This is a genomic window from Pseudomonas sp., assembly GCF_050739935.1.
Taxonomy (GTDB): Bacteria; Pseudomonadota; Gammaproteobacteria; order Pseudomonadales; family Pseudomonadaceae; genus Aquipseudomonas.
Genome location: NZ_JBOICF010000071.1, coordinates 1 through 57261, shown reverse-complemented (window position 1 = coordinate 57261; position 57261 = coordinate 1). Strand labels below are relative to the sequence as shown.

Here is a 57261-nt window from a genome sequence, read left to right as displayed (position 1 = left end):
CCGTACGACCGCCGATGTCGATCCAGCAGCTGTCGCAGTGTACGGGGGAAGTATTCGCGGCGTGTCGCTTGGGCAGCCCAAAGACCATCTTGTCCGCGTAGGCAATGGTATTGGACAGGCTGAACATCGGCTCCAGGCAACGCCGGTGCACCCGTAATGGGCTGCCGATCCAACGCAGCGTATCGTCTTCCCCTTCAGCATGAGAGCCATAAACGTTCGCGCGGTCGGCGAGGCTCTGTACCGAAACCCGATGTGGCGCGTACTGCTCATCGGTCGTGTGACTGGTGAGCTGACTCAAAGCGGTGATCAGCCGAGCCGGGAGGGTGAACACCGGTTCGATCTGCAATGGATCGCCCACAATCACGGCTCGTTTCGCACGCCACAGACCGCCGACAGCGGCCTGCGGTACTGCCTGACCGGCTTCATCTATATAGAGCCAACCCAGGGAACCCGGGCCCATCCCCCGGAACTGGTTGGCGAAGGAAGCGAAGGTTGTCGAGACCACAGGGACGATCATGAACAGGCTTTGCCAGATTGGCAGCACATGATCTTCGTTCTCAGGCTTCTGGTTCAGCAGCAGCTGGGTGATCGCAAAGATATTTCCGCCAAAACCGCCACCCTTTTTGCCAGTTTCAGCAAGCCAGGCTTGTTGCAAGTTCAGCGCGGCCGCGAGTAAGCCGGACCTCAAGGTGATCATGGCCGCATCGTGCCAGAGCCCCTGTATCTGAAAATGAGCCTCTTCCAACTGGATCAATTGTTCTGGCAGAACCGGCGCGCCTATTTCTGTGATGAGGCCGTCCCATTCTGTCCTCAAGTCCAGCCATTGGGTCTGTCTGCTCTCCAGCAGTCGTTGCGCGGTGGCCAAATCAGCGGTGCGATTCACAAGGTCGGTCTTCAGGCCCGACACGCGGGATTTCAGTGCTGAGATCTGCTCGCGCACGCTTTGCTGCTGGTTGGCATTGGCAATTTTTTCGGCGTTATAGGCCTTCGCCGAGGCCGCATTAAATAGCCGTGCAATCCATCCTGGGCGCTTGCGATCGATCAGACGTTCATCTTCTCGGAGCTCATCGAGATCGGTGTGATAAGTGACCAGGGTCGTCTGCGTGTCGGTAATGGCTTGGTCAGCAGCGGTCAGCACGCGTTGCGCCTCATCCCGCGCATTCTGTTGCTCGAGCTGGAAATGCTGCTGATCTGATTGTGAGAAAAGGATTGCGAGCTCAACCAGCCGACTGCGAGCATTGATTGCCTGGCTGACTTCGGCATCTGCTTTACGAAATTCAGCCGCGGCGTGCTCGAAGCTTGGACCGGATGGGTTTTTCAGCCATTGCCAGAGATTCGCAGGCTGTTCAGGGTTTGGCGTTTCAAATGACTCGAAGATGGTGCGCTCGCAGAATCTTTTCCGATTGCGCGAGTTGCCCAACGCACAACTGATCAGGCCCCAAGGCATGTCGTCATCTGAAGGCGACCGGATCTTTTCCTTTTCCACCGTAAGGGCAAGGTTATGAGCGACTGGCTGGAGATACGAAAAGCTTTTCCAGTCCTGACCCAGTTCTTTGCGCTTGGGCAGGTCGACAGAAATATTTTCGACGGCGGCGTTGTTGGAAGAGGCCACCACCATCTCAAAACCGGTCAATTCATCGATCAACGGGCGTATGTGAGTTTTTTCCGAACTTGCAAGAAAGCTGACCGGAACCACGCCTTTCTTGAAGGCATCTTTTGCTGTACGTAGCTTGGAGAGCACGCGCGCTCGTCGCACGATGTTTTCAGCGAACAAATCGCGAAGCAGCGTCGTTTTTCCCGTGCCGGGCGGCCCATTGACGGAGAAGATGCCGCAGTCATCCAACTGATGGAGCATTGCATTGATTGCAAATTGCTGCCGTTGGCTCATGGCATGCTCAGGATCTGCCAACCAATGGCCAGTGTTCATGTATTCGGGCCGCAATAGCTTGAAGATGGCTTCTCGGCCTTGCTCACTGAACAGATCGATTCTTTCGGATGCGTCCCGAGGCGTCAGGTACTGGCGTAGCGTTTCCGGTAGATGCCCATTGCGCACGCTGTTGATCGTTCGTTCGATGTCCTGGATGTAGAAGCTGTTCAGGATATCGATTTCAGGTTCGATCTCTTCTTCTGGATCAGTCTCCTGGTCCGGCAGCGGAACCGGTTCATCAATCGAAGTTCCTTGCATCAAGTCGGCGGATGCAACGGAGCCACTCGGTGCTTTCGCTTTGCCCGGTGCGGGTTCGTGGGCAATGACTTCGAGCACTGCCACAGGTTGTTTATCATCTGGCCTGAACCCTGCCCAGTCGCAGAGGATTTCACGCAGACGCAGCAATTCCGTCGCACTCAGTGACAAATCGGTATTGTGCTTGCGATCGGTAAGGAAGTTCTTGAGGCGCAGCTGAAGGTCTTTCTTCGCTGCTTCAAACCTGTCAAACGCCAGGGCGCTCAGTCCTTTTTGCGCCAAAGTGCCCAGCGCCCAAGGCACCGTCGACACAGAGACATTCTCTAGCTGAGGAATGCCTTGGTCACTGAGGCTGATCTTGGCAAAGCAGGTTTCGCCTTCTAGATCGGTGCGCTCATCTTCTTCGAAGATATTGAACGAGGTGTTCTCGTGAGCAGCGGACAGATGTCGTTCACAGACCGACGAAATAGTGGATCTGTCGAACACCCCGACGTAGAGGTTATAGCCGGTGATCCTCATCTGACGAGGCGGGTTGAAGGTTCTCCAGCCATCATCGAATGACTGAGAAAGCAGCTCCATTGATAACGTGCGGGTCTGCCAGTTTTCTTTGTCGCCGATGCGCTGATCCAGGCCGAAGGGTATGAAAAACTCGATTTTGTGCCAGTAATCGAGAATGCCGAGAACACGCTGCCGCTCCTGATCCACCAAAACCTGTTTCCTTGCGCTGAGCTGAAGTGGATCCGATTGTACTGGAGCGGGCTTTTAGTATCCTACGGTTACGTTTATTTCGGCCCCATCATCTTCGCCAGCACCTCGGGCCGCGGCGCGCCCTGCTGTTGCTGCAGGTGGCCATTCTCATCCTTGTAGAAAATCGAGGGTGTCGCCGACAGGCCCATGTCTTCCATCAGCTTCATGTTGGCATCGAGCTTGGCCTGGATGTCCTTGGGAATGCTGGACATGGCCTTGAGCGTGCTGCTCTTGCCCGCTTGCTCATGCTTTTGCAGGGCGACTTCGGGATTGGCGTCGGCCAGCAGCGTGGCGGCCTTGGCAGCGCTGTCCTCGCGAATCACGCCGACCATGATGTGACGCAGCTGCACCTTGCCCGATTTGACCCAAGGCCGGGCCTGTTCCCAGAACATGTTGCAGTACGGACAGTTGGCGTCGCTGAACAGATAGATGACTTTGGGCGCAGTCTGGGCGCCGTCAGCGATCCAGGTGCTGCTCTCCATCTGACTCCACATTTCCTTGGTCATGGGCTCGAACACCAGCTTCTGCAACGGCGCTTCGCTCAGGTCTTCGCCCTTTTCATCAAACAGATTGCCGGCCAGCACGTGCTTGCCATCGGACGTCAGGTACAACGCCATTGCCTGTTTCTGAAATTCGGCCGCGTAGCCCTTCAGCCCGCCGGGCGCATCGAACGTTCCCTTGATAGTTGCTCCTTTGGCCTCCAGTGCCTTGATCGGAGCTGGCAACTCATCGGCCTGCAGCAGTGCGCTCTGCAAGGTGAGCAGGCCGATGGCGCCCAGGATGGAAGGTCGCATGAATCTCATTGAGTGCTCCTTGAAGTAGAGTGCCTTGAGCCGGAGGGCGTCGCCGGTTCGCTGAAGTCATCCTGGCTGATTTTGTCCAGATAGTGCTCGAGGCTGGCACTGGACAATTCGCCCATGTGACTCCCCGACATGCGTCCGTCGGGGTTATAGAAAAGGGTGGTCGGCAGCGCGGCTGATCCGACCTGCCGCGCCAGTTCACCGCCGCTGTCAAACAAGACGTTGTCCAGATGCAGACCTTGGCTGGCGAGGAAAGTCGCTACCTCAGCGGGACTTTCTGCCTGATTGACGAACAGGAACAGCACATCGGGGTTGGCCTGTTGAGCCGACTGCATGACCGGCATTTCGCGCCGGCAGGGCGGGCACCAGGTTGCCCAGAGATTGACCACCAGCTTTTTGTGTTGATAGCCGCGCAGTGGAACGGGCTCGCCGGCGGCATTGAAAAGTGTCAGGTCCGGCAGGCGCGATTTTTCATGGTGGGCGTTCAGCACCATGCCAGCCAGCCACCAGAACAGCAGACCGCTCGCAACGCCCATGCCCAGCGATGCGCGCAACGCCGGACGTTTCCAGCCGCGCAGAACGGTGCCGATCAAAATCGCGATGACCCCGGGCCAAACCAGAAAACCGCCGTCGCGGATGTCGATGACGCTCAGCGGATTGGCTTGATATTGCTCCCAGTAGGCAATCGCGAAGGCCAGCCTGGCGATCATCAGCCCGAGCACGAACAGGCCAAATAACGAGCGCTCGGGGTTGATTTTTTGCCGACGCCCAATGATCCAGCCCACCAGCGTGGCCAGCGCAAGGGCGGCGAGCAGCAGTACATGATTGATCGCCAGCACGAACGGGCCGACGGAGAAGCTCAGCATCAGCCATGCTCCCGTGTGGCCTGCCACTGCTCGACGAACGCCTTGTCATCGACTTCGCCAGTGATGCGCCGCTCACGGCGTTCGCTGCCATCGGGGCCGAGCCACAGCAGGGTCGGTGGTCCGGGTACTTCGTAACGCTTGAGCAGTTCGCGACTGGCCTCATTGTCGGCGGTCACGTCCAGGCGCAGCAGACGCACGCCATTCAACGCTTGAATCACATCGCTCTTACCGAAAACGGTCTTTTCCATGATCTTGCAGGAGACGCACCAGTCAGCGTAGTAATCCAGCAAAACCCACTGGCTATCGGCTTTCGCTGCAGCCAGCTCCCGCTCCAGGGCGGCAGGATCCTTGAGCGTGATGAACGCGTCGCGGCGCTCGCTGCCGACCTCTGAGCTCGACCCACTGTATATTTTCAATGGCTGCCAGGGGTCGTCCGCGCCGCCAGCTGCGCCGACCAGCATCATCACGCCCCACAAACCGAGAACCAGGCCAGCCGGCACGCAAATTGGCGAAGCACGTTGCAATGCTCGGGTCTGTACTACGGTGCTGAAGGCGACGACCAGCAGCAGGGCGCCGAACAGTGCAAGCCACAGGCTTTCAGGCAGCAGCGGCCGAACCATGATCAGCGCCGTGCCCAGCAGCACAAAGCCGAAAATGCCTTTGACGAGATCCATCCACGTGCCTGGTTTCGGCAGGAAACGGTTGCCGACCGTCACCACCAGCAATAGCGGCAGGCCGATGCCCAGCCCCATGACGAACAGTACCAGTGCGCCGTGTACAGCGTTGCCGCTCTGCGCGATGTATAGCAGCGCGCCGGCCAACGGTGCCGTCATGCAGGGACCGACCATCAGTCCCGATAACGCGCCGAGTACCCCGGCGCCCAGCAGACTGCCGCCTTGACGCTGACGCCCGGCGTTTTCCAGACGGTCACGCACGAAGCCCGGCAATTGCAGTTCAAAGAAACCGAACATCGGCAGCGAGAGGATGACAAACAGGCCCGCGAAGCTGCCCAACAGCCAGGGTTGCTGCAGCGTCGATTGCAGGTTGGCACCCAGCAGCGCAGCGACGACACCCAGCCCTGCATAGATCACCGCCATGCTCAGCACGTAAACGCTGGCCAGCGCGAAGCCGCGCCGTGGTCGGGCGCCGGTGCCGACCACCACCCCCGCGAGGATCGGCAGCATCGGCAACGAGCAGGGAGTGAATGCCAGCAGCAGACCCAAGCCGAAGAAAATAAGCAGGCTCCAGCCTAGAGAGCGCTGTTGTAGGGTGCTGGCCAGCGCCTGATCAGGTGCCTGGCCGTCGATGACCGTTGCGTTGCCCCCGCCCAGATCGACTGTCTGGCTTTGCGGTGGATAACACAGACCGGCGTCGGCGCAGCCTTGCCAGCCCACCTTGACCTGTCCGCTGGCGGAGGCGGGAATCACCAGTTCCAGACCCTGGCGATACACCTGTTGCTGACCGAAGTACTCGTCGTTGTGCTCAACCCCGGCGGGAAGGGTGGGTTGCTGATCGGCGCTCAGGCCATCGAACTTCAGGCGCTTCTGATACAGATAGTAGCCATCGGCGATTTGCCAGTACAAACGCGTTTCACCCGAACCCAGACGCTCCGAACTGAACATGAACGCCTGTCCCACGGGCAAAAAATCAGGCTTCTTGAACAGATCCCCACCCGGCAGCGCCTGCGCCCACAGCGGAAACAAAAGAAGCAACAGAACCCACAGCCTACGCATGCCCAACCCCAGCCGATCATCAATGCGGCGAGGGTGACGGGCAGTGATTAAGAGCTGATTAACGTGAAGATTGACTTAAGCGCGCGGGTCGCTGGGCAAGCCCCCAGCCCCTGCACCCGCCCGCCAGAATCCAAGGTCTTGAAATGCACGAAGCGTGGATCGTGCATAATCCGCCCTTAACACCCACCTGTTTCACTCGCCTTTTTTTCGAGGCCGCCCATGCACGTATTGCTCTGTGAAGATGACGATTTGATTGCCAGCGGCATCATCGCCGGACTGGACGCTCAAGGCCTGACCGTGGACCGTGTGGCCACTGCATCGGCTGCGCGGGCGATGCTCCTGGCGGCGCATTTCGATGTGATGATCCTGGATTTGGGGCTGCCCGACGAAGACGGTCTCAAGCTATTGCGCCAGCTGCGTCAGCAGGGCATAGACATTCCCGTGCTGATCCTGACCGCTCGCGACACGGTCACTGATCGCGTCGATGGTTTGCAGGCTGGCGCCGATGATTACCTGCTCAAACCCTTCGACCTGCGTGAGTTGAGCGCGCGGCTGCACACACTGGTTCGACGCATGGCCGGGCGCAGTGTCAACGTCATCGAACACGGCCTGCTGACGTATGACCCCAGCAGCCGGGAAACCCGTCTGGCAGGGCAGCCGGTGGACTTGTCACGCCGCGAGCAGGCGTTGCTGCAGGCCCTGCTCAACAACAGCGGCCGAGTGCTGTCCAGCGAGCAACTCAAGGACTGCGTCTACGGTTTCACCGACGAGGTCGAGAGCAATGCCCTTAATGTTCACATTCACCACCTGCGGCGCAAACTTGGGGGCGGCATCATCGAAACCGTGCGCGGCCTTGGCTACCGGTTGGGGCCTGCGGGCGATCTGGAGCAACACGGATGATGAGCCTCAGAACGCGCCTGAGCCTGATATTAGGCTCGGCGTTCATCGTGATCTGGGTGCTCGCGGCTGCCTGGATGTTGCGCGACCTGCGCATGCAGATGATGGAATCCCTCGACCAGCGTCTGGAAGCGTCGGCGCGCATGGTGGCCGGGTTGCTGGAACAGATGCAGATGCCCACCGACGGCGACGGTAAGACCCTCCACGCCGGTGAGCTGAGCATTCCAAATGGCATGGCCTGTCAACTCAGTTCCCTGCGCGGGCAAGTGCTGGCGCGTACCGAAAGCTCGCCAGCAGAGCCGTTGAAGGCGGATTCCAGCGGCTTCGTCGACCAGATGATCAATGGCGAACACTGGCGGGTGTACACGATGATGCACGGCAATGTACGCGTGAGCACCGCAGACCGGCAGATCGAACGAGATGTGTTGGGCCACTCGGTATTGCTCGCCGCGTCGCTGCCGGTATTGGTGGCATTGTTCGGCAGCCTGATTCTGGTCTGGTTCGGGATTGGTCGAGGGCTGGCGCCGCTCAATCGGATGCGCGATGCATTGAACCGGCACAGTGCCGATTCGGTTGAGCCGCTCGACGTCCCCAATCTGCCCAGCGAATTGCAGCCGTTACTCAAAAGCCAGAATCAACTGTTCCAGCGCATCGCTCAAACCCTCGAACGCGAACGCAGGCTCACGGGTGACGCCGCCCATGAGTTGCGCAGCCCGCTGACGGCCATCAAGACTCATCTGCAAGTGGCGCGCATGACCGAAGGCGATAAGCGCGACAAGGCGCTGGCCCACGCGGAGGAGGGCGCCGATCGCATGCACCGTACGCTGGAGCAATTGCTGCTGCTGGCGCGAGTCGAGGGCAGCCTGTCGTTCGATGATGGTGTGCAGTGCGATGCCGAGAAGGTCGCGAGACTGGCGATTCACGACGCCAATCATGGTGACGACGAGCGTATAGAGCTGATTCTGCCGTCGCAGTTATCCACGGCGGCGGTGGAAATGCCGGCGGCGCTGGCAGTGGCGGCATTGCGCAACTTGCTGGACAACGCCCTACGCCACACTCAGGCCGGCGCGCGAGTGGAGTTGAGTTTGGAGACCTTCGACGGTCAGGCGCATTTTAGAGTGCGCGATTATGGCCCCGGGATTCCCGAACCGGATCTGGATAAATTGACCCAGCGCTTCTGGCGCAACGGCAAAAGCCCCGGCGCAGGATTGGGCCTGGCAATCGTGCAGGCCATCGTCCAGCGCTGCGCTTGCACATTGAAGTTCGACAGTCGCAGCGACGGGTTAAGAGTGGAGTTGAGCATGCCGTTGCGGCGGGTCGAGGCCTGAAGTCCCCTTGGCAGCGCAGCTTGCCGGCGGTAGCGATGTCATGGACGTCACCGCTGGCGAGCCGTGCGGCTACGGCTCCTGTGAACGCAACCCTGTAAAAGCAAACGCCTGCGACTGCGTAATCTTGTCGCGCTCATTCGTCAGAAAACTCTGAAACAACGACCATCCCTCCGACAACCCTTTGATTCTGCTGCCTAATCCAGGACAATCGCGCCCCTTTCCTTGTAGAGAACTGGTCAGGGGCGCTGACTGCCGAGCTTTTCGACGCGCTTTTGACCTTGTAGCTATCACCGGCAACGGAGAAATCGACCGGATGAATGATCAGGCCAACAGCGTCGAGCAACGCATCGACGCCGCGTCCGCGTCCGCGAGCGCGAGCGCGACGACGAGCATGACTAAATGGCACCGCCACGACACCACCTGGATGCTCGGGTTGTTTGGCACCGCCATCGGCGCAGGCACTCTGTTCCTGCCGATAAATGCAGGCATCGGTGGTTTCTGGCCCTTGCTGATTCTGGCACTGCTGGCGTTTCCCATGACCTTCTACGCACACCGCGGTCTGACCCGCTTTGTGCTGTCCGGTCGTGAAGGCGCCGACATCACCGAGGTGGTCGAACAGCATTTCGGCAAGAAAGCCGGTGCACTGATCACCCTGCTATATTTCTTTGCTGTGTTCCCGATCCTGCTGATCTACAGCGTGGCGCTGACCAACACCGTCGGCAGTTTCCTCGAACATCAGCTGCATGTTCAGCCGCCACCACGGGCGGTACTCGCGTTCGTGCTGATTCTCGGCCTGCTGGCCGTGGTGCGCTGTGGCGAGCGGATCATCGTCAAGGCCATGAGCCTGATGGTGTATCCGTTCATCGTCGCCCTGTTGTTTCTGGCGGTATTCCTGATCCCGCACTGGACCGGCGGCATTCTGACCACGGCGACCAGCGTGCCCGCGCCTTCGGCTCTGCTGCATACCCTGTGGCTGGCGATTCCGGTGATGGTGTTCTCGTTCAACCACTCGCCGATCATTTCCGCCTTCGCGGTCGACCAGAAACGTCAGTACGGTGAACACGCCGAACAGCGCAGCTCGCAGATTCTGGCTCGCGCTCACGGCCTGATGGTGGTCATGGTGCTGTTCTTCGTCTTCAGTTGCGTGCTGACCCTGTCCCCCGACCAACTGGCGGAGGCGAAGGCGCAGAACCTGTCGATCCTGTCCTACCTCGCCAACCATTTCAGCAATCCGACCATCGCGTTCGCAGCGCCGCTGATTGCGTTCGTGGCCATTACCAAGTCGTTCCTGGGTCACTATATCGGCGCAAGCGAGGGCCTCAAGGGGCTGGTAATCAAGAGCGGCCGTCGTCCGTCGCCACGCGCGCTGGATCGGCTGACCGCAGGCTTCATGTTAGTGGTCTGCTGGCTGGTGGCGACGCTCAACCCGAGCATCCTCGGCATGATCGAAACCCTGGGTGGACCGGTCATCGCGGCATTGCTGTTTCTGATGCCGATGTACGCCGTGCGCAAGGTGCCGGCCATGCGTCAGTACGCGGGCAAATTGTCGAACGTGTTTGTGGTGGTGATCGGTCTGATCTCGATTTCAGCGCTGGTGTACTCGCTGCTACCGTAACGGCTCCGGCGGCGATCTAACTCGCAAGGGCTGATCGCCGCCCATTCTGTATCAGGCGATGGTATCGACAACGCCACCATCGACCCGCAACGCCGCGCCACTGGTGGCCGATGCCTGTTTCGACGACACATACACCACCATGTTCGCCACTTCATCAATGGTTGCCGCACGCTGAATGATGGAACTCGGGCGATGCTCCATGACGAAATCTGCAGCGCACTCTTCCAGCGATTTGCCGGTTTTCTCCACTTCCTCTTTCAACATCTCGGCCACGCCTTCGGACAGGGTAGGGCCAGGCAGTACGGCGTTGACGGTGACGCCTGTGCCTGCCAGACGTTTGGCCAGACCGCGGGAGATCGACAGGTTGGAGGTCTTGGTGAACCCGTAATGGATCATGTCGGCCGGGATATTCAACGCCGACTCGGACGAGATAAACACGATGCGACCCCAGCCGCGCTTGACCATGTCATCAGCATAAGCACGAGACAGACGCACGCCGGACATTACGTTAACGTCGAAGAAGCGCTGCCAGACCTCGTCCGGAGTGTCGAAGAAATCCTGCGGGCCATAGATGCCGACGTTGTTGATCAGGATGTCGAGCTGCGGCACAGCCTTGATCAGGGTTTCGCAACCCTCGGCGGTGCCCACATCCGTGGCAACCCCCCGCAACCGCGCACCTGGCACTTCACTTTCCAGCCGAGTGACGGCCGCATCGACCGCTTGCTGTTTGCGCCCATTGACGATCACCTCGGCTCCCGCCTCAGCCAGCCCCTTGGCGATGGCGTAACCGATACCCAACGTCGAACCCGTTACCAGAGCAGTCTTGCCGGTCAAATCGATTTTCATGTCGGATATCTCCGTAAAGGTCGAAAGAAAAATGGAGTGCTGAAATCAGCATGGGTTCAGAAGAATATTGGCCCATTTCGGAGGTGATTCAAGTCGTCGACGCCTGTTCGCTGAGACTGGCTGGCACGGTTTGACATCACTGCGCATCACCCCCATGATCGTGCTCGTTTATGATCGATCAAGCTTGATTTGAGGTCTTTATGTCTGCCAGTCCCGAAGCGTTTCCCGGCGAGCGTCAGCGTCTGATTATCGAGCGTCTGGCCGCGCATGGCCGGGTAATCGCGGCGGATCTGGCAGCGGAGTTCAACGTTTCTGAGCATTCGATTCGTCGGGACCTTGGGAGCCTGGCGTCGGCGGGATTGTGCAAGCGGGTGTACGGCGGGGCGATTTCGTTGGCGTCAGATGGGCCGATCACTGCGCGCATCGAGCACGAACCGAGCCGCAAGCGCTCGCTAGGCATTGCCGCAGCGGGTCTGATCAGTGCCGGTCAGCATGTGTTTATCGATGGTGGTTCAACCAATCTGGCCATCGCACGCGCTATCGATTCGCAGATGGCGCTGACGGTCACTACCAATGCGCCATTGCTCGCGGTAGAACTCATGAAGTTGCCGCAGGTGGAAGTGATTCTGCTTGGCGGGCGGCTCAGTCCAGTGGCGGGCAGCACTTACGGTTTCACAACGATTCAGCAACTGACCCATTTCAATTTCGACCTGTGCTTTCTCGGGGCTTGCGCGCTGGATGCAATAAAGGGCGTGACCGCGTTCGACATGGACGTGGCCGAGTTCAAGCGGGCGGTTGTCGCGCGCAGCGGGCAGGTGGCGGTGGCGGTGATCAACGAGAAGCTGTCGAGCATCGCGCATTATCAGGTCGCATCGTGCGAGGAAGTCGGCGCACTGGTGGTCGAGCATGATGCTCCAACGGACCGGCTGGAGCTGTTTCGCGGCAAGGTGGCGCAGATCGTGGTGGCTCAGGCGGATTGAGTGCCTTGGGTTGATTGGCTGACGCAAGACACCTTTTGAGCGAGCTTGCCCATGAACGGGCCTTACTGCCGCCAGATTTTCAGCGGCCTGAACTGCACTTTCATGAGTAAGCTCATTCCCGCAGGGGAAAAGCGTTTGCAATCTCCCAGGCCGCGGCCAGTTCAGCTTTTCATCCCATCACCGTCCGATTGCGCCCCTGATGCTTGGCCGTGTATAGCGCGGCGTCGGCGCGTTCGACGAATGCTTCCATGGTCGGGCATTCATGGGCCGCACAGCCGTATACGCCCAGACTGATGCTGACGATACCGTCGGGATTGCTCTTGTGTTCGATGGCGCGGGCGAGCACGGCCAGGCGAATTTTTTCCGCCAATACATAGGCACCCTGCGCCTCGCTGTAGGGTAAGAACACGGCCATCTCTTCGCCGCCATAACGTACCGCCAGATCGCCTGTGCGATTGAGGTTACCGCGGATGCACTCGGCCACAGCGGCGATGCATTTGTCGCCAGCTACGTGCCCATAGTTGTCGTTGTAGCTCTTGAAGAAGTCGATATCGATCATGATCAGGCTCAGCGGGTGCAGATTGGCCTGGCCGCCGGCGAATTCAAGCCCGAGGATTTCCTGGAAATGGCGGCGATTGGCAAGCCCGGTCAGGCTGTCCTGCAACGCGAGTTTTTCCAGTGAATGGCTGGCGATGCGCAATTGCGATTCGGCGTTCAACCCGAAGCGGATTTGCTGGAACAGCAGGACTCCGAACAACAGATTGGCGGCCACCACGCAAATGATGATTGCCAAAGAGCGCCAGGCATATTGCCGCCACTCATCGAGCACCTCCTGTTCAGACAAACCCGCCAGCACCACCAGCGGGTAACGATCCAGATGCTTGTAGCCGTACAGGCGGACTTCCTGATCGAGGAAGGATCGGACTGTCGCTGTGCCTTCGTATCGCTCTTTGAGGTAATTGCGGAACAAATCGCCATCGGCGATTGAAGCACCCCGGACGTTTTCCAGCGTCGGGCGGCGGGCCAGAACGGTACCGTCGGCCATCGCCAGGGTAAGCACTCCGCGTTTACCAATGTCGAAGCGATCGAAGAAGCGGTCGAAATACCCAAGCTCGATGGTGGTCAGAACGACGCCTGCGAAATTCCCGGCGGAGTCGTTGACACGCCGCGAGAGCGGGATGATCCAGTCGCCGGTCGTGCGACTGCGTATGGCCTGGCCGATGTGCGGCAGCGTGCTGTCGATGGCTTTGTGGAACTGGAAATATTCGCGGTCTGAATTATTGGCGTTGGCAGGCATATGGTTCAGCGAGGTCGCCGCCCAGTTGCCGTCCTTGTCATAGATGAACAGTCCCTGAATTTGCTCGACGCTGGCAGCCGTGGCGCGCAGATACTCATGCATGCGTGAGCTGCTGGCTGCACCGAAGCCGTCGTAGGAAAGCCGTTCGACGATGCCCGCCACCGGAATAGCGGCCTGATCGAATGCGTCGTCCGCCTGCTGCGCCATCGAGCGCGAAAGATTGGCCACCGTAGTGTCGGCAATGTCCAGCTCATGGTTGCGTGTCTGGCGCAACTGCCACAAGGTGATGCTGGTGATGGAAAAACACACCAGTACCGTAAAGAATCCCGCCAGCCACAGTACAGGCATGCGCTTCATACGCCGATTCCTGGCGTTGAAGTCCGTCCCTTCTAGTTGTCTCAAACCCTACCCTCATTGACGTCTACGATTTAAGACCAACCGATGTGACGAACGCTCCATGCTTCGTCGCACACCGGTATCGCAACAGCGACCGTCTGACAGAGAGCGTAGGACAAGTATGGGATTTTGAAGGGAAAAATCGTTGGTTGAGTGAGGTATCAGCGGTCATGCACAGGTTGGCGGGTAGTGGCGGGGAACGTTCCCTCCTTAAAGTCGCGCGGTTGTCTCTAGCAGCACGGCTTGCCGGCGCAGGCAATCTTGAGATTGCTACGGCCGGCAAGCCATGCTGCTACAGGGTGGATGTCTGCGTCAGCTGCACTTGGTTACGCGTTAAACGCGCCGCCCCTGCACCTCATCCTCCTGTGGCTGCCAGTTCTTGTCCGCTGCCTCGGTGTGCACCGGAATCGGCGCCTTGAGCAGCACGAAGTACGCCACGGCCGAGAGCAGAGCGACGATGGCGCTGACGGCGAAGGCAGTGGCGAAGGTGCCGGAATACTGCACGCTGAAGCCGGTCACGATCGGGGCAACGGAGCCTGCAATGTACCCGCCGAAGTTCTGGATCGACCCCAGGGACGCCACGCGTTTGGTATCAACCACGGTATTGACCACCATCCAGGCCGTGGCGCTGGACAGGTTGATGCCGAACAATGCCAGGCAGAGCAGGGCGATGCAGCCGCCAAGGCTGGTCACGAACGTCAGCGGCAGGGTGAACACAGCGGCGAATACCAGCCCGCCGATCACCGTGTATTTGCGACTGTTCAGCACACCCACACCACGCTTGACCAGACGGTCGCAGATACGTCCCGCGGCGATGGTGCCGATGGCGCCGAACACGTAAGCGAAGGACACCACCCACGCGGTCGAGTACGGGTCAAGGCCATGCTCACGCTGGAAGTAGCCCGGCAACCAGGTCAGGTGCAGCCAGAGCATGTAGATCACGCCCATGAAGCCCAGAAAGGTTCCCCAGGTGCTGCGATGCTTGAACAGGTCGAGCCATCCGGCAAAGAAAGAGCTCTCACGTTGTGGAACTGCTGCTCCCACCGCGACCACGGGCTGCCTGACCGGCTGCTCACCCTTGGCCGCAAGTTCCTTGAGGTACTGCGCGCGGCTTTTGTAGAACATCAGCCAACACAGCGCCAGGACGATGCCCAAAACGCCGGTGATGATGAACATGCCGCGCCAGCTGAAGTTGACCATGAACAGCGTCAGGATCGGCGGGGCCAGGCACGGCCCGATACAGGTCGCCGACCAGACGATCCCGGTGGGCGTGCCGCGCTCATGCTCTTCGAACCACTCGTTCAGGGTTTTCGCTGCGGAAGGAAACATCGGCGCCTCGCCAATCCCCAGCAACACCCGCAGCGCGAAAAAACTGCTGAAACTGTTGATGAACCCTGAAGCCGTCTGCGCCGCCGACCATATCAACAGCGACCCGCCCAGAGCGATCTTGCTGCCGAGCTTGTCGATGATCATACCCATCGGCAACTGCGCAAAGGCGTACGCCAGGGAGAACGCCGACAGCAGAATGCCCATCTCGGAAGGGCTGATCAGCATGTCTTTCTGTATCGAGGTGTTGGCGATGGACAGCGCACTGCGGTCCAGATAGTTGACGATACCGAACAGCATCAGAAAGACGACCGTGATCGTCTGGTAGGTCTTTAGGGTTTTCATAGGCACCTTTTATTGTTGTTAAGGTTGCTGACTGCCGATCCGGATCACGGCTCGGCAGGATTGCTCTGATACTGCACTACTCCTGAAACAACGCTCCTGAAAATACCGCTTCTGAAATACCGCTTCCTGAAACCAATTGCTCGATCGATCAGGTGATCGCGCCGATCTGCCAGGGCACGAACTCGTTCTGCCCGTAGCCGTGTTGCTCGCTCTTGCTGCGCGCCCCGGAGGCGATGTCCAGCATCATCTGGAAGATGAATGCGCCGCGTTCTTCGATGGTAGTGGTGCCATCGGCGATGCCGCCGCAGTTGACGTCCATGTCTTCCTGCTGGAATTCGAACACGCGATTATTGGTCGCCAGCTTGATCGACGGCGTGGGCGCGCAGCCATACGCCGAGCCGCGGCCAGTGGTGAAAGCGATCAGGTTGGCACCGCCTGCGACCTGGCCGGTGGCGGAGACCGGGTCGTAGCCGGGGGTGTCCATGAACACCAGACCTTGCGCACGGACGGCTTCCGCGTATTCGTACACGCCCATCAGATTGGTCGACCCTGCCTTGGCGACTGCACCGAGGGACTTTTCCAGAATCGTTGTCAGACCGCCGGCCTTGTTGCCCGCCGACGGATTGTTGTTCAGTTCGGCGTTCATGCGTCGGCAGTAGTCTTCCCACCAGTGGATGCGCTGCACCAGTTTTTCGCCCACGGCACGATTCACTGCGCGCCGCGTCAGCAGGTGTTCGGCGCCATAGATCTCCGGAGTTTCCGACAGAATCGCCGTGCCGCCCGCAGCCACCAGCCGATCCACCGCATTGCCCAGCGCCGGGTTTGCGGTAATGCCTGAATAACCATCGGAGCCGCCGCATTGCAGACCGACGATCAGGTGCCGGGCGCTGACGGATTCGCGTTTGATCTGATTGGCCTGAGGCAGCAGCGACTTGACTTGTTCGATGCCGCTGGCAATGGTTTTCGAGGTGCCGCCGGTGCCTTGAATAGTGAACGCGCGCAATTGATCGGAGGCCTTCAGGCCCTGGCTGTCGAGCAGGTCCTGTATCTGGTTGGTCTCGCAGCCCAGGCCCACCACCAGTACCGCCGCGAAGTTCGGATGCACCGCGTAACCAGCCAACGTGCGGCGCAACAGGTCGATGGCCTCGCCCTTGGAGTCAATGGCGCAGCCTGAGCTGTGGGTCAAGGCGACGACGCCGTCGACGTTGGGGTAATCGGCCAGCGCTTCAGCGTGGATATCGCGCCGGAAGTGATCGGAAATCGCCCGCGCGACAGTGGCCGAGCAGTTCACCGAGGTGAGAATGCCAATGTAGTTGCGCGTGGCAACCCGACCATCGGCGCGCACGATGCCCTGGAAGAACGCTTCGGTGGCTGGCGTTTCGTGAGCGTCGACACCAAAGGCGTAGTCGCGGGAGAAATCCGACATTTCAACGTTCTGCACATGCACATGCTGACCGGCTTCGATCGGTTGCGAAGCAAAGCCGATGATCTGCCCGTAACGGCGCAGCGGCTGGCCTTGCTCGACGCGCACTGTCGCGACCTTGTGCCCGGACGGAATGTCCTGCAGTACGGTGATGCCTTCCTCCTCCAGACGCGTACCTTCGCTCAATGGCTGGCGCGCAACCAGAACGTTGTCGAGGGGGTTAAGACGGATAACCAGCGCGCTACTGTCGAACGCCGGGGTCTTGGCAATGAGTTCCATGCTGCCTCTCAGGACGGTTGCCACCTGTGTCGGCATTCGTGACACAACGGCTCCCGAGGGGGAACGTTACCGTTACAGGCGGCCAGATTCTTATTTGTGCGGGGGCGATGCGTAACGCCCGTTTGTCGATCACTCTATGAAGCGTTCCGATAATTTCCCAATGAAAGGTTTCAATTGATTGATAACTGGCGGTTATCGAATTATGCCCCGATCTGCTGCTTGAGAAACGCCAGCAACCCGTTCACTGCTGCCGATACGGGCCTGGCCTTTGACGTCAACAATCCCAGATTGGCCATGGCCAGGGGCAGCTCAATCGGTAGCACCGCGACCATCCCATAGCGGGCGTAATGCTCGGCGACGTCGTTCGGCACCACGGCGATCATATCGGAAGACTCCAGCATCGCCGTGGTCGCCAATATCGAGCTGGTTTCGATGATGTCCAGCGGCTGGATCAATTGCGCGGCCTTCAGGGCATTTTCCACCTGACGGCGCATCGGGCTGCCCAGCGGGTGCAGAATCCAGGTCAGCGGCGCCAGGTCCGACAGCGCAGGGGTTGCCTTCTGCGTTAGCGGATGGCGGGGGCGAGCGATGATGCGCATGCGTTCGCCCTGTTCGAACAGTTGAATGTCCAGATCCTGGCCATCCAGCTGATCTGGCAGGCGGCCCAGCACCACGTCGAAATCTCCTCTGATCAGCGCCGGAAGCAAAGTGTCGCTGGTGCCGACCTCAATGGCGACCCGCACCTTCGGATTCTGTGCCTTGAACGCCAGCACCCCGCGGGTGAGCAGGGTCGGCACCGGGCCCATTACGGTGCCGATGCGCACCATTCCTGTGGCCCCGCGCGCCAGCTCCGCGATCTGCGCTTCGGCGTATTCGAACTCGTGCAGCGCGCCTTGCGCGTAGCGAATCATCACCTCGCCAAATAGCGTCGCCTGCATGCCGCGAGGTAGACGCTCGAATAGCTGCACGCCGAGACGATCTTCCAGTTGCTGCAACAACAGGCTCGCCGCCGGCTGACTGGTGTGAATCGCCGCCGCAGCCCTGCGCAGACTGCCCAGCTCGCCCAAAGCGTTGAGCAACGCGATCTGGCGGCTGGAGATTTTCAGTGTGGCGAATTTGTCGGGAAGGTCTGACATATCGGATTTGATATCGATCGTTAGGATCTGGCGATTATGCCTATATCGGCGGTTGGCCTACAGTTGCATCCATTCTGTACCACCGCATCGCGAATGAATTCGCTCCCACAGGGGTACGCGGTCAATCTGTGGGAGCGAATTCATTCGCGATGGCGATGGTACGACCAGCCGATTCATCAGAACAAAAAGAGAATATTCATGACCCTGAACATCACCTCCGTCTCCATCCGCGACATCCGCTTCCCCACCTCGTTGTCCCTCGACGGCTCCGATGCGATGAACAGCGCGCCGGATTACTCGGCAGCCTATGTCGTGCTGCACACCGATTCTCCTGACGGTCTCGAAGGTCATGGCCTGACGTTCACCATCGGACGTGGTAACGAGATCTGCGTGGCCGCCATCCATTCGCTGGCGCCTCGCGTGGTGGGTTTGAGCCTGGAAGCGATCACCGCTGACATGGGTGCCTTCTGGCATGACATCACCGCTGGCGACAGTCAGTTGCGCTGGCTCGGGCCGGAAAAGGGCGTAATTCATCTGGCCACGGCTGCGTTGGTCAACGCTGTCTGGGACCTGTGGGCCAAGGTCGAGGGTAAGCCTATCTGGAAGCTGCTGGCCGACATGACCCCTGAGCAACTGGTGAAATGCCTTGATTTCAGTTATGTCACCGACGCCATCACCCCGGAAGAAGCCATCGCTCTGCTGCGTCGCCAGGTGCCGGGCAAGGCCGAGCGCGAAGCGCACATGCTCGCCGAAGGGTATCCCGGTTACACCACGGCGCCAGGCTGGCTGGGTTACTCGGAAGAAAAAATGCGCCGTCTGGCCCGTGAAGCCATCGCCGACGGCTGGACCCATATCAAGCAGAAGATCGGTTCGGACATCGAAGAAGACCTGCGCCGCGCTGCGATCCTGCGCGATGAACTGGGTTGGGAGCGCACGCTGATGATGGACGCCAATCAGGTGTGGAGCGTCGAAGAATCGATCAGCAACATGCGTAGGCTCGCTGCGTTCGAGCCCTGGTGGATCGAAGAGCCGACCAACCCGGATGACATTCTCGGCCATGCCACCATACGCCAGCGCGTCGCGCCGATCGGTGTGGCGACGGGCGAGCATTGCCACAACCGGGTGATGTTCAAGCAGATGTTCCAGGCCGGTTCCCTGGATTTTTGCCAGGTAGACGCGGCGCGGCTGGGCGGTCTGAACGAGGTGCTGATCGTGCTGCTGATGGCGGCCAAGTTCAATGTGCCGGTCTGCCCGCATGGCGGGGGCGTGGGGCTGTGCGAATACGTGCAGAATATCTCGCTGTTCGACTACATCGCGGTGTCCGGCTCGCTGGAAAACCGCGTGCTGGAATACGTCGATCATCTGCACGAGCACTTCCTCGACCCGGTGGTGATTCGCCGCGGACGCTACATGCCGCCTAAACGGCCGGGCTACAGCATTGAAATGACCGCCGAAACGCTGGAGCGGTATCAGTATCCGAATGGGGCGGTTTGGCTGGATCTCGCCAATAGCCGCTGAACGCCTGAAGTCCGGTTTGCCGGGTGGGGGCGCTTCCAAGCGCCGCCTGACGCTGTAGGAGCCGGCTTGAACTGACGAACGCGGTATATCAGTCAAATCAAAGTGCCTGACACAGCCGGTTCGCCCCTACAAGCCGGCTTCTACAGGTACGCAGGGGTAGCGAGACAACATATAAACAGCACGGCTTGCCGGCATTGGCGTCTTGAAGATGGAAACCGCCGGCGAGCCGTGCTGCTACAGATGAGAGCAGACTACGTCCAAAGACACACCAATGTCGCTGCCGACACGGGCCTTTGCGAGGCATGACCGGTATGATCACGCTCATCTACCCGACCACGGTGCGACATGAATTCCCCGGATCCCGGCAAAGTCATCCCCCCAGTCACTGCTCCTTCCGATCGCGATCGGCTGTCCACGTCCTTGCTGGGCGGCGGATGCGAACCTGACCCGCGATTCACCCTGGCGAACGAGCGTACCTTCCTGGCATGGATTCGCACGGCGCTGGCATTTCTCGCCGGCGGCATCGCAGTCGAAGCCTTCACCGGCGATGTGTTCAGCCCAGGCCTGCGGCGCGCGGTGGCGTTATCGCTGCTGATATTGGCGATGCTGGTCAGCGCCAGTGCCTGCATCCGCTGGCTGAAGGTCGAGCGCGCGATGCGTCTGCGCAAGCCGCTGCCCCTGCCTGTGCTGGTGCCGATACTGTCGCTGGGCGGGGCGCTGGTGGCGGCGGGGCTGGTGGTCTTCCTTATATATGGCGCAGCATGAGCCATCGCGTGCCGCGCGCCTTGGGGCATGACGATCCGGGGCTGCAACCCGAGCGCACGCTGCTGGCCTGGCGTCGCACCTTGATGACCCTACTGGTGGTGTGCACCATCTTCCTGCGCTGGATTCCGCATTTCGGTCTGATCGCGCTGTTGCCGATCATTTTTTCGCTGATGGCCGGGATCCTGATCCAGATCGGCCTCAACGCGCGTTATCGCAAGAGTGCAAAAGGCTTGAAGCAAGAACGCATTCCGGCGCCCCTGCGTGAAGTGGTGGTGCTGGGAGGCACGGTAATCGTGTTGAGTGCATTGGGGATTTGTGCGGTGGGATTCGGGTGAGGACGGCCTGACTGCGCGCTCTTTCATTCGGGGGCATCCCAACGAATGCCCGGTGCGGTCGATACGTCTTCATTACCTGACATATCTATTCGCGAATAAATTCGCTCCCACAGGTTTGCCGTCCTCCGTTAAATCACAGATACCGCAAAACCTGTGGGACGGCCACGCGTTAGCGATCCCACAGGTTATGCCGTGACGAAACGGTTAATACGCCGCCACTAACCCATCCTTGCGCGGATCGGTTCCACCGACATAACCATGAGCGGTGCGCTGGATAATCTGCGCGCCCCCGAACGCGAACACGCCGCTCGGGTCTTCGATTTCCACCTCATGTCCCTTGGCGCGCAGTTCTTCGATCACCAGGCGGTCGAACGAGCGCTCCACGGCGACTTTCAGACCCGCTTCCAAACGCCAGCGCGGAGCGTCGGCGGCGGCCTGAGGGTTCTGTTTGTAGCGCAGGATGCGCATCATCATTTGCAGGTGACCCTGGGCCTGCATTGGGCCGCCCATCAGGCCGAAGGACATCAGGGGCGTGCCGTCGGCGTTCATCACGAAGCCCGGGATGATCGTGTGGAAAGGGCGCTTGCCCGGCGCGACGGTGTTGACGTGTTCGGGATCGAGGCTGAACCCTGCGCCGCGGTTTTGCAGGCTGATGCCAGTGCCAGGCACCACCACGCCGGAACCGAAGCCCATGTAGTTGGATTGAATGAACGAGACCATCATGCCGTTCTCGTCGGCTGCTGACAGGTATACCGTGCCACCTGCCTTGGGCGCGCCGTGCAGCGGATCGGCGGCCTGTTCGGTAACCAGCGCGGCACGCTCTTTCAGGTACGCCGGGTCCAACATATGCTCGGAGGCCACGCGCATGTGGTCGTTGTCGGCGACGTGTTGATTCAGGTCGGCCAGTGCCAGTTTCATCGCTTCCAATACCGGATGTACGGTCTCGACGCTGTCCACCGGATGTTCGCCCACGCCCAGCGCTTCGAGCATGGTCAGCCCGGCCAGTGTGGCGATGCCCTGGCCATTGGGTGGCAGTTCGTGGACCACCGCACCGGCGTAAGGCACGGATAATGTGTCGATCCAGTCGACACTATGACTCGCCAGGTCATCCAGGCTCATGACGCTGCCATTGGCGTTGGCATGGGCGATGATCTGCTTCGCCAGTTCGCCGCGATAGAAGGATTCGCCCTTGGTTTCGGCGATCAGCTCCAGGGTTTTGGCGTGGTCGGTGAGCTTGATTCTCTGGCCGGCTTGCGGTGCCTTGCCGCCTTGCAGGAAGCACTCGGCAAAACCCGGCTGATCCTTGAGCAGGGCTGCGCCGCGACGCCACAGCTCGGCAATGATCGGCGTCACCTGATAACCGTCACGGGCGTAGCCAATGGCAGGGCCGGCGAGGGTGGCGAAGGGCAGTTTGCCGTAACGCTCCGACAATGCGACCCAGGCCGACACGGCGCCGGGAACGGTCACTGCACCCCAGCCGCGCTGAGGCATTTCTTGCTGTCCGGCGAAGTACTCCGGTGTCCAGCCTTGCGGCGAGCGCCCGGATGCATTCAGCCCCTGCAGTTGCTTGCCGTCCCAGACGATGGCGAAGGCATCGCTGCCGATGCCACAGCCTGTAGGCTCGACCACGGTCAGCACCATGGCAGCAGCAATCGCGGCATCCACCGCGTTGCCGCCGCGGCGCAGCATGTCGAGCCCCGCCTGTGCAGCCAGCGGTTGCGAGCAGGCGACCATGTTATTACCCATCACCGGCGAGCGGGCGGACGTGTAAGGTTGGCTGTAATCCAGATCATCGAACATGACGTTATCTCTTCGGCAGTTGATCAGCTTTTAAAACAGAAGAAAAAATCGGCTTCTTCAGTCAGTTTTCGGGGTCAGCTTTTTGGATCGAGGGCATCGCGCAAGCCATCGCCCAGCAGGTTGAAGCACAAAACGGTGATGTAGATCGCAACGCCTGGCGCGACGGACATCCAGGGCGCCTGCTCCATGAAGTTTTTCGCGGTATTGAGCATCGAGCCCCAGGACGGCGAGGGCGGCTGCTGACCCAGGCCGAGAAACGACAGACTGGCTTCGGCCAGAATCGCCGAGGCAATGGTCAGCGTCGCTTGCACCACCAGCGGCGACAACACGTTGGGCAGCACGTAACGCAGAATGATCCAGCGGTCCGGGAGGCCGATGGCGCGGGCGCCTTCCAGATAATCTTCGTGACGAATGGCAAGGACCTGGCCACGAGTCAGGCGCGAGAAAATCGGCATCGCCGATAAGCCGATGGCGATCATCGCGTTAGTCAGACTCGGCCCGAGAAACGCCCCGAGCGCGATGGCCAGTACCAGAAACGGGCACGACAGCAGCGCCTCCATGATCCGCGAGATCACCGCATCCAGCTTGCCACCGAAATAACCGGCCAACAGGCCCAGCGGCACGCCGATAATCATGGCGATAGCGACCGAAACGCCACCGGCCAGCAGCGAACTGCGAGCGCCCCATAGCAGGCGCGAAAACAAGTCGCGACCCAGTTCGTCGGTGCCCAGCCAGTACATCAGCGACGGCGCCTTGCGCACCGCCAGGAAGTTGGCTTTCAGCGGGTCATAGGGGGCGATCCACGGTGCCAGCAGCGCCGCGAGAATGAACACGATCAGCACTACCGCGCCGACCACCGCGCCCTTGTTGGCGAGGAATTTCTTCACGAATGGCGAGCGCGTGCGCGGCGTTAACGGCTCTTTAAGAGGCAATGCAGGATTCACGGCAATCGAGGTCATCAGGCAGTCCTCAGGCGTGGGTTGATCAGGCGATAAAGCACGTCGGCCAGCAGGTTCAACAACAGGAAACCGATGGCCACGCACAGCACCACCCCTTGCACCACGGCGTAATCACGGTTGAACACGGCGTCGACGATCATCTTGCCGAAGCCGGGAATGCTGAACACCTGCTCGGTAAGAACGGCGCCGCCGAGCAACTCGCCGAACAGCAGAGTGGTCAGGGTGACGATCGGCATCAGCGCGTTACGCAACGCGTGTTTGAGAATCACGGTACGCGGATACAGCCCCTTGGCCCGCGCAGTGCGCACGTAATCGGCACGCAGCACTTCGAGCATGGCGCTGCGGGTGTGACGCATCAACACGCCGGACAGTCCCGCGCCGAGCACGAAGGCCGGGAGAATCAGGGTCTTGAGGTTCTGCCCGACATCTTCGCCCAGCGGCACGAAACCGGAAGCGGGCAGCCACTGCAGCTTCACGGCGAAGATCATGATCAGCAGAATTCCCAGCCAGAAGTGCGGAATCGAGATGCCCGACAGCGCGAACACGTTGGCCGCGTAATCGGTCGCCGTGCCCTTGCGCACCGCCGAAATCACTCCGGTGGGGATGCCGATCAGCAAGGCGATGATCAACGCCAGCACCGCCAGCTCAATGGTCACCGGCAACTTGGAGGCCAGCAGCGTGGTCACTGGCTGCTCGGTGCGCAGCGAGGTGCCGAAATCGCCTTGCAGCACATTGCCGACCCAATGGACGTACTGCGACGGCACCGGATCGTTAAGCCGGTACTTCTCGCGCAGGTATTCCATCACCGCAGGGTCGCGTTCCTCGCCGGCCATGGCTTGCACCGGATCACCCGGCAGCAGTTTCTGCAGGGTGAAGACGAACAGCGAGACCAGAATCAGCGTCGGGATCGCACTGAGCAAGCGACGCAGAATGAAAGTCAGCATGGCGATTCCTCACGGCCGAAATGGTAATCCACAGGGCCGGTAATCATTTGAAGGCAACGTTGTTCAGACGAATCAGGCCATCGGGATTGGGCACGAAACCGGTGAGGTTGCTGCGCATCGCGATGATCCGGGGATCGAAATACAGATAGCTGGTCGGCACGTCCTCGGCCAGCAGGCGCAGGGCCTCGAAGTACAAGGCCTGACGCTGTGCCTGATCATTCACGGTGCGGGCCTTGTTCAGCAGTTCGTCGAGTTTCGGGTCGCAGAAGTGGCCGTCGTTCTGGCCGCCCTTGCAGGTCACGAACTGATGAATGTCGCCATCCGGATCCGGTCGCCCGGACCAGGCGCTCATGCCGATCTGGAAGTTGCCGGCCTGTTGCTCGCTGAGCAGCGTGGCGTATTCGGTCGCGACAAGATTGACCTTGAAGCCCGCTTCCTCGGTCATGGCCTGAATGATCTGACCGACCTGTTGCGCGATCGGGTTGTTGGCGACCTTCAGTTCAACATTGATCGGGGTTTTCACACCGGCTTCGGCCAGCAATTTCTTGCTCGCTTCAACGTCGCGGGCCGGGATTGGCAGGTCCTTGTCGTAATACGGGCTGTTTTTCGGGAAGGGCTGGGCGCTCGGTGCATACAGCCCCTCGAACACCACCTGATTGATCGCATCGCGGTCGATGGCCAGTTCGAAGGCCTTGCGCACGCGTTTGTCCTTGCCTACCGGGTTGTTGGCCTTCTCGCCATTGCTGGTGTTGTACATCAGTTGCATGTAGCCCAAGCCCGGCGTGCTGAATACCTGCACATGACTGTCAGCCTTGGCGGTCTTAACGTCGGTCGGTGCCACGCGTTCGATGATGTCCAGATCACCCGAGCGCAAGTTGGCCAGGCGCACCGAGGTGTCGGGAATCGGCAGGAAAATTACCTTGTCGAAGTGATACGCCTGCTTGTTCCAGTAATTGTCGAAACGCTCCAGCACGATGCGATCCTGCTGCACGCGCTGAACGAATTTATATGGACCGGAGCACACCGGTTTGGCGCCGACGTCGGCGGCCGAGGCCTTGGGCGCGAGCATCATCCCGGCGCGATCCGACAGCTGCGAAATCAGCGTGGCGTCCGGCTGCTTGACCTTGATCACCACGGTTTTCGCGTCGATCACCTCAACACTTTCCACCGACGTCAGCTCACTTTTGCGCAGCGAGTCCGGCAGCGTACGGGCGCGGTCCAGATTGAACTTCACGGCTGCGGCGTCGAAAGCTTCGCCATCATGGAAGGTCACGCCCTCGCGCAGGGTCATGGTCAGGGTTTTGCCGTCCTCGCTCCAGTTCCAGGCGGTAGCCAGTTGCGGCACATAGGCCAGGTCTGGGCTGACGTCCACCAGCTTGTCGCACAGCGCGGTGTACACCAGACGGCCCGAGTAGGTGCGCGAGCGGTGCGGGTCGAGCACGTCAGGGTCGTCCTGGATGCCGATGCGCAGCGTGGTTTCGGCAAAAGCCGAGTTCGCGGCGAGCAGCAACAACGCGGTTGTCATCAGAGGGGCGAACTTCATGGCTGACTCTCCAGAGAAAGGGCTTGATGGCTTTTGAACAGATTCAGACGCTGGCTGTAGGCCGCGCTGGGCGTCGGCACGATCAGCGAACCGGCGCCGGCATTGGCGATTTCGCGCCAGTAATGGCAAGCGACCTGACGCCCTGGCTCGACCGTCTCAAACGTCGGTTTCAGCTCGCGGCACAGTGCTTTGGCGTGGGGGCAACGGGTATGAAAACGGCAGCCCGACGGCGGTTTGCTCGGACTCGGCATATCGCCGCCGAGCAGCGGGCGCGGGCGGCGCAGGTCTGGGTGGCTGACCGGAACCGCAGCCATCAGCGCCTGGGTATAGGGGTGAGACGGGGTTTCGAACAGCGCGTTGACCGGCGCCAGTTCGACGATTTCTCCGAGGTACATCACTGCTACCCGATCGCTCATGTGACGGATCACCGCCAGGCCATGGGCAACGATCAGCAAGGTCAGACCGAACTGATGCTTGAGGTCTTCCAGCAGATTGACCACCTGCGCCTGCACTGACACGTCCAACGCCGATACCGGCTCGTCGCCGAGAATCAGCCGTGGCTCGGAGGCCAGGGCGCGGGCGATGCCGATGCGTTGGCGCTGACCGCCGGAAAATTCGTGAGGGAAACGACTGCCGTGCTCAGGGGCCAGCCCCACTGTGCGCAGAAGCTCGGCGACTTTCTCCTGCCGCGCGCTGCGGGAGTCGTCGCGGTGCAGCCAGATCGGCTCGCCGATAATCGATTCCACGCTCATGCGCGGGTTCAGAGAAGCGAAGGGGTCCTGGAAGATGATCTGTAGATCGCGCCGCACCTGACGCAACTTTTCAGCGGGCAGATTACCCAGGTTGCGACCTTCGTAAATCACATCCCCCGCGGTAGGTTTGAGCAGGTTCAACAGCACCCGGCCAAGGGTCGATTTGCCAGACCCTGACTCACCCACCAACGCCAGCGTCTCGCCGCGACGCACGGCCAGCGAGACTTCGTTGACGGCCTGCACCGGTGGCTTCTTGCGCTGAAACAGTCCGGTCTCGCTGTGGAAGTGTTTGCTGACGGCGATACTTTCCAGGATCGGTCTTTCGATGGCATCGAGAGGGGCGATCATGTGGTCGGGCGTGTTCATGCGCTGACTCCCAGATGCTGTTCCAGTGGTGCGCGAATACAGGCCGCGAAGTGACCGTCGGAGATTTCCAGCAGTGGCGGACGATCCTGACGACAGGCATCGATCACGAACGGGCAGCGACTGGCGAAGCGGCAGCCGGTGGGCATTTCCGCGGGAGTCGGAACCCGACCATTGATCGTCGCCAAGCGGCCTTCCCGAGGGCCTACCGATGGCATCGAACCCATCAGGCCGATGGTGTAGGGATGTTGCGGATCGTCGAACAACGTCTTCACCGAACCGCTTTCGACCACCCGTCCGGCGTACATCACCATCACCTCGTCGGCGACTTCCGCGACCACGCCCAGATCATGAGTGATAAGAATCATCGAGGTGCCGGTCTCGGCCTGAAGGCTGGCCACCAGCGACAGAATCTGCGCCTGAATGGTCACGTCCAGCGCCGTGGTGGGTTCATCGGCAATGATCAGCGCCGGATCGTTGGCCAACGCCATGGCGATCATCGCGCGCTGGCGCATCCCGCCGGAGAGCTCATGGGGATAGGCGTCCAGGCGCTGCAGGGCATCAGGCACGCGGACTTTTTCCAGCATCTCCAGCGCACGCTTTTTCGCCGCGCTGGCAGACAGCCCCTGATGTCGAATCACGCTTTCGGCGATCTGCTCGCCGATGGTGAACACCGGGTTGAGCGAGGTCATCGGTTCCTGAAAGATCATCGCCATGCGGTTGCCACGAACATCGAGCAGACGCTCATCGGACATTCCCAGCAGCGGCTCTTCCAGCAGACTTGAAGCGCTGGCGTCGACTTTGGCTGTTTCCGGCAACAGGCCCATCAGGGCCATGGAGGTCACGCTTTTGCCGCAGCCGGATTCACCGACGATGGCCAGGGTTTTACCGGGCTGGATCGAAAAGGAAACAGCGTCGACGACGTTGGCCGGGGCATCCTTGAAGCGCACGGTCAGGTCGCTCACGCTCAATACTGCGTGGTGCTGATTGCGAGGGGTATCGCTCATAAGCTGGCCTCAAGGTCTTGTTGAATGACGTGGTCCAGGGCCTGCTGCAAGGCGCGCAAATGGCCGCGCATGGCAGTGGCGGCCTTGACCGGGTCACGGGTTTCGATGGCGCTGACGATGTCGTCGTGATCGTGGCTATAGGTGTCCAGACGATCGGCGTTGCGGGCGCGCTGACGCAGATCGCGCCAGGCGGGGTCGAGGCGAATGGCATCGAGCATCTCGAAGATGTCCAGCATTAGCCGGTTGCCCGCAGCTTCCGCGATGCCACGGTGCAGCGCGCTGTCCCATAGCTCAATGCCCTCGGCGTCCATTTCGCTCGCGTGCTGCTGGCGTGTCGTGCGTTCGGTCAGGCGACGCAGGATCGCCATCTGCTCGCCGTTGGCGCGTACCGCGGCCAAGGACGCGAGCGCTGGCTCCAGATACAGTCGCGCTTCCATGACTTCGTTGAAATTGGTTCGGCTCGACAGCTTGGCAAAACTCATCGATGCGCTGGGCGGGGTAGGGCCGACGAAGGTGCCTTTGCCTTGGCGGCGCCAGATCTGCCCTTCCGCTTCGAGGACCGAAAGCGCACGGCGTACTGCCCGGCGACTCACACCGAAATCCACCGCCAGTTCACGTTCGGTAGGCAATGCCCGCTGGGGAAATGCGGCATGTTGCGCGACCATCTGGCGCAAGGCATCCAGGGCCATTTTTGACGAGTTGTCGTGGGGCGCATCGGTCTCGAACCTTTCCATCGTGGTCTCTCATGACAGGATGAAAAACAGCAGGCGGCTCGCAGCGCTGGGCTACGAGGGCGATGCAAGGTGAGTGCAATAGCGATGCCAATCAAAATTGGTTCAGTGCTGAGAGCTGTGATTTTCGAGAGGAGAGGCGGTCGGTCGGGATGGCTCGGGCCAATCGCCAATGGTTCGCAAGGTTGGTTCGCGGGAGCAGAGCGGATTGGTTCAGGCAATACGCGAACCAATTTTGGGGGGATGTTACTGCTGTGCCTGTTTATGGTTCGGGTGCATCGTTACGGGGCGTTGTTTTAAGCCCAGGTGCGGTCTGCGTGGTTCTTTGAAACAACGAACCGCGTAGCCGCGTGGCTTGCCGGCGATGGCGTTCTTCAGATCGCTGCCGCCGGCAAGCCGGACTGCTACAGGAACGGGGTTACGTTCTTGCGTTTATCAATCCCACTGCGGCGCGAGGCTCGCCGGGCTGGTCAGGCGATGACCGCGATCGAGCGCGGCGATCTGCGCCATGTCATCGTCACTGAGCTTGAGGTCGACAGCCTTGAGGTTGCTTTCCAGATTCGCGCGCTTGGTCGAAGACGGAATCACCGAGTAGCCCAGTTGCATCGCCCAGGCCAAGGTTACCTGGGCCGGGGTCGCATTGTGACGCTTGGCTATCTGCTCGATCACCGGGTCCTTCAACACTTCGCCCACGGCCAGGGTCATGTACGAGGTGATCTTGATCCCGTGCTGTTTGGCGAAATCAGCGACGATGCGATTCTGCAGATAGGGATGCAATTCGATCTGGTTGGTGGCGATGTTTTCTGCGCCCACTGCCGCGATGGCTTCCTTCATCAACGCGATGGTGAAGTTCGACACGCCGATCTCGCGGGTCAGCCCTTGTTTCTTGGCTTCCAGCAGCGCCCCCATGAATTCCGCGACCGGCACCTTGCCGCCCGGCGATGGCCAGTGAATCAACGTCAGGTCGACGTGGTCGGTTTTCAGCTTCGCCAGGCTTTCCTTCAAGCTCGGGATCAGCTTGTCGGCGGCGAAGTTGTCGGTCCAGATCTTGGTGGTGATGAACAGCTCATCGCGCGGTACGCCGCTTTGCACAATGGCCTGGCCGACTTCGGCTTCGTTGCCGTAGATCTGCGCGGTGTCGATCACGCGGTAGCCCAGCTCCAGGCCGTTGCTCACCGAGTCGATGACGACCTGATCTTTCAAACGGAAGGTGCCCAACCCAAATGCAGGAACAGTCATTGAAGTACTCCAATAGCAAGATGAAAAATTCGAGGCCCAGTATCCCGGTTCGATCCCGCTGGAAAAACCGAGGGATGAGCAAGGGACCTTTGACCGGAAATCATGAATGAGGGTAGAGCGCCTGCAAAGCGGGTTCGTTCAGTTGGATCGAGGGCGAATGTAGCGACTTCTTCGCGAATGAATTCGTTCCCACAGATCAGCGTCAGGCGCCGGATCCATTGGCGCCGCTGAAACCTTGTGGGAGCGAATTCATTCGCGAGATGGCTTGGCATTCAGCATATTTTCCTCGTCTGTTACCGGTTCATATCCAGAATCATGCAGGTCGTGGTCCCGGTCGCGAACAGGCGTCCGTCGGCATCGTAGATCTTGCCCTCGGCCAGCGCCGTCGACCGCCCCAGATGCACCACCGTGCCTTCGGCGCGAATCGGGCCGGTCTTGTTGGTCAGCGCGCGGATGTAGCTGATGCGCAGATCGAGGGTGGTATAGCCCTGGCCCTTCTTCAACTGGGTGTGGATCGAACAACCCATGCACGAATCCAGAAGCGTCGCCGCATAACCCCCGTGCACAGTGCCCAAAGGGTTGTAGTGTTGCGGGCCGGGCGTGCCCTGAAAGATGAAACTGCCGGGCGCCCACTGAATCGGCACGAAATCCATCAGTTCACCAATCGGCGGATGCGGGTACACGCCATTACCGATGCCATCGAAAAATTCCTCAGGCGTGAGCTGGGCGACGTCGGGCAGGCTCATGCTGCCAGCCTTGCCCAGACGAGCGCGCACTTGTGCTTCCTGGGCTTGCCACAGGGCCAGAATTTCTTCGCGAGAGGTGCTTTGCATGGACGTACGCTCCGGGAGGGGCATCCGGCGGGTTGTCGGATGAGAGAAAATTACGGGCATAATCCGGTGCTTTTATGATGATCGCAATATCATAAATGTCCACTTAGTGGCTAAAGCGGTCATCTGCAAGGGATGCAGCAGTACGTCTGTGCGGGGTCAGGCATGCCCGTCCTTCTTCACGAAATGCTTGTGCATGTCTGCAGTCAGGGCTTCGACGCGTTCGGTCAGCACCTTGGTCATTTCGGTCAGGCGGGTGTTCTGTTCCAGCAGTTCGAGCATTTGTGCGGTGTTCTGCGCGGCGCGTGCCATGCGTTCTTCATTGGCTACCGCCAGCGCTTCGCGATGCTGCGCGTCGGCGTCCGAACTGGCCTTGTCCCGTGCGGCCTGGCGGGTCTGCGCCAGCAGGATCAGCGGCGCGGCGTAGGCCGATTGCAGACTGAACGCCAGGTTGAGCAGGATGAAAGGGTAGACGTCGAACTTGACCAGGCCGCTGAGGTTGGCGCCCACCCACAGCAGCACGATCAGGGTTTGCGCACCGAGGAAGGTCGGCGTGCCGAAGAAACGGGCGAACGCTTCGGCCTTCAGGGCAAAGGCATCGTTACCAAACGTCGGTCCCAGATGCGCGTGACCTTTATGGAAACGCAGGTGATCGGCCTTGGCGGGCGCGGCTGAGGCGGGAGCAGCGGTTTCAGGCGTGACGACAGGCATGGGGCGTTCTCGCAGACAAAAAACAGTGCCCCACTATAAGCGCGTGCTTGCGAGCTTTGTACTGAACCTGCGCTGAACGCGCGCGAGCAATGAAGACTGTTTGGGGCTTAGCCTGGAATACCGTTCAATTGTAGGAGCCGGCTTGCTGGCGAACGGCGGTGGGTCAATCAACATCTGCATCACTGATCCACCGCATTCGCCAGCACGCCGGCACCGGTTCGCGATTACCATGCGAATTGGCGGGAAATCCGGCGCTGGCAAGCCGTGGCTATGGAGTGAGTGTCCTCGGAATGTCAGCCCGATTCTTGAGGCGTCAATCCTCTTGATCGGGGTACAGCGGTTTGGACCGGTGCATGATATTGGCGTAGTCGTACACATATTGACGGCCCGCGTGGCTGGTCATACGCAGGCAGTCGATCAGTTGTCGCTCTTTCTTGTTCAGGTATCTCAACCCTTTGTGGTCACTGGACTTGAGGCGATCACGTTCATGGGCGTCAGGGAAGGTAATGACGTTCGTCATGAAATATCTCCTTGGTTAAATCCGTGTGCCCGGCTCCATATTCCGGGCGTACCGTTTGTCGTGCGACTGTGCACCATACCCACAAAAAGTCGGAGCCTTCAACCCTGCAAATGATCAACGGATCACAGTACGCGCGAGACCTCGAAAGATTGTCGGCCGCCGTTCACGCTGATCTCCAGCTCATCGCCCTCGAACTTGCCGAGCAGGTTCTGCCCCAGCGGCGCGCGGGGAGTAATGACGGTGATCAGGGTATGATCGACGTGAATCTTCAGGCCCGCCGCGTCCGGGCCGAGAAACAGGTGCTGCTCCACGCCGCTGGCCGATTCGAGCACGATCAGATCGCCTGATTGAATGCCGCGCGCATCATCGAACGGCTTGAGGACAAGCTGCCGATACAGCGCCAGTGATTGGCGAATTTCTTCTACCCGACGCGCCTGCCCGGCTGCCAGATAGGAGGCTTCCAGGCCCAGGGTGTCGTACTTGTTCTCGGCGATGTTTTCTTCGTGGGTCGCGGTTTCGTACGCGGTTTGCGCGGCGCGAATGGCGACGTCCAGATCGATGTCGAGTTTTTCGATGATTCGTTGCAGGACCTGTTGTTTGTTCACGATTGCGTTTTCATGTAGGCGGTGGGTCTCGTCCAACTATTCAGCCGCAGAACTGATAGATCGCGGCGCGGCTTTTCTCGCTGGGCGCGGTCTGGTTCTGCTGCATCCAGAACTGGCATTTGGGGCCGTTGAAGCTGCGCTGCCGGTCGGCCTGCTCGGCTTCTTCGGCCTGACGTGCCTCGCTGTCGCGCAGGATTTGCCGATACTGATCGAACATCGGGTTGTCACTTTCCGGCTTTGACCTGGCTGCTGGCGGCGTCGTCAGTTGCGCGGCTGCGTTGTTCACAGCCTGAGCCTGCTCGGCAGGCAGCGCTTTATAGATCAGCCAGACGGTGAACACCACGGCCAGAAAACCAAGCCAGATGCCAGCGGCGATGGACATTGCCATTGTTAATGGACGCAGGTTGACGGACATCTCACGATGATTGACGGGCATGGCAGACTCCTGACTTGCACAGTGTCGATGGCGCGGATTGTCGCACGACCGGGGCTGGTGATTGTGCGGCGTTATGAAGGACAATCCGCTTTTTTGAACATCCTCAGGGAGCCCGGATGAAAGCCTCTTGGGATATTTTCTGTACCGTCGTGGATAACTTCGGCGATGTGGGCGTGACCTTTCGTCTGGCCCGACAGCTGGTCGCCGAGCATGACATGAACGTGCGCCTGTGGATCGATGATCTGGCCGCATTCGTGCGCCTGTGCCCCGGCGCCGACGCGCAGGCCGGTCAGCAGTGGCATGACGGCGTTCAAGTGTGTTTCTGGCCTAAGGACTGGCAGCCCGCTGAACCCGCCGATGTGGTGATCGAGGCGTTCGCCTGCCACCTGCCGGCGGCGTATATAGAGGCCATAAAAGCGCGCAACCCGCGCCCGTTGTGGCTGAATTTGGAGTACCTCAGCGCCGAGGAATGGGTCACGGGTTGCCACGGCCTGCCTTCGCTGCAATCGAGCGGCATTCAAAAGTTCTTCTTCTTTCCGGGGTTCAGAACCTCGACCGGCGGTCTGCTGCGCGAAGCGGGGCTCATCGAGCGCCGCCACGCCTTTGAGCACAACCCCGAGACGCGACAAGCCTTTCTTGCGGGGCTGGGGATTTATCCGAAGCCTGACGCGCGCCTGATTTCATTGTTCGCCTACGAACACGCCGGATTGGGTTCGTGGCTGGATTACCTGGCTCAGGAGGCACGCCCCACTCATCTGTTGGTGCCGGAAGGACGCATCATCGGCGATGTGGAGCGCTGGCTAGGTGTTGAGGGCCTGCAAGCGGGGGCGGTGCATACACGCGGCAGGCTGACGATCCAGGTGCTGCCTTTCGTGCGCCAGGAAGACTACGACCTGCTGCTGTGGTGCTGCACCTTCAACGTGGTACGTGGCGAAGACTCGTTCGTGCGCGCGCAATGGGCCGGCCGACCGCTGATCTGGCACATCTATGAGCAGGACGACGATGCTCATTGGGCCAAGCTCGATGCCTTTCTGGAGTTGTATCTGGCGGGGTTGTCCGAGGATGCGGGGCGTGCGCTGACCGAGGTCTGGCACAACTGGAATGCCGGACAGGACATGTCTCAAAGCTGGAGCGCGCTGGAAAAACACCGCGACGAGCTGGCCAGTCATGCCGAGTGCTGGTGTCTGGAACGGGCCTTGCAGGACGATCTGACGACTGCGCTGGTACAGTTTCACCGGAATTGGATATGATACGCGGCCTTGTATTAAGCCCTGTACGAAAAGTGGCTTTTCGTACAGGGCTTAGATAGAACTTCAATCCAAATTCGGATACTCGTAATGAAAACTGGTAAAGAGCTTAAACCCGGCACCGTGATCCGTATCGACAACGATCCTTGGCTGGTTCAGAAAGCTGAATTCACCAAGTCGGGCCGTAACAGCGCGATCATGAAGACCAAGCTGAAAAACCTGCTGACCGGCTACAAGACTGAAACCGTCTACAGCGCCGACGACAAGCTGGACGACGTGATCCTGGACCGTAAAGAAGCCACCCTGTCTTTCATCAGCGGTGACTCCTACACGTTCATGGACACCACCGACTACACCATGTACGAACTGAACGCCGAAGACATCGAAGCCGTTCTGCCTTTCGTTGAAGAAGGCATGACCGACGTCTGCGAAGCTATCTTCTTCGAAGAGCGTCTGGTTTCCGTTGAACTGCCGACCACCATCGTACGTGTAGTCGACTACACCGAAGGTTCTGCTCGTGGCGACACTTCGGGCAAAGTCATGAAGCCTGCCAAACTGAGCAACGGTACTGAGTTGCAAGTGGCTGACTTTATCGAAATCGGTGACAAGATCGAGATCGATACCCGTGAAGGCGGTTCCTACAAAGGTCGTGCTAAATAAGCACTGCTTGTGTAACGCCGGATACGAAAAAGCCCGACCATTGAGTCGGGCTTTTTTGTGGGCGGTGGATTGGCGCCGCGTTTGTAGGAGCCGGCTCGCTGGCGAACGCGTCGGCTCAGCTGTGAAAATATCGACTGGCCTACCGCGTTTGCCTGCAAGCGGGCTCCTACACATCCTGGTCGATGATGATCGAACCGGTTTCGATTTACGCTTACTTCAAATGAACCTTCAGCTCTTGCGAAGCCTGCAACATCGCCGACCGCACTTCCGGCACCTGGCTGACCACATTCAGCAGCCCGTAGTCGTGAATCATGCCGTTGTAGCGAACCGCGGTCACTGGCACACCTGCCTGATCCAGCTTGCGAGCGTAGGCTTCACCTTCGTCGCGCAGCACGTCGGCACCGGCGGTCTGCACCAACGCAGGTGGCAGGCCCTTCAGCTGATCGGTCGTCGCACGCAGCGGCGAGGCGTAGATCTCCGCGCGTTGCTTCGGATCGGTGGTGTAGTTGTCCCAGAACCACTTCATCATGTTGCGAGTGAGGAAGTGACCCTCGGCGAACTGGTCATAGGAGCCGGTATCGAAGTTGGCATCGGTCACCGGCCACAGCAGCACCTGGTAGCGAATCGCCGGGGTGCCTTTGTCTTTGGCCATCAGGCTGACCACCGCCGCCATGTTGCCGCCGACGCTATTGCCCGCCACCGCCAGGCGCTTGCCATCGACGTTGATTTCCTTGCCGTGCTCGGCCACCCATTTGGTCGCCGCATAGGCCTGATTGATCGCCGTCGGATAGTGCGCTTCAGGTGAAGAGGTGTAGTTGACGAACACCGCCACTGCACCGGACCCCTCTACCAGATCGCGCACCAGACGCTCGTGGGTCGGGTAATCGCCCAGCACCCAGCCGCCACCATGGAAGTACATGAACACGGGCAAGGTGCCTTTCACGTCAGCCGGACGCACGATGGTCAGGCTGATGCTCTGGCCGTCGACCGAAATGGTCTTCTGGCTGACATCGGCTTTTGGCAGGGTCAACTTGACCCCCGCCTGAGCCCCGGTCAGCACAGCCCGAGCATCTTTGGGCGAGAGCTGCTCGATGGGTTTGCCAGTGCCCGAGTTCAGGGCATCCAGAAATGCTTGAGTGTTGTGCTCAACGCCCGTGTCTGTCGCGGCGAAAGCGTTGCTGATGGACAAAGCGAGGAGCGAGCCCGCCAGAATTTTGCCGAAAGTGTTCATGTTCTTCTCCTTGGCCTCAGCGGCATTGAGTTTAGACGGTTACGTGCAAACGTACGTCAACGTTGCCGCGGGTGGCGTTGGAGTAAGGGCAGACCTGATGAGCCGCGTCGACCAGCGCTTGGGCGTCGGCTTGATCCAGGCCCGGCAAGTTGATGTTCAGGTCGATGTCCAGACCGAAACCGCCAGGGATCTGGCCGATGCCGACATGGGCAGTGATCGACGCGTTGGCAGGGATGCTGCGCTTGCTCTGACCGGCGACGAATTTCAGCGCGCCGATGAAGCAGGCCGAGTAGCCGGCTGCGAACAGTTGCTCAGGGTTGGTCGCTTCACCACCGGCGCCGCCCAGTTCTTTCGGGGTGGCCAGTTTCACGTCGAGAATCTTGTCGCTAGAAACAGCACGACCATCACGGCCACCGGTTGCGGTTGCGACTGCTGTGTAGAGAGCTTGCATGATATTTCCTCACTTGATGGGTTGGTTGAAAGGCTGTTTTTCTTAGCGCTAAATGTTTGCGCGCTAAGTAAGTGAAATGAAATGTACTGCGCTAATGTTTAGCGCGCAATATAAATTTCAGCAATTTTCTTGAACCTCCACCATTCAAGCGACCCGTTTGCTTCAACCTATTGATTTGAATCGATAAAAAACTTGCGCAGTCCAGGCCTTTTTTCTGACAGACGATCCGCTGTGGCAGTTCGCTCGTCGGCAGAAGCGATCTCACGGGCTCTACTGGCAGGCCATGCCGCTACGGGGCAGCGTTGCAGCCCAAGGGGGATAGAACGATTTCCCGAAAACAAAAAGGCCAGCAACAAGGCTGGCCTGGGTAGAGCAAAGAAGCGTGTCAAAGGCTGTCGTGCAGATTCCCGCGCAACCCCAGCAGATCCTTTTGCAGCGCTTTTAGCTGCTCGACGGTGATCCCGCTCGCCCCAAGGATGCACTGCGGGATGCTCTGAGCCTTGTCGTACAGGGCTTTGCCTTGTTCGGTCAGATGCAGCAGCACCACGCGCTCGTCTTCCTTGCTGCGGGTGCGGCTAATCAGGCCTTCGACTTCCAGACGCTTGAGCAGCGGGGTCAAGGAACCAGGATCCGTCAGCAATCGCGTACTGACTTCTCCCACGGTCAGCCCATCGCCTTCCCACAACACCAGCATGGCCAGGTACTGCGGGTAGGTCAGGTTCAGCTCCTGAAGCAGGGGCTTGTAAACCTTGGTCATCATCAGTGACGTGGAGTACAGGGCGAAACACAGCTGGTTATCCAGCAGCAGGTTCTCGCAGCTGCCAGCGCCAGCGGTGTTGGTGCTCTCGTCGGCGTTCATGGGAAAGTCCTCGGTGGATCGGAAGTGATCACTAATTTAGTGCTCTGATCTTTAATGCACCAGATAATTTCGGTAATCGGTTCTGCGATTACGTTCTATCGTCGGCTCATGCGAGCCGTTTGAAAGACGAAACACCCTTCGTGAATCAAAAAATCATCACCCTTCTTTGATGTTATTGGCCGTCTGTGGATTTCCTCGACCCGCCTGACTGCGTAGCATGCGCGCAGAATCGAATAGAGGACCGGGTGTGATCGTTGATGTTGTGATGTATCTGCTGCTTGGCGCGGCCATGGGCACGTTGGGCGGGCTGTTCGGGATTGGCGGCGGGCTGGTCGCGATTCCCGCACTGGGCGTGCTTTTCGGCCTGGATCAGCAACTGGCCCAGGGCACGGCATTGCTGATGGTGTTGCCCAACGTGCTGTTGGCGTTATGGCGCTACAACCAGCGCAATCGTATTTCCGTACGCAATGCCATGATGCTGATCGTGCCGAGCTTCACGGTTTCCTGGCTGACCTCGTTATGGGCTGTGCGTGTCGATGCCCATAGCATGCGTATCGCCTTCGTCGGTTTCCTCATCGTGCTGACGCTGTTCAATCTGATCCAGATGTACTGGCGCAAAGGCAATGCCGATGCCCAGTTGCGTCATAGCAAATGGCTGTGGGTGTTGGGGCTGGGTTCCGGGGTCACGGCCGGCCTGTTCGGGGTCGGCGGCGGAGTGATCGCGACACCGATTCTGACCGGTTTCTTCGGTGCGACCCAAGTGACTGCCCAAGGTCTTGCACTGGCCCTTGCGGCGCCCAGTACAACAATCACCATGACCACTTACGCACTGCATGGCCACGTCGACTGGCTGATGGGCGTCCCGCTGGCGATCGGTGGCCTGGCCAGCATCAGTTGGGGCGTGGCGCTGGCGCATAGCCTTCCGGAGCGTATGCTGCGCTCGCTGTTCTGTGTGTTCCTGGTGCTCTGCGCGATCATGCTGTGTTTCAGGGTTTGATGACCTCTAGAGCTTGAAGCCTTCGGCGATGTGATCGGCCAGGCACTCGGTGATCGGCGAAGGAGTGCTCGGGTTGCGCAGCAGGACGATGCTTGCCGATGGCAGCTGTGGCAGCCCTTCAGCTTCACCGAGAACGCGCAGGTCCGGGGTGATCAGGCTTTCCAGTTGAGCCGTCACCGCGAGCCCCGCGCTTACCACTGCCATGATCGCTGACAGGCTTGCGCTGGTGTACGCCATCCGATATTCACGACCCGCTGCGTCCAGCGCGTTGCTTGCCCATACCCGGCAGAAGCAGTCGCTATTGAACATCGCCAGTGGAATCGGCGTTTGTTCATGTGGGCAGAAGCCCACGGCCTCAGCCCATACGAAACGCTCCTGACGCAGGATCTGTCCGATCTCCTTGCCTGGCTCGCGCGTGACGATGCTCAGGTCCAGATCCTGACGTTGCAGCAACTGCGCCGATGACTCGCAATGCACTTCGATCTGAATCAATGGATAGGCCCGGGCGAAACGCGACAGGATGCCCGGCAGAAAGCGCATGACGTAATCGTCCGGCGTGCCTATCTTCACCGTGCCGATCATATGCGGCTCGCGCAGGGTGTTGAACACCTCACTGTGCAGTTTCAGGATGCGCCGGGCATACCCTAGCAACACTTGGCCCTCGGCCGTCAGGTTCAGGGCGCGGCCATCTTTCTGGAACAACGGGCGCCGGACGACATCATCTTCGAGTCGCTTCATCTGCATGCTGACCGCCGATTGCGTGCGGTTGACGACCTCACCCGCCTTGGTGAAACCGCCCTGATCGGCGATGGCGACAAAGGTGCGCAACAGTTCGCTGTCGATACTTGGATAGGTAGCCATTGCATCAATCTCCCAGATGCAGTGCATAAGAAACATTCGTTGGATTGATCTTAATCCCGGGCAGAGAATCTAGCCATCCCCACTTGGAGGGCAAGATGATGAAAGGTCAAAAAGGCTATGTACTGGTTCTGAAAACACTGTCTCGTGACTCGGTAATCGAGCGCGTCTGGCACACCGTTACCGCGCAGATCGGCCGCTGGCGCAAGCTGCACCAGCAACGCATTCAGCTGGCCAGCTTGAGCGATGACGCCCTTAAAGACATAGGCTTGAGTCGTGCCGATGTCTATGAAGAAATCGAGCGGCCCTTCTGGGACGATCCGATGAAACATTGAGAGTTAAACTCTGCGCCAGTCCGGCTTGCCGACGGTGGCTCGTGAAATCGCCACCGCCGCAAGCCGTGCCGCTACAAATGCAGAATGGGATCAGGTAGTTTTGCGGTTCGACCAGGAGGTCCTGAATGCCCGCAGAACAGCCTACCCAACAAAAAATATCCATCAAACAAGCCCGTCGTCTGGCGCTGTCGGCCCAAGGTTTCAATGGCCGCCAGCCGCCCGCGACGGTCACCTCCCGTCATGTCACGCAATTGATCGAGCGCCTCGGTGTGCTGCAGATCGATTCGGTCAACGCGTTGGTGCGTTCGCACTACCTTCCGCTGTATTCCCGCCTTGGCAATTACCCGCAAAAGCTGCTGGATCAGGCGGCGTGGAGCCAGGGGCGGCAGCGCAAGCTTTTCGAGTACTGGGGGCATGAAGCGTCGTTGCTGCCGGTCGAGTTGTATCCGTTGATGCGTTGGCGCATGCAGCGGGCGTCTCAGGGCGAAGGCATTTATCAGGAAATGGCCAAATTCGGTCGCGAACAGCAAACGACGATTGCCCGCGTGCTGCAGGCCGTTCGTGAGCAGGGAGCACTGGGGGCGGGCACGCTCAACACCCGTCAGGAACGCGCCGGACCCTGGTGGGACTGGAGCGCGGAGAAGATTGCACTGGAATGGCTGTTTGCAGCCGGTGAAGTGACGGTTGCCGGACGGCGGGGCTTCGAGCGCTTGTACGATTTGCCGGAGCGTGTGCTGCCGTCCGCCATCATCAACCATCCGGAGCTGATGGAGGCCGATGCCCAACGCAATCTGCTGCTGCATGCGGTCAAGGCACTGGGTGTCGGCACCGAGAAGGACATCCGCGATTACTTCCGCCAGGATCCGGCACCGGCCAGAGCGGGTTTGGCCGAGTTGGTGGAGCAGGGTGCGATCCAGCGGATTCAGGTGCACGGCTGGAAACAGCCCGCGTATACCCTTCCGGAATTCACGGTGCCACGCAAAGTCACTGCCAGTGCCCTGTTGTCGCCCTTCGATTCATTGATCTGGGAACGGACGCGCACCGAGCGGCTGTTCGATTTCCATTACCGGCTCGAAATCTACACGCCAGCCCATAAGCGCGTTTACGGCTACTACGTGTTGCCGTTTCTGCATCAGGAACGCATTGCCGCGCGAATCGATCTGCGTGCCGAGCGGGCGGCAGGACGCCTGGCAGTGCATGCCGTGCATGAAGAGCAGCCAGGGCTGGACGAGGAGGGTATGCATGCGCTGGCGGCCAACCTGCGGCAGTTGGCCGATTGGCTGGGGTTGCCGCAAGTGTTGATCAATTGTCAGCGCGCCAGTGCGGCGCGGTTACGAGTGGCGTTCGTCAGTGCCGGATTTCAGCACCTTTGAATGACGTGCAAGGATCTCCCAGCGTCACGTACATCCTCTGACTTACATACCTGCATCTATTGGCCTGCACACAGATGAGATGGCCTTTGTAGGAGCCAGCACTTGCTGGCGAATGCGGTGGGTCAGCTACCAATGAATCGCCTGACACACCGCGGTCGTCAGCAAGCCGGCTCCTACAGTTGACCTGCGCTAGGCAAAACGAGTCCGCGTGCCTTATCGCCGCACCTGCTTCAACGTCTCGGCAATTAAAAACGCCAGTTCAAGCGACTGATCGGCGTTCATCCGTGGATCACAGTGGGTGTGGTAACGGTCCGACAGGCCATCTTCGGTAATCGGACGCGCGCCGCCGATGCATTCGGTGACGTTCTGCCCGGTCATCTCGATGTGGATACCACCGGCGTACGTGCCTTCCGCCTGATGCACCTGGAAGAACTGCTTCACCTCGCCAAGAATCTGCGCGAAGTCACGGGTCTTGTAGCCGCTGCTGGCCTTGACCGTGTTGCCGTGCATCGGATCCGAACTCCACAGCACCTTCTTGCCTTCGCGTTCCACCGCACGAATCAACCCCGGCAAATGATCGCCGACCTTGTTGGCGCCCATCCGCGCGATCAGGTTCAGGCGGCCCGGATCGTTGTCCGGGTTGAGGATGTCGATCAGGCGAATCAGATCGTCGGTGTTCATGCTCGGGCCGACTTTCACGCCGATCGGGTTTTTCACACCGCGCAGAAACTCGACATGGGCGCCGTCCAACTGACGTGTACGATCGCCGATCCACAGCATGTGGGCCGAGCAGTCGTAGAAATCATTGGTCAGGCTGTCACGGCGCACGAAGGCTTCTTCGTAATTGAGCAGCAAGGCTTCGTGGGCGGTGAAGAAGCTGGTCTCGCGCAACTGCGGCGAAGTGTCCACGCCACAGGCGCGCATGAAGGCCAGGGTTTCATCGATGCGATCGGCAAGCTGGCTGTATTTTTCCGACAGCGCGGAGCCTGCGATGAAATCCAGGTTCCACTGATGCACCTGATGCAGATCGGCGAACCCGCCTTGAGCGAACGCGCGCAGCAGGTTCAGGGTTGCGGTGGACTGGTGGTAGGCCTGCAACAGGCGATCCGGGTCCGGTACGCGGCTTTTCTCGTCGAAACCAATGCCGTTGACGATATCGCCGCGATAGGCCGGCAGGGTCACGCCGTCCACGGTTTCGTCGTTCGAGGAACGCGGTTTGGCGAATTGGCCCGCCATGCGTCCGACCTTGACCACCGGGCAGCCCGCCGCGAAGGTCATGACGATCGCCATTTGCAGCAACACCTTGAAGGTGTCGCGGATTTTCGCGGCAGAGAATTCGAAGAAACTCTCGGCGCAATCGCCACCTTGCAGCAGGAACGCCCGCCCCTCGGTCACCTCGGCAAACTGGCGACGCAGTTCGCGGGCTTCACCGGCAAATACCAGCGGCGGATAACTGCCAAGCGTCTGCTCGACGCGCCGCACATGCTCTGCGTCAGGGTACCGGGGTTGTTGCTGGATAGGCAGGCTCCGCCAGCTCTCGGGGCTCCAGGGTTGGCTCATGGTGAACTCTAAGTGAACGCGATCGGACGGCCATGTTAGCAGTTCATCTGGATAATTTGCGTGACCGGCCGGGCCCGCATGGCCGACAATCCGCGCCTTCCCACATGGCATGACACTGTGGGGGCGAATTTATTCGCGATGGACATGACAGGTTGTAGAGATCTGTGGGCTGTATTTGGCACTCTTGTCGCAGTGCCGCCCAGAACGAATTCACGCCCACAAACTGTCCCGATCACTTTGGCTAATAGCAAGAGAGCAGCAATGACCGAGGAGCGTGTAGAGCGCGTGTTGGCTGAAGTTCACGATGACTTCGGCATGATCCGCGTGCTGGAAGTGGACGACTATCGCTTTCTGGAGTTCGGCGATGCCATCGAGCAGAGCTGCACCTTCACGGCTGATCCGGCGTGGCTGGAATATGACTACACCCGCGCCATGCTGATCGGCGCGCTGTGCCACGAGGCGCCGGAAAGCGCGCTATTCATGGGGCTTGGCGCTGGTACGCTGACCCAGGCATGTCTCAAGTTCCTGCCGCTGGACGACGTCGAAGCCATCGAACTGCGCCCGGACGTGCCGCGTCTGGCCATGGAATACATGGGACTTGCGGACGATCCGCGGCTTTACATCCGCATCGGCGATGCCCTGGAGTTACTGCCAACGGCGGAAAGCGCCGACCTGATCTTCGTCGACCTCTACACCGACACCGGCCCCGCGGTGGGGCATCTGGCGTGGGGCTTTCTGGAAAAATGCCAGCAGCGCCTGAACCCCGGCGGCTGGCTGATCATCAATCAATGGGCCTCGGACGACGGCAAGCCGTTGGGCGCGGCGCTGCTGCGAGGCCTTTATCACCGCCATTACTGGGAATTGCCGGTGAAGGAGGGCAACGTGATTCTCATCGTACCCGCCGATCTGAACCAGACGCTGGACATGGACGCGCTGATCGAACGCGCCGAAGCCCTCGCGCCACAACTGGGCTATTCACTGTCGCCGCTGATCAAGACCGTACGCTCAGCGACCTGAGGCGTGCTCTCAATGACCGCTGGCGGGGCTTGTGCTCGATCCCGGCGCGCTGGCCCCTTTGGCGGACATCACCCCATTGACCAAGGTTAAGGCTGTCTCGGCCATGACCAGTCCGTCGGTGAGGTGTAGGTGGACTAAGATGAATCGTTTAAGCCCGGCCGCCAGTAATACCGGGCTCTCGAACAATAGTCACTGACTCCGCTCGGGCATCAAGCCTGTGACCGAGGGACGTAAGGTGTTCTTTAACTGAAAAAAATCCTCACTTTTTCCGGCAATTCCGGTATAGTGCGCGCCGGCCTTTCATAGGGCCCTCGTCACGGTATGGGTTTGCGAAGCCTTCTTCGCAGGCCGGTTCCCACACGAACTATCCTTGACGATCCATTCATCAATACGTTTTCGCAAATCCCCGCCGACAAAGCAGCCAGGGTGACTCTAGGGTCTTACACGGCACGCGCAGCTTTGAAGCATGGGTCTTTGCGGATGCACTCAGAGGCAGACCCATGACCCAGGAAACCGGCGGCTTCGCCGCTCTCGACCTTCATCCGAATATTGTTGCAGCCGTTATCGCTACCGGCTACGAAGAGCCTTCGGCCATTCAGCAGCAATCGATCCCGATCATTCTTGCCGGTCACGACATGATCGGTCAGGCGCAGACAGGTACCGGTAAAACCGCGGCCTTCGCACTGCCTATCCTGAGCCGCATCGACCCGGCAAAACGCGAACCGCAAGCGCTGATCCTCGCGCCGACCCGCGAACTGGCCCTGCAAGTGGCCACCGCTTTCGAAACCTACGCCAAGCAAATGCCGGGCGTGACCGTCGTGGCTGTCTATGGCGGCGCGCCAATGGGCCCGCAGCTGAAAGCCATCCGCAATGGCGCTCAAATCGTCGTCGCTACCCCGGGTCGTCTGTGCGACCACCTGCGTCGTGACGAAAAAGTCCTGGCGACCGTGAACCACCTGGTTCTCGACGAAGCTGACGAAATGCTCAAGCTGGGCTTCATGGACGACCTCGAAGTCATCTTCAAGGCCATGCCGGAAACCCGCCAGACCGTACTGTTCTCGGCCACGCTGCCGCAGTCGATCCGTGCAATCGCCGAGCGTCATCTGAAAGACCCGAAACACGTCAAGATCCAGAGCAAGACCCAGACCGTTACCGCAATCGAGCAGGCTCACCTGCTGGTTCACGCTGACCAGAAGACCTCTGCCGTCCTGAGCCTGCTGGAAGTCGAAGATTTCGACGCCCTGATCATGTTCGTACGGACCAAGCAGGCCACTCTGGACCTGGCGAGCGCCCTGGAAGCCAAAGGCTACAAGGCCGCTGCACTGAACGGCGATATCGCCCAGAACCAGCGTGAGCGCGTCATCGACTCGCTGAAAGATGGCCGTCTGGACATCGTTGTCGCGACCGACGTTGCTGCCCGTGGTCTGGACGTTCCGCGTATCACTCACGTTTTCAACGTGGATATGCCGTACGATCCAGAGTCCTACGTTCACCGTATCGGCCGTACCGGTCGTGCCGGTCGCGAAGGTCGTGCGCTGCTGCTGGTAACGCCACGCGAGCGCCGCATGCTGCAAGTGATCGAGCGTGTGACCGGTCAGAAGGTTGCCGAGGTTCGCCTGCCGGACTCGCAAGCCGTTCTCGATGCTCGCATCAAGAAACTGACCAACAGCCTGGCGCCGCTGGTTGCCGATGCCGAAGCGAGCCATGGCGATTTGCTGGACCGTCTGACCGCCGACATCGGTTGCACCCCACGTGCACTGGCTGCCGGATTGCTGCGTAAGGCTACCAACGGTCAGGCTCTGACCCTGGCTGCCATTGAGAAAGAACGTCCACTGGTGCCGAACAGTGCGCCGCGTGGCGATCGTCCGTCGGGTGACCGTCCTGATCGTGGCGACCGTGAGCGTCGTGCACCGATGCCGCTGGCTGAAGGCCGCGCTCGTTGCCGTACCGCGCTGGGCGCGCGTGACGGTATCGCTGCCAAGAACCTGCTGGGCGCCATCCTCAACGAAGGTGGCCTGGCTCGCGAAGCGATCGGTCGCATCCAGGTGCGTGACAGCTTCAGCCTCGTCGAGCTGCCGGAAGACGGCCTCGAGCGTCTGCTGGCCAAGCTGAAAGACACCCGCGTTGCCGGCAAGCAGCTGAAACTGCGTCGTTACCGCGAAGACTGATCGGCGCTGAGCTGATCGTCTGAATGAAAAAATCCCCGACTGGTTCGGGGGTTTTTTTGTCTGGAGTTTGGTAGTTAGCGGCTGGCGCTGTCGCGGACGGTTACAGGGAACTTCGCCATTCACGGAATTGGCATAAAGAAACCAGCCTTCAACCAAACCGGTAAATGTCCATTCCCAACGCACCCATGGTGAAACCCTTGTGCGCCACGCTGAATTTACCCCCAGCACCCCGCGCGAAATAAAGAGGCAACAGATGCTCGTCGGAGGGGTGGTTGCGCGCGGCATTGGGGGCCTGGCGGCGATAGTCGTGCAATGCGTCTTCATCGTCGGCCGCCAGTTTCTCAACCATCCAGTCCCGGAACTGCCTCGCCCAAGGCTCGATGCTCTCCGGGCCCGCGTGCCAATCCAGCTCGCGCAGGTTGTGGGTGATGCTGCCGGAGCCGATGATCAGGACGTCTTGTGCACGCAACTTATTCAGCGCATGGCCCACACGCGTCTGCACGGCCGGCCCCATGCGCGTCGGTAAGGAAACCTGCACGATCGGGATATCCGCCTGCGGATACATCAACGACAACGGCACCCATACCCCGTGATCGAAGGGGCGGCGGGTATCGATGCACGCGTGCAGGTTGGCGGCTCCCAGCAATTCCATCACCTGTCGCGTCATCTCCGGTTGTCCGGGCGCGGGGTATTGCACGGCGAACAGCGCGGCAGGAAAACCGCCAAAGTCATGCCAGGTTTCCGGCTGCGGATTGCCGTTAACCAGCAGTTCGTTGCTTTCCCAGTGCGCCGAGACGATCACGATCGTTTTGGGTCGGGGCAGTTCTGTGGCCAGGCGCTTCAATGCGGGGCCACTGGCACCGGGTTCCAGCGCGAGCATGGGTGAACCATGAGAAATGAACAGGCTAGGGAACATGTCAGGTGTCCTGAGCGTATAAGATAGGGCCATGATCAGGCAGACATTGATCTAAATCTAATATAAGTTTTTGCGCCGTTTGATCGAAATATCAGGAGCATTTATGGAGCCGCAGTTTTGGCATGAGCGCTGGGCGATCAATCAGATTGGCTTCAATCAGTCAGAGGTGAACCGGTATCTCGTTATGTTCTGGCCGCAGTTGACGGTAAAGCCGGGCGAGCGGGTGTTCGTGCCCCTGTGTGGGAAAACCATCGATATGCACTGGCTCTTGCACCAGGGCTTCCACGTGGTAGGGGCTGAACTTTCGGAAACGGCTGTTGCGGCTTGGTTCAGCGAAGGCGGGCTGACGCCCGAGATAGAAGAGCGCGGCCTGTTCAAAGTCTACCGCCACGGCGAGTGCGAGATTTGGTGCGGCGACTTTTTCGCCCTGACAGCTAAGGACATTGGCGAGTGCACGGCGTTTTACGATCGGGCCGCACTGATCGCGATGCCTGAGCAAATGCGCTGGCAGTATGTCCAGCAGCTCAATCGGCTGATGGCCGAGGACTCCTGCGGTCTCCTCATCACGCTGGATTACGACCAGTCACAAGTCGCTGGGCCGCCTTTTTCGGTGGACGAAGATGAGGTGCAGCAACTGCTGTCTCCGGAATGGCGGGTGAAGCTTGTGGGCGACTGGGATGTGCTGGAGAAGAGCGCCAAATTCAAGCAGGCTGGCGCTACGCGGCTGATGGAGTGCGCATATCGGATGTTTCGGCGCTGATGGCTGAAGCGAGAGCGAGGCTGATTTGCTGGGCGAGCGAATTCATTCGCGAAAAACAGGACAGTCGACATGGATGTGTCGGTTGTACTGGCTAATCGCGAATGAATTCGCTCCCACAAGAATCCCGCGTCAGCTGGCCGAATGTGTATGTCTGGGGCAAAAGAAAAAGGGCGACTTCTGTCGCCCTTTCTTTATATCTGCATATCTGCCGCTTGGAGAATCAACCGCGGCGACGTAGCGCCTCGATACGGTCTTCCAGTGCCGGGTGGCTCATGAACAGCCCAGCCAGACCGTGCTTCAAGCCGCCATTGATGCCGAACGCGGTGAGGCTCTCTGGCATCTGCACCGGAACGCCTTGTTCCGAACGCAGTCGCTGCAAGGCGCTGATCATCGCGCCGGTACCGGCCAGGCGGGCGCCGGCGTCATCGGCGCGGTATTCGCGTTTGCGCGAGAACCACATGACGATGGCGCTGGCCAGAAAGCCCAGCACGATTTCGGCAAAGATAGTCGCGATGTAAAACGCGATGCCGCGGCCTTCTTCGTTCTTGAAGATTACCTTGTCGACGAAGTTGCCGATGATCCGCGCGAAGAACATGACGAAGGTGTTCACCACGCCCTGGACCAATGCCAGAGTGACCATGTCGCCATTGGACACGTGGCCGATCTCATGGGCCAGAACCGCTTTCACCTCATCGGGCGAGAAACGCTCCAGCAAGCCCTGGCTGACAGCCACCAGAGCGTCGTTCTTGTTCCAGCCGGTAGCGAAGGCGTTGGCCTCGTATGCCGGGAAAATCCCGACTTCCGGCATCTTGATGCCAGCCTCGCGGGACAGTTGTTCTACGGTCTGCAGCAGCCATTGTTCATGGCGGGTGCGGGGTTGGGTGATGATCTGAGTCCCGGTGCTCATCTTTGCCATCCACTTGGAAATGAACAGCGAGAACAGCGAACCGGCGAAACCAAATACGGCGCAGAAGATCAGCAGCTGATTGAGGTTGAGATCAACCCCGTTGGCCGCCATGAACCCATTGAAGCCAAACAGGCTCAGGGTGATGCTGGCAATCAGCACGACCGCAAGGTTAGTGGCCAAAAACAGCAAGATGCGCATCATGGTGTGGAATTTCTCCTCGTGAAGAATGTGTAACGTGTTGCGGGGTATATAAGGTGATGTCAGTGGGTATTCAACCGGGCGACTATTTCAAACTGTGTCGTTTTGCGTTGATGGGGTAATTATGGGCCATTGGCGTGGAGCGCGCGGGGTAGTGCGATAAGTAGTCTGTCGGATGGAGATTGGAACTGTAGGAACCAGCTTGCTGGCGAACGACGGTGGGTCAGTGACGCAAATGTTGACTGACCCACCGTCGTTCGCCAGCAAGCCGGCTCCTACAGAAGTAGCATTACTGCTTATACGACTTCAGGAAATTGCCGATCCGACCGATCGCCTGCTCCAGATCATCCACGCGCGGCAGGGTCACCACGCGGAAATGGTCCGGCCATGGCCAGTTGAATGCGGTGCCTTGAACGATCAGCAGCTTTTCCGAGAGCAGCAGGTCCAGCGCGAATTTCTCGTCGTTGTGGATCGGGCAGACTTTCGGGTCGATCCGCGGAAACGCATACAGCGCACCCATCGGCTTCACGCAACTGACGCCGGGGATGTCGTTGAGCAACTCCCAGGTACGGTTGCGCTGCTCCAGCAGGCGGCCCGGTGGCAGGATCAGGTCATTGATGCTCTGATACCCACCCAAGGCGGTCTGGATCGCATGTTGGCTCGGCACGTTGGCGCACAGCCGCATGTTGGCCAGAATATCGATGCCTTCGATGTAGCTATGGGCATTGTGTTTCGGGCCGGAAATGGCGATCCAGCCAGAGCGGAAACCCGCCACACGATAGGACTTGGACAGACCGTTGAAGGTCAGGCACAGCAGGTCAGGCGCCAGCGAAGCAGTGCAGATGTGCACGGCGTCGTCGTACAGAATCTTGTCGTAGATCTCGTCGGAGAACACCACCAGGTTGTGCTGGCGGGCGATTTCCAGCATGCCCAACAGCACTTCTTTCGAATAGACGGCGCCAGTCGGGTTGTTCGGATTGATGATCACCATGGCCTTGGTGTTCGGGGTGATCTTGGCCTTGATGTCGTCCAGATCAGGCCACCAGTTAGCCTGCTCGTCGCACAGATAATGCACCGGGCTGCCACCGGACAACGCTACGGCAGCGGTCCACAGCGGATAATCGGGCGCCGGTACCAGCACTTCGTCGCCATTGTTGAGCAGCGCCTGCATTGACATCACGATCAGCTCGGAGACGCCGTTGCCCAGGTAGATGTCTTCGATGCCGACCCCTTCGACCTGCTTCTGCTGGTAGTACTGCATCACCGCCTTGCGCGCGCTGAACAGGCCTTTGGAGTCGCTGTAGCCCTGTGCGGTCGGCAGGTTGCGGATCACGTCCTGCAGGATTTCGTCCGGCGCCTCGAAACCAAATGGCGCCGGGTTGCCGATGTTCAGCTTGAGGATGCGATGGCCTTCCTCTTCCAGGCGCTTGGCGTGCTTGAGCACGGGCCCGCGAATGTCGTAGCAGACGTTGGCGAGCTTGTTCGATTTGCTGAACTGCATGGTGATTGATCCCGAAAATGGACGATCCGCTAAACAAGGCGAACGCGAACCGCTGAGCACGACGCCATCAAAATGAATTTGTATGCCTGGAAGGCCGGTGACAGACTGGCGTTTAACGAAGGCGCAATCATACGTGCCACCCGATCCGTGGAAAAGACACAGTTCGGGCTTTTTCAGTTGTGGAGGTGTACCCGTGGAAAAGCTGGAAAAAACCCTTGAAGAATGGAAACAGATGCTCGATCCAGAGCAGTACAACGTCTGTCGCCTCAAAGCCACCGAGCGACCCTTCACCGGCAAGTACAACAGCACCAAGACCGATGGGGTCTATCACTGTATTTGCTGCAACGAGGCGCTGTTCGACTCCACCACCAAGTTCGATTCGGGCTGCGGCTGGCCAAGTTTTTATGCGCCCATCGAAGGCAGCGCAGTGGTGGAGGTCCGTGACGTCAGCCATGGCATGATCCGCACCGAAGTGGTCTGCGCCAAATGCGATGCGCATCTGGGCCACGTGTTCCCGGACGGTCCGCCACCGACCGGCCTGCGCTACTGCATCAACTCGGTGTGTCTGGATCTGGTTTCCCGCGAAGCCTGATGCCTCGATATCACTGTGTGTAATTGAATGGCGCGCCAATCAATAGCGCGCTAATTTGGCGCTTTGATCCTTCTCGAGGCATCGTCATGAGCGAAAGTTTGCTGAACATCCCGGTGCAGACCATCAAGGGCGAGCAAAAGACGCTTGCGGACTATGCCGGCAAGGCCGTTCTAGTGGTCAATACCGCCAGCAAGTGCGGCTTCACCCCGCAATACAAGGGGCTTGAAGATCTGTGGCAGAGCTACAAGGATCGTGGGCTGGTGGTGTTGGGTTTTCCATGCAACCAGTTCGGCAAACAGGAACCGGGTAACGAAGGCGCGATTTCCGAGTTCTGTGAGTTGAACTATGGGGTGAGCTTTCCTTTGTTCAAGAAGATCGACGTGAACGGCAGTGCTGCTCATCCGTTGTTCGTGCAATTGAAACAGCAGGCGCCGGGCTTGCTGGGCTCGCAGCGCATCAAGTGGAATTTCACCAAATTCCTCATCGGCAAGGACGGCAAGCTGGTCAAACGCTACGCGCCGCTGACCAAGCCAGAGGAATTGAAATCGGACATCGAAGCGCTTTTGAAGTGATTGTCGAACCTTCGTAGCCGCGCTGCTCGTATGTTGTCTCGGTGCCAGGGAAATACCAAGGCTCATACAAGCGCCACGTACCTGTAGGAGCCGGCTTGCTGGCGAACCGGCTGTGTCAGGCACTGTAGATTTGACCGATATACCGCATTCGCCAGCCGGCTCCTACAGAGGCAGGCGGCGCTTGGAAGAACGCCACGCCGGCAGGCCGTGCTGCTTGTATTTTGTGTCGGTGCCAAGGAAAAAACCAAGGCTCATACAAGCGCCGCGTACCTGTAGGAGCCGGCTTGCTGGCGAACCGGCTGTGTCAGGCACTGATGATTTGACCGATATACCGCGTTCGCCAGCACGCCGGCTCCTATAAAGTCAGGCGGCGCTTGGAAGAACGCCACCCCCGGAACAGATCACCTACGGGGATAGCGTGACGCTCAAGGTCTGACGCTTGGCGCTGCGGCCCACTGATCCAACAGGCTGAGCAATTCCTCGCGATGAAACGGCTTGGCCAGGTAGTCGTTCATGCCCGCATTCTTGCAGTGCTCGCGCTCTTCGGGCATGGCGTTGGCGGTGAGGGCGATGATCGGCAGACCCGGCCATTTGCCTTTCTGCCGAATCAGGCGGGTGGCTTCATAACCGTCCATCACCGGCATGTTGCAGTCCATCAACACCAGGTCGAAATGGCTGCGTTCCAACTGCTGCAGCGCTTCGGCACCGTGGCTGCAGACCACCACCTCACAACCCAGCTTGCTGAGCATGCCCTTGGCCACGAGCTGATTCACGGGATTGTCTTCCACCAACAAGATCCGCGCGCGGTGAGGCACATGCTGCACGCTTGGTGGGCGGCCGGGCAGGGAGTCGTCAATGTGCAGGATACGTTGCAGCGCCTGATGCAGGACGTTGCGTGACAGTGGCCGCGCCTGCTGTTGCAGCGGTGCGAGCGCGATCACCTGTTCGCCGGGGATGAAATTACCGTAAGCGGTTACCAATAGAATGGGGATGCGGGTGGCAGGGCGGATGGTCGCCAGGCACTCGGCGCGGTCCGTGATCAGCAGGTCGGGTTGCACATCCTGTCGCGGGTCATCGGCGGAAAAATGCCGATAGTCGATACCCCATTCCGGCAGGAGTCGGCTCAACAATTCCGTCAGTCCACTGTCTTTGGCGCTGACCACCATTACCCGGCCCTTCAACGCCGGCCATACCGGCGCTGGCGTATGCGCAGGCAAGGGCAGATCGGCATAGAACCGACTTCCCACCCCCGCCGTGGATTCAATGTTCAACTGCCCGCTCATGGCCTTGCACAGATTGTGCGTCAATGTGAGGCCCAGCCCGGTCCCGCCATACTGACGGGTGATGGCAGCTTCGGCCTGGGTGAACGGCTGAAAGATTTTTGCCTGGGCGTCCTGGGCGATGCCGATGCCTGTGTCGCAGACCTCGATGCGGACCTTGTCGTCCAGCTGGCTCAGGCGAATGTCGACACGCCCAACGCGGGTGAACTTGAGCGCGTTGGACAGCAGATTGCTGACGATCTGCCGAACCCGAGTCGGGTCGCCCAGCACCAGCGTCGGAAAGCGCGGATCGATCAGGCAGGTCAGCTCCACACTCGGCGCGGCGTTCTGCGACAGCAGGTTGGCGGTGTCCTCGATCAAGCTGCCGAGATCGAACGGGATGTGCTCCAGCTCCAGCTGTCCGGCATCGAATTTTGACAGATCGAGAATATCGTTGAGTAGTTCCACCAGGACCTTTCCCGAGTCGTGAGCAATGGACAGCTGCTGACGCTGTTCAGCACTCAACGGCCCATCCAGCGACAGCGCCAGCATGCCCAGCAGTCCATTGAGCGGCGTGCGGATCTCGTGACTCATATGCGCCAGAAACGCCGAGCGGGCATGGGCCATGTCCAGTGCGGTGCTGCGGGCAATCTGCAACTCCTCATTGGACTGGCTGAGGCGGGCGTTGCTGGCCTTAAGTTCCCGAGTGCGGGCGGAAACCATGTTTTCCAGTTCGTTGAGGTGCTCGGTCAGGCTGTTTTCAGCGTCGAGACGACGGCCGAATTCACGGGCAACGTTATCGAACTGTTGATTGGTGACTTGTACCAGCACGCCGATCTCATCGTTTTCATGGCCGGGCGGGCAGGGCAGAGCGAGTTGGCTGGGGCTACGGGAATCTCGTCGGGACAGCGCCCGAATGACGCCGGTCAGGGGCTTGGTCAGCGTCAGATAAAACAATCCCATGAGAATCCCGGCAAACACCAGGCTGCGGAAAAAGCCGCCGAGCAGCGTAATTTCCGCGCGTTGCAGGAAGTGACTGCCGAAGGCGAAGGTGTCGACATCCAGCTGCAGCATACCGATGGCTTCATTCGGCATATGCTCCAGGTGCAGAACGTCGACGAACTGGCGGCTTTCACCGAACAGCCAGTCGCTGAGCATGCGGTACGGATTTTTCGTGAGCGGCCGTGAAACGGCAGCCAGCAGCACATTGTTGTTGTCGGTCAGACGCGCGCCGACCACGGCTGGGGAATGCAGCAAGCCTGAAATCAGCTCTTGCGCGAGCTCTGCGTCGATGTTGTAGGCGATGCGTGATGCGGGGTTGTGACTGATTTGCAGCAAAGAGCGAATTTCACGATCGATCGAGGCGTCTTCGCTGGCATAATCGATCGCAATTTGCACCAGGCTGAACAGGGTCCCCAACAGGAACCCGAGCAGAACGGTCAAACGGGCCTGTTTGTACGACAGTCGGTGGGTGATTCGTATATCCATAAGGGCGCTTGGTCCATAGGGCACTTGCACTTCATGTGTCCGTCGCGGGACCAAGCATAGCTGATCGCACACCGGCTTTAACCAGTTAAATCAAGGAGAAATCGTGGATTCTCGGTTGAATGCATTTCTGGAACGCGCCGAATCGGTTCTCGCGCGACTCGAGCCTCTTTTGCCAGCCCTGCGTGAGCCTGTGGACTGGGACAGATCGCTGGCTGCGCGCTGGGTGCGCGAGGGGCGTGTCGGTTATCTGATGCCGTTGGATGTCACCCTGGACATGCGCCTGTCTGACCTCATCGGTGTCGATCAACAGCGCGCGCAACTGGGCCGCAACACCCAGCAATTCATCGACGGTCTGCCTGCCAACCACGCGTTGCTCTGGGGCTCGCGCGGCACCGGCAAATCCTCGCTGGTTCGTGCACTGCTTGCCGAGCACGCCAAGGCGGGCCTGCGTCTGATCGAGATCGAACGCGATCATCTGGGCGATCTGCCGCGGGTTGTCGAGCAATTGCAGAAGTTGCCGCAACGCTTCGTGCTGTTTTGCGACGACCTGTCGTTCGAATCCGGTGAGGGCGATTACCGCGTGCTCAAGAGCGTGCTCGACGGCTCGCTGGAACAGGCCCCGGACAACGTGCTGTTGTACGCCACCTCCAACCGCCGCCATCTGGTGCCGGAGAAGGAAAGCGACAACGCTCATTGGCAGCGCGGCGACGACGGCGAAATTCATCCAAGCGAAGCGGTCGAGGACAAGATTGCCCTGTCCGATCGTTTCGGTCTGTGGCTGTCCTTTTATCCATTCACCCAAGAGCACTTCCTGGATGTGGTGGAGCACTGGATCGGCGAGCTGGCCGCCAAGGCAGGGTTGCAGTGGCAGCGGGATCATGAGCTCGAAATCCTCGCGGTGCGCTGGGCGACCGGGCGCGGCAACCGTAATGGCCGCTGTGCCTATCAGTTTGCTCGTTATTGGGTTGGATTGAAAATGCTGGAGCAACATCCATGATCGATTTGAAAGCAGCCGGAGAGGGCCTGGGCGGCTATCGTCTGCTGGCCGCACAGCTGGAGTCTCTGCTGGCCGACGAGCGCGATTTCATCGCCAACGCCGCGCAGTTTTCGGCGTTCCTTTATACCCAGCTCGACGACCTGAACTGGGCCGGCTTCTACCTCAACCGCGATGAGGAGCTGGTGCTCGGGCCGTTTCAGGGGCAGATCGCCTGCGTCCGGATTCCATTTGGCAAAGGAGTTTGCGGCACCGCGGCGCAAAGCCGCGAGACTCAGCGCGTGCTGGATGTGCACGAATTCCCTGGGCACATCGCCTGCGACAGCGCATCCAACAGCGAGCTGGTCGTGCCGTTGGTCAAGGAGGGCCGGCTGATTGGGGTGCTGGACCTGGACAGTCCAAGTCTGGCGCGCTTCAGCGAAGCGGATCAGGAGGGGATCGAGACGTTGGTGGCGATTTTTTTGAAGTTGACCGACTGTTGAGTTAAAGGCAGTGCTTTGTTAGAAGCCTCAGCCAGATTCAACTGTGGGAGCGAATTCATTCGCGAAAGATATATCAGGCGAGAGAGATGTATTGGTCATGCCAGCCGTCGCGAATGAATTCACTCCGACAGAAGCCCGGTGTCGCCGCGAAATGCAGAGCATGACGCAGCGTCACAGTGGTAGCGAATTCATTCGCGATGTGGCCACGGTCATCAATCGTAGATGGCTTTTTTCTTCCATTCGGCGTCCGCTTCGACCACTTTCAGGCCTTCGGTCAACTCATTGTTGTCGTCTTCGGTGGGCGCAATGGTGTCGAGCACCATGGCGTTGGCCCGAGCCAGTTGGTGTTCCATCGCTTGCAGATGAGATTTCCACGGCGCAGGTTCGGCCTGGTTCTTGAGGTACTGAACACCGCGTTCGAAAGCCAGACGCGCCTGACCTGGCTGATCCTGGTTCAGCGCTTGCTGCCCCAGGTTGTTGAAGAACTCGATGTGCAGCAGCACCAGCAAGTTGCGGATCTCGCGAACCCAGTGCTTGGCTTCGGCCGTTTGCAGGAAGCCGTCGTGGGCCGCGCGGGTCACCTGTCCATGCATCGCTTCCAGAAGAAAGCGCACGTCCTTGGCCTTGGCTTCGGTCTGGATCGGACTGACCGGGTTGTTGATCTTGATGTTGTCGCCCTGGGCGATCAGCACTTCCAGCTCGGTTTCACGTTCCTGGATACTTGGGTTGTTTCGTCGCTCCAGTGCAATCAGCCGCTTGATCACGTTCAGCTCAAGGCGTACCAGCAGCAGCTTGAGAGCCGGGGTCATCAACTGGCCGGGGAAGGTTTCGGACAACTCGCTGCAACGGCGCAGGCGATCGTTGAGTTCGATCAGCGTGCGGGCGCGCTCTACCTTCTTGTTCTCGGCAACGTGATTCAGATAGCCGATCGCGATCAGGAGTACGATGCCTGTAACAACCAGCAGGGTGATAATGGATGGGGTCACCGTACAAACCTCGATCAGTTAATTTTGCGCCGAGTGTAGTGGCTATGCACTGGCACGGGAAGGGCGCTGGTCGCGCCACTCTATATAGAAGCGCTTCCGCCTACATCGCTATCGGCCGCTGATTGCCGAAATAGAGGGCGAAGTCATTGATTTGAATAAATTTTCATTGGGGGGTTGACGACCCCTCCAACCATCCATAGAATGCGCGCCACTTGCAGCGTAAAGCACAGAGCATAGCGCGGCAGGCAGTGAATGTTGTAGCGTGTCCCCTTCGTCTAGTGGCCTAGGACACCGCCCTTTCACGGCGGTAACAGGGGTTCGAGTCCCCTAGGGGACGCCAATGCGGGAATAGCTCAGTTGGTAGAGCACGACCTTGCCAAGGTCGGGGTCGCGAGTTCGAGTCTCGTTTCCCGCTCCAATTTTAAGCAGCTTTGCTCAAGGGCGAAGTTGAGTGAAACCAGGAAACGTCTTCGGATGTGATTCTGGAACTGAAACACAACACCATGGTGTTTCAGGCAGTGTCCCCTTCGTCTAGTGGCCTAGGACACCGCCCTTTCACGGCGGTAACAGGGGTTCGAGTCCCCTAGGGGACGCCA

At 59.6% G+C, this 57261-nt stretch carries 51 protein-coding genes and 3 tRNA genes (1 of these 54 only partly in view); 22 read left to right on the top strand and 32 right to left on the bottom strand.

Going from position 1 to position 57261, the window contains the following annotated elements; genetic code table 11:
- From ACRER8_RS14610 to dsbD, 4 genes are all read right to left on the bottom strand, one after another.
- A protein-coding gene (locus tag ACRER8_RS14610) for an AAA domain-containing protein (protein WP_431746964.1) crosses the window boundary here: on the bottom strand, positions 1–2887 show its 5' portion. It extends 506 nt beyond the left edge of the window; the window shows 2887 of its 3393 coding nt (coding positions 1–2887); the start codon lies at positions 2885–2887; its stop codon lies off the left edge, out of view.
- A 77-nt stretch (positions 2888–2964) separates the two neighbouring features.
- Positions 2965–3732, bottom strand: a complete 768-nt coding sequence (gene dsbG, locus ACRER8_RS14605) for a thiol:disulfide interchange protein DsbG (protein WP_431746952.1) — start codon at positions 3730–3732, stop codon at positions 2965–2967.
- The gene (locus ACRER8_RS14600) at positions 3729–4595 is read right to left on the bottom strand and encodes a prolipoprotein diacylglyceryl transferase family protein (protein WP_431746951.1); all 867 of its coding nucleotides are present in this window, start codon (positions 4593–4595) and stop codon (positions 3729–3731) included. Before ACRER8_RS14600 ends, dsbG begins: the two co-directional genes overlap by 4 nt.
- Positions 4595–6328, bottom strand: coding sequence for a protein-disulfide reductase DsbD (dsbD, locus tag ACRER8_RS14595; protein ID WP_431746950.1), 1734 nt, complete (start codon positions 6326–6328; stop codon positions 4595–4597). Before dsbD ends, ACRER8_RS14600 begins: the two co-directional genes overlap by 1 nt.
- 219 nt (positions 6329–6547) lie before the next feature.
- Between dsbD and ACRER8_RS14590 the strand changes: the two genes are divergently transcribed.
- The 3 genes from ACRER8_RS14590 to ACRER8_RS14580 all read left to right on the top strand — a co-directional run bounded on the left by ACRER8_RS14590 (position 6548) and on the right by ACRER8_RS14580 (position 10168).
- A complete protein-coding gene (locus tag ACRER8_RS14590) occupies positions 6548–7228 on the top strand; it encodes a response regulator (protein ID WP_431746949.1) in 681 nt (226 codons plus the stop codon).
- The gene (locus tag ACRER8_RS14585; RefSeq protein WP_431746948.1) at positions 7225–8553 is read left to right on the top strand and encodes an ATP-binding protein; all 1329 of its coding nucleotides are present in this window, start codon (positions 7225–7227) and stop codon (positions 8551–8553) included. The genes ACRER8_RS14590 and ACRER8_RS14585 overlap by 4 nt, the downstream gene beginning before the upstream one ends.
- Before the next feature lie 313 nt (positions 8554–8866).
- The gene (locus tag ACRER8_RS14580) at positions 8867–10168 is read left to right on the top strand and encodes a serine/threonine transporter (RefSeq protein ID WP_431746947.1); all 1302 of its coding nucleotides are present in this window, start codon (positions 8867–8869) and stop codon (positions 10166–10168) included.
- 51 nt (positions 10169–10219) lie between these two features.
- Here ACRER8_RS14580 and ACRER8_RS14575 read toward each other — a convergent pair whose 3' ends face one another.
- On the bottom strand, positions 10220–11014 hold the full coding sequence (locus ACRER8_RS14575) for an SDR family NAD(P)-dependent oxidoreductase (protein ID WP_431746946.1): 795 nt from the start codon (positions 11012–11014) through the stop codon (positions 10220–10222).
- Between the two features lie 200 nt (positions 11015–11214).
- Between ACRER8_RS14575 and ACRER8_RS14570 the strand changes: the two genes are divergently transcribed.
- Positions 11215–11994, top strand: coding sequence for a DeoR/GlpR family DNA-binding transcription regulator (locus tag ACRER8_RS14570; RefSeq protein WP_431746945.1), 780 nt, complete (start codon positions 11215–11217; stop codon positions 11992–11994).
- Positions 11995–12163: 169 nt separating this feature from the next.
- Here ACRER8_RS14570 and ACRER8_RS14565 read toward each other — a convergent pair whose 3' ends face one another.
- The 4 genes from ACRER8_RS14565 to ACRER8_RS14550 form a co-directional block, all read right to left on the bottom strand.
- Positions 12164–13648, bottom strand: a complete 1485-nt coding sequence (locus ACRER8_RS14565) for a sensor domain-containing diguanylate cyclase (RefSeq protein ID WP_431746944.1) — start codon at positions 13646–13648, stop codon at positions 12164–12166.
- Between the two features lie 372 nt (positions 13649–14020).
- A complete protein-coding gene (locus ACRER8_RS14560) occupies positions 14021–15358 on the bottom strand; it encodes an MFS transporter (protein ID WP_431746943.1) in 1338 nt (445 codons plus the stop codon).
- Between the two features lie 148 nt (positions 15359–15506).
- Positions 15507–17060, bottom strand: a complete 1554-nt coding sequence (locus tag ACRER8_RS14555; protein WP_431746942.1) for a UxaA family hydrolase — start codon at positions 17058–17060, stop codon at positions 15507–15509.
- Positions 17061–17260: 200 nt separating this feature from the next.
- Positions 17261–18196, bottom strand: coding sequence for a LysR family transcriptional regulator (locus ACRER8_RS14550; RefSeq protein ID WP_431746941.1), 936 nt, complete (start codon positions 18194–18196; stop codon positions 17261–17263).
- A 198-nt stretch (positions 18197–18394) separates the two neighbouring features.
- Here ACRER8_RS14550 and ACRER8_RS14545 point away from each other — a divergent pair, with 198 nt between their 5' ends.
- The 3 genes from ACRER8_RS14545 to ACRER8_RS14535 all read left to right on the top strand — a co-directional run bounded on the left by ACRER8_RS14545 (position 18395) and on the right by ACRER8_RS14535 (position 20814).
- Positions 18395–19714: an L-fuconate dehydratase gene (locus ACRER8_RS14545; RefSeq protein WP_431746940.1), complete on the top strand. Its 1320-nt coding sequence runs from the start codon at positions 18395–18397 to the stop codon at positions 19712–19714.
- A gap of 345 nt (positions 19715–20059) precedes the next feature.
- Positions 20060–20479 (top strand): YidH family protein, encoded by a 420-nt coding sequence (locus ACRER8_RS14540; RefSeq protein WP_431746939.1) that lies wholly within the window; start codon positions 20060–20062, stop codon positions 20477–20479.
- Complete coding sequence (locus ACRER8_RS14535) at positions 20476–20814, top strand: DUF202 domain-containing protein (RefSeq protein ID WP_431746938.1); 339 nt, start codon at positions 20476–20478, stop codon at positions 20812–20814. The genes ACRER8_RS14540 and ACRER8_RS14535 overlap by 4 nt, the downstream gene beginning before the upstream one ends.
- 204 nt (positions 20815–21018) lie before the next feature.
- Here the strand turns inward: ACRER8_RS14535 and ACRER8_RS14530 are convergent, their stop codons facing one another.
- The 13 genes from ACRER8_RS14530 to ACRER8_RS14470 all read right to left on the bottom strand — a co-directional run bounded on the left by ACRER8_RS14530 (position 21019) and on the right by ACRER8_RS14470 (position 33254).
- Positions 21019–22614 carry a gamma-glutamyltransferase family protein gene (locus ACRER8_RS14530; protein ID WP_431746937.1) on the bottom strand — a complete coding sequence of 532 codons (1596 nt, stop codon included), beginning with the start codon at positions 22612–22614 and terminating at the stop codon, positions 21019–21021.
- A gap of 74 nt (positions 22615–22688) precedes the next feature.
- Positions 22689–23573 carry an ABC transporter permease gene (locus ACRER8_RS14525; protein WP_431746936.1) on the bottom strand — a complete coding sequence of 295 codons (885 nt, stop codon included), beginning with the start codon at positions 23571–23573 and terminating at the stop codon, positions 22689–22691.
- Positions 23573–24517, bottom strand: a complete 945-nt coding sequence (locus tag ACRER8_RS14520; RefSeq protein ID WP_431746935.1) for an ABC transporter permease — start codon at positions 24515–24517, stop codon at positions 23573–23575. Before ACRER8_RS14520 ends, ACRER8_RS14525 begins: the two co-directional genes overlap by 1 nt.
- Positions 24518–24560: 43 nt before the next feature.
- Positions 24561–26060, bottom strand: a complete 1500-nt coding sequence (locus ACRER8_RS14515) for an ABC transporter substrate-binding protein (RefSeq protein WP_431746934.1) — start codon at positions 26058–26060, stop codon at positions 24561–24563.
- Entirely contained in the window at positions 26057–27178 is a 1122-nt protein-coding gene (locus ACRER8_RS14510) for an ABC transporter ATP-binding protein (protein ID WP_431746933.1), read from the bottom strand. Before ACRER8_RS14510 ends, ACRER8_RS14515 begins: the two co-directional genes overlap by 4 nt.
- Positions 27175–28182 carry an ABC transporter ATP-binding protein gene (locus tag ACRER8_RS14505; protein ID WP_431746932.1) on the bottom strand — a complete coding sequence of 336 codons (1008 nt, stop codon included), beginning with the start codon at positions 28180–28182 and terminating at the stop codon, positions 27175–27177. The genes ACRER8_RS14510 and ACRER8_RS14505 overlap by 4 nt, the downstream gene beginning before the upstream one ends.
- Entirely contained in the window at positions 28179–28916 is a 738-nt protein-coding gene (locus ACRER8_RS14500) for a FadR/GntR family transcriptional regulator (protein WP_431746931.1), read from the bottom strand. Before ACRER8_RS14500 ends, ACRER8_RS14505 begins: the two co-directional genes overlap by 4 nt.
- A 432-nt stretch (positions 28917–29348) precedes the next feature.
- Positions 29349–30152: a 2,5-didehydrogluconate reductase DkgB gene (gene dkgB / locus ACRER8_RS14495; RefSeq protein ID WP_431746930.1), complete on the bottom strand. Its 804-nt coding sequence runs from the start codon at positions 30150–30152 to the stop codon at positions 29349–29351.
- A gap of 293 nt (positions 30153–30445) precedes the next feature.
- Positions 30446–30985: a PaaI family thioesterase gene (locus ACRER8_RS14490; protein WP_431746929.1), complete on the bottom strand. Its 540-nt coding sequence runs from the start codon at positions 30983–30985 to the stop codon at positions 30446–30448.
- Positions 30986–31141: 156 nt separating this feature from the next.
- A complete protein-coding gene (locus ACRER8_RS14485) occupies positions 31142–31693 on the bottom strand; it encodes a DUF1003 domain-containing protein (protein WP_431746928.1) in 552 nt (183 codons plus the stop codon).
- A gap of 313 nt (positions 31694–32006) precedes the next feature.
- Entirely contained in the window at positions 32007–32213 is a 207-nt protein-coding gene (locus tag ACRER8_RS14480) for a hypothetical protein (RefSeq protein ID WP_110950801.1), read from the bottom strand.
- Positions 32214–32335: 122 nt separating this feature from the next.
- Positions 32336–32818 carry a GreA/GreB family elongation factor gene (locus tag ACRER8_RS14475; protein ID WP_431746927.1) on the bottom strand — a complete coding sequence of 161 codons (483 nt, stop codon included), beginning with the start codon at positions 32816–32818 and terminating at the stop codon, positions 32336–32338.
- 40 nt (positions 32819–32858) lie between these two features.
- Entirely contained in the window at positions 32859–33254 is a 396-nt protein-coding gene (locus ACRER8_RS14470; protein ID WP_431746926.1) for a hypothetical protein, read from the bottom strand.
- 116 nt (positions 33255–33370) lie between these two features.
- On the opposite strand from ACRER8_RS14470, the gene earP reads away from it, so the two are divergent.
- Together earP and ACRER8_RS14460 are read left to right on the top strand one after the other, a co-directional pair.
- Complete coding sequence (gene earP / locus ACRER8_RS14465) at positions 33371–34504, top strand: elongation factor P maturation arginine rhamnosyltransferase EarP (protein ID WP_431746925.1); 1134 nt, start codon at positions 33371–33373, stop codon at positions 34502–34504.
- A gap of 87 nt (positions 34505–34591) precedes the next feature.
- Complete coding sequence (locus ACRER8_RS14460; protein ID WP_431746924.1) at positions 34592–35161, top strand: elongation factor P; 570 nt, start codon at positions 34592–34594, stop codon at positions 35159–35161.
- Positions 35162–35372: 211 nt separating this feature from the next.
- Here the strand turns inward: ACRER8_RS14460 and ACRER8_RS14455 are convergent, their stop codons facing one another.
- The 3 genes from ACRER8_RS14455 to ACRER8_RS14445 all read right to left on the bottom strand — a co-directional run bounded on the left by ACRER8_RS14455 (position 35373) and on the right by ACRER8_RS14445 (position 37702).
- Complete coding sequence (locus tag ACRER8_RS14455; RefSeq protein ID WP_431746923.1) at positions 35373–36392, bottom strand: alpha/beta hydrolase; 1020 nt, start codon at positions 36390–36392, stop codon at positions 35373–35375.
- Between the two features lie 31 nt (positions 36393–36423).
- Complete coding sequence (locus tag ACRER8_RS14450) at positions 36424–36843, bottom strand: organic hydroperoxide resistance protein (protein WP_431746922.1); 420 nt, start codon at positions 36841–36843, stop codon at positions 36424–36426.
- A gap of 385 nt (positions 36844–37228) precedes the next feature.
- Positions 37229–37702 carry a MarR family winged helix-turn-helix transcriptional regulator gene (locus ACRER8_RS14445; protein WP_431746921.1) on the bottom strand — a complete coding sequence of 158 codons (474 nt, stop codon included), beginning with the start codon at positions 37700–37702 and terminating at the stop codon, positions 37229–37231.
- A 265-nt stretch (positions 37703–37967) separates the two neighbouring features.
- Between ACRER8_RS14445 and ACRER8_RS14440 the strand changes: the two genes are divergently transcribed.
- A complete protein-coding gene (locus ACRER8_RS14440) occupies positions 37968–38699 on the top strand; it encodes a sulfite exporter TauE/SafE family protein (protein ID WP_431746963.1) in 732 nt (243 codons plus the stop codon).
- Between the two features lie 6 nt (positions 38700–38705).
- Here the strand turns inward: ACRER8_RS14440 and ACRER8_RS14435 are convergent, their stop codons facing one another.
- Entirely contained in the window at positions 38706–39560 is an 855-nt protein-coding gene (locus ACRER8_RS14435) for a LysR substrate-binding domain-containing protein (protein WP_431746920.1), read from the bottom strand.
- A gap of 98 nt (positions 39561–39658) precedes the next feature.
- Between ACRER8_RS14435 and ACRER8_RS14430 the strand changes: the two genes are divergently transcribed.
- The gene (locus ACRER8_RS14430) at positions 39659–39892 is read left to right on the top strand and encodes a DUF1127 domain-containing protein (RefSeq protein WP_431746962.1); all 234 of its coding nucleotides are present in this window, start codon (positions 39659–39661) and stop codon (positions 39890–39892) included.
- A 125-nt stretch (positions 39893–40017) separates the two neighbouring features.
- On the top strand, positions 40018–41265 hold the full coding sequence (locus tag ACRER8_RS14425; protein ID WP_431746919.1) for a winged helix-turn-helix domain-containing protein: 1248 nt from the start codon (positions 40018–40020) through the stop codon (positions 41263–41265).
- Between the two features lie 213 nt (positions 41266–41478).
- Here ACRER8_RS14425 and ACRER8_RS14420 read toward each other — a convergent pair whose 3' ends face one another.
- Complete coding sequence (locus ACRER8_RS14420) at positions 41479–42825, bottom strand: class II 3-deoxy-7-phosphoheptulonate synthase (protein ID WP_431746918.1); 1347 nt, start codon at positions 42823–42825, stop codon at positions 41479–41481.
- Positions 42826–43086: 261 nt separating this feature from the next.
- Here ACRER8_RS14420 and ACRER8_RS14415 point away from each other — a divergent pair, with 261 nt between their 5' ends.
- A complete protein-coding gene (locus tag ACRER8_RS14415) occupies positions 43087–43842 on the top strand; it encodes a spermidine synthase (RefSeq protein WP_431746917.1) in 756 nt (251 codons plus the stop codon).
- 500 nt (positions 43843–44342) lie between these two features.
- Positions 44343–46010, top strand: a complete 1668-nt coding sequence (locus ACRER8_RS14410; RefSeq protein ID WP_431746916.1) for a DEAD/DEAH box helicase — start codon at positions 44343–44345, stop codon at positions 46008–46010.
- 148 nt (positions 46011–46158) lie between these two features.
- On the opposite strand, the gene ACRER8_RS14405 is transcribed toward ACRER8_RS14410, so the two are convergent.
- Complete coding sequence (locus tag ACRER8_RS14405; RefSeq protein WP_431746915.1) at positions 46159–46926, bottom strand: DODA-type extradiol aromatic ring-opening family dioxygenase; 768 nt, start codon at positions 46924–46926, stop codon at positions 46159–46161.
- A gap of 103 nt (positions 46927–47029) precedes the next feature.
- Here ACRER8_RS14405 and ACRER8_RS14400 point away from each other — a divergent pair, with 103 nt between their 5' ends.
- On the top strand, positions 47030–47686 hold the full coding sequence (locus ACRER8_RS14400) for a thiopurine S-methyltransferase (protein WP_431746914.1): 657 nt from the start codon (positions 47030–47032) through the stop codon (positions 47684–47686).
- A 220-nt stretch (positions 47687–47906) separates the two neighbouring features.
- On the opposite strand, the gene htpX is transcribed toward ACRER8_RS14400, so the two are convergent.
- Together htpX and ACRER8_RS14390 are read right to left on the bottom strand one after the other, a co-directional pair.
- On the bottom strand, positions 47907–48794 hold the full coding sequence (gene htpX / locus ACRER8_RS14395; protein ID WP_431746913.1) for a protease HtpX: 888 nt from the start codon (positions 48792–48794) through the stop codon (positions 47907–47909).
- A gap of 286 nt (positions 48795–49080) precedes the next feature.
- Positions 49081–50292 carry a pyridoxal phosphate-dependent aminotransferase gene (locus ACRER8_RS14390; protein ID WP_431746912.1) on the bottom strand — a complete coding sequence of 404 codons (1212 nt, stop codon included), beginning with the start codon at positions 50290–50292 and terminating at the stop codon, positions 49081–49083.
- 193 nt (positions 50293–50485) lie between these two features.
- On the opposite strand from ACRER8_RS14390, the gene msrB reads away from it, so the two are divergent.
- Both msrB and ACRER8_RS14380 read left to right on the top strand, forming a co-directional pair.
- On the top strand, positions 50486–50884 hold the full coding sequence (msrB, locus tag ACRER8_RS14385) for a peptide-methionine (R)-S-oxide reductase MsrB (protein ID WP_431746911.1): 399 nt from the start codon (positions 50486–50488) through the stop codon (positions 50882–50884).
- Positions 50885–50970: 86 nt separating this feature from the next.
- On the top strand, positions 50971–51456 hold the full coding sequence (locus ACRER8_RS14380; RefSeq protein ID WP_431746910.1) for a glutathione peroxidase: 486 nt from the start codon (positions 50971–50973) through the stop codon (positions 51454–51456).
- 425 nt (positions 51457–51881) lie between these two features.
- Here the strand turns inward: ACRER8_RS14380 and ACRER8_RS14375 are convergent, their stop codons facing one another.
- A complete protein-coding gene (locus ACRER8_RS14375) occupies positions 51882–54203 on the bottom strand; it encodes a response regulator (RefSeq protein WP_431746909.1) in 2322 nt (773 codons plus the stop codon).
- 103 nt (positions 54204–54306) lie between these two features.
- Here ACRER8_RS14375 and ACRER8_RS14370 point away from each other — a divergent pair, with 103 nt between their 5' ends.
- Together ACRER8_RS14370 and ACRER8_RS14365 are read left to right on the top strand one after the other, a co-directional pair.
- Complete coding sequence (locus tag ACRER8_RS14370) at positions 54307–55200, top strand: ATP-binding protein (RefSeq protein WP_431746908.1); 894 nt, start codon at positions 54307–54309, stop codon at positions 55198–55200.
- Positions 55197–55679: a GAF domain-containing protein gene (locus tag ACRER8_RS14365; protein WP_431746907.1), complete on the top strand. Its 483-nt coding sequence runs from the start codon at positions 55197–55199 to the stop codon at positions 55677–55679. The genes ACRER8_RS14370 and ACRER8_RS14365 overlap by 4 nt, the downstream gene beginning before the upstream one ends.
- 212 nt (positions 55680–55891) lie before the next feature.
- Here the strand turns inward: ACRER8_RS14365 and ACRER8_RS14360 are convergent, their stop codons facing one another.
- Positions 55892–56665, bottom strand: coding sequence for a hypothetical protein (locus ACRER8_RS14360; RefSeq protein WP_431746906.1), 774 nt, complete (start codon positions 56663–56665; stop codon positions 55892–55894).
- 264 nt (positions 56666–56929) lie between these two features.
- Between ACRER8_RS14360 and ACRER8_RS14355 the strand changes: the two genes are divergently transcribed.
- The 3 genes from ACRER8_RS14355 (at position 56930) to ACRER8_RS14345 (ending at position 57261) form a co-directional block, all read left to right on the top strand.
- A tRNA-Glu gene (locus tag ACRER8_RS14355) sits at positions 56930–57005 on the top strand.
- Positions 57006–57007: 2 nt separating this feature from the next.
- A tRNA-Gly gene (locus tag ACRER8_RS14350) sits at positions 57008–57083 on the top strand.
- Positions 57084–57185: 102 nt separating this feature from the next.
- Positions 57186–57261, top strand: a tRNA-Glu gene (locus ACRER8_RS14345).

Coding starts and splice junctions, on each gene's coding strand:
- dsbG (WP_431746952.1), bottom strand. CDS start 3,732: ATGAGATTCATGCGACCTTCCATCCTGGGCGCCATCGGCCTGCTCACC.
- ACRER8_RS14600 (WP_431746951.1), bottom strand. CDS start 4,595: ATGCTGAGCTTCTCCGTCGGCCCGTTCGTGCTGGCGATCAATCATGTA.
- dsbD (WP_431746950.1), bottom strand. CDS start 6,328: ATGCGTAGGCTGTGGGTTCTGTTGCTTCTTTTGTTTCCGCTGTGGGCG.
- ACRER8_RS14590 (WP_431746949.1), top strand. CDS start 6,548: ATGCACGTATTGCTCTGTGAAGATGACGATTTGATTGCCAGCGGCATC.
- ACRER8_RS14585 (WP_431746948.1), top strand. CDS start 7,225: ATGATGAGCCTCAGAACGCGCCTGAGCCTGATATTAGGCTCGGCGTTC.
- ACRER8_RS14580 (WP_431746947.1), top strand. CDS start 8,867: ATGAATGATCAGGCCAACAGCGTCGAGCAACGCATCGACGCCGCGTCC.
- ACRER8_RS14575 (WP_431746946.1), bottom strand. CDS start 11,014: ATGAAAATCGATTTGACCGGCAAGACTGCTCTGGTAACGGGTTCGACG.
- ACRER8_RS14570 (WP_431746945.1), top strand. CDS start 11,215: ATGTCTGCCAGTCCCGAAGCGTTTCCCGGCGAGCGTCAGCGTCTGATT.
- ACRER8_RS14565 (WP_431746944.1), bottom strand. CDS start 13,648: ATGAAGCGCATGCCTGTACTGTGGCTGGCGGGATTCTTTACGGTACTG.
- ACRER8_RS14560 (WP_431746943.1), bottom strand. CDS start 15,358: ATGAAAACCCTAAAGACCTACCAGACGATCACGGTCGTCTTTCTGATG.
- ACRER8_RS14555 (WP_431746942.1), bottom strand. CDS start 17,060: ATGGAACTCATTGCCAAGACCCCGGCGTTCGACAGTAGCGCGCTGGTT.
- ACRER8_RS14550 (WP_431746941.1), bottom strand. CDS start 18,196: ATGTCAGACCTTCCCGACAAATTCGCCACACTGAAAATCTCCAGCCGC.
- ACRER8_RS14545 (WP_431746940.1), top strand. CDS start 18,395: ATGACCCTGAACATCACCTCCGTCTCCATCCGCGACATCCGCTTCCCC.
- ACRER8_RS14540 (WP_431746939.1), top strand. CDS start 20,060: ATGAATTCCCCGGATCCCGGCAAAGTCATCCCCCCAGTCACTGCTCCT.
- ACRER8_RS14535 (WP_431746938.1), top strand. CDS start 20,476: ATGAGCCATCGCGTGCCGCGCGCCTTGGGGCATGACGATCCGGGGCTG.
- ACRER8_RS14530 (WP_431746937.1), bottom strand. CDS start 22,614: ATGTTCGATGATCTGGATTACAGCCAACCTTACACGTCCGCCCGCTCG.
- ACRER8_RS14525 (WP_431746936.1), bottom strand. CDS start 23,573: ATGACCTCGATTGCCGTGAATCCTGCATTGCCTCTTAAAGAGCCGTTA.
- ACRER8_RS14520 (WP_431746935.1), bottom strand. CDS start 24,517: ATGCTGACTTTCATTCTGCGTCGCTTGCTCAGTGCGATCCCGACGCTG.
- ACRER8_RS14515 (WP_431746934.1), bottom strand. CDS start 26,060: ATGAAGTTCGCCCCTCTGATGACAACCGCGTTGTTGCTGCTCGCCGCG.
- ACRER8_RS14510 (WP_431746933.1), bottom strand. CDS start 27,178: ATGAACACGCCCGACCACATGATCGCCCCTCTCGATGCCATCGAAAGA.
- ACRER8_RS14505 (WP_431746932.1), bottom strand. CDS start 28,182: ATGAGCGATACCCCTCGCAATCAGCACCACGCAGTATTGAGCGTGAGC.
- ACRER8_RS14500 (WP_431746931.1), bottom strand. CDS start 28,916: ATGGAAAGGTTCGAGACCGATGCGCCCCACGACAACTCGTCAAAAATG.
- dkgB (WP_431746930.1), bottom strand. CDS start 30,152: ATGACTGTTCCTGCATTTGGGTTGGGCACCTTCCGTTTGAAAGATCAG.
- ACRER8_RS14490 (WP_431746929.1), bottom strand. CDS start 30,985: ATGCAAAGCACCTCTCGCGAAGAAATTCTGGCCCTGTGGCAAGCCCAG.
- ACRER8_RS14485 (WP_431746928.1), bottom strand. CDS start 31,693: ATGCCTGTCGTCACGCCTGAAACCGCTGCTCCCGCCTCAGCCGCGCCC.
- ACRER8_RS14480 (WP_110950801.1), bottom strand. CDS start 32,213: ATGACGAACGTCATTACCTTCCCTGACGCCCATGAACGTGATCGCCTC.
- ACRER8_RS14470 (WP_431746926.1), bottom strand. CDS start 33,254: ATGCCCGTCAATCATCGTGAGATGTCCGTCAACCTGCGTCCATTAACA.
- earP (WP_431746925.1), top strand. CDS start 33,371: ATGAAAGCCTCTTGGGATATTTTCTGTACCGTCGTGGATAACTTCGGC.
- ACRER8_RS14460 (WP_431746924.1), top strand. CDS start 34,592: ATGAAAACTGGTAAAGAGCTTAAACCCGGCACCGTGATCCGTATCGAC.
- ACRER8_RS14455 (WP_431746923.1), bottom strand. CDS start 36,392: ATGAACACTTTCGGCAAAATTCTGGCGGGCTCGCTCCTCGCTTTGTCC.
- ACRER8_RS14450 (WP_431746922.1), bottom strand. CDS start 36,843: ATGCAAGCTCTCTACACAGCAGTCGCAACCGCAACCGGTGGCCGTGAT.
- ACRER8_RS14445 (WP_431746921.1), bottom strand. CDS start 37,702: ATGAACGCCGACGAGAGCACCAACACCGCTGGCGCTGGCAGCTGCGAG.
- ACRER8_RS14440 (WP_431746963.1), top strand. CDS start 37,968: ATGTATCTGCTGCTTGGCGCGGCCATGGGCACGTTGGGCGGGCTGTTC.
- ACRER8_RS14435 (WP_431746920.1), bottom strand. CDS start 39,560: ATGGCTACCTATCCAAGTATCGACAGCGAACTGTTGCGCACCTTTGTC.
- ACRER8_RS14430 (WP_431746962.1), top strand. CDS start 39,659: ATGAAAGGTCAAAAAGGCTATGTACTGGTTCTGAAAACACTGTCTCGT.
- ACRER8_RS14425 (WP_431746919.1), top strand. CDS start 40,018: ATGCCCGCAGAACAGCCTACCCAACAAAAAATATCCATCAAACAAGCC.
- ACRER8_RS14420 (WP_431746918.1), bottom strand. CDS start 42,825: ATGAGCCAACCCTGGAGCCCCGAGAGCTGGCGGAGCCTGCCTATCCAG.
- ACRER8_RS14415 (WP_431746917.1), top strand. CDS start 43,087: ATGACCGAGGAGCGTGTAGAGCGCGTGTTGGCTGAAGTTCACGATGAC.
- ACRER8_RS14410 (WP_431746916.1), top strand. CDS start 44,343: ATGACCCAGGAAACCGGCGGCTTCGCCGCTCTCGACCTTCATCCGAAT.
- ACRER8_RS14405 (WP_431746915.1), bottom strand. CDS start 46,926: ATGTTCCCTAGCCTGTTCATTTCTCATGGTTCACCCATGCTCGCGCTG.
- ACRER8_RS14400 (WP_431746914.1), top strand. CDS start 47,030: ATGGAGCCGCAGTTTTGGCATGAGCGCTGGGCGATCAATCAGATTGGC.
- htpX (WP_431746913.1), bottom strand. CDS start 48,794: ATGATGCGCATCTTGCTGTTTTTGGCCACTAACCTTGCGGTCGTGCTG.
- ACRER8_RS14390 (WP_431746912.1), bottom strand. CDS start 50,292: ATGCAGTTCAGCAAATCGAACAAGCTCGCCAACGTCTGCTACGACATT.
- ACRER8_RS14380 (WP_431746910.1), top strand. CDS start 50,971: ATGAGCGAAAGTTTGCTGAACATCCCGGTGCAGACCATCAAGGGCGAG.
- ACRER8_RS14375 (WP_431746909.1), bottom strand. CDS start 54,203: ATGGATATACGAATCACCCACCGACTGTCGTACAAACAGGCCCGTTTG.
- ACRER8_RS14365 (WP_431746907.1), top strand. CDS start 55,197: ATGATCGATTTGAAAGCAGCCGGAGAGGGCCTGGGCGGCTATCGTCTG.